46 protein-coding genes and 1 tRNA gene (1 of these 47 running past the window's edge) are annotated in these 57671 nt (G+C 62.8%); 16 read left to right on the top strand and 31 right to left on the bottom strand.

Annotated features, from left to right (window positions below; translation table 11 throughout):
• The 4 genes from lon to tig form a co-directional block, all read right to left on the bottom strand.
• Positions 1 to 393 carry the beginning of an endopeptidase La gene (lon, locus tag HWX91_RS28955; RefSeq protein WP_028196588.1) on the bottom strand. Its footprint begins 2034 nt before the window's first position, so 393 of the gene's 2427 nt are visible here — the first part of the coding sequence; the start codon lies at positions 391 to 393; its stop codon lies off the left edge, out of view.
• A gap of 202 nt (positions 394 to 595) precedes the next feature.
• Positions 596 to 1867, bottom strand: a complete 1272-nt coding sequence (clpX, locus tag HWX91_RS28960) for an ATP-dependent Clp protease ATP-binding subunit ClpX (protein WP_028196589.1) — start codon at positions 1865 to 1867, stop codon at positions 596 to 598.
• A gap of 198 nt (positions 1868 to 2065) precedes the next feature.
• Positions 2066 to 2719 carry an ATP-dependent Clp endopeptidase proteolytic subunit ClpP gene (gene clpP, locus HWX91_RS28965; RefSeq protein WP_007182010.1) on the bottom strand — a complete coding sequence of 218 codons (654 nt, stop codon included), beginning with the start codon at positions 2717 to 2719 and terminating at the stop codon, positions 2066 to 2068.
• A 206-nt stretch (positions 2720 to 2925) separates the two neighbouring features.
• Positions 2926 to 4272 carry a trigger factor gene (gene tig / locus HWX91_RS28970; protein ID WP_028196590.1) on the bottom strand — a complete coding sequence of 449 codons (1347 nt, stop codon included), beginning with the start codon at positions 4270 to 4272 and terminating at the stop codon, positions 2926 to 2928.
• A gap of 622 nt (positions 4273 to 4894) precedes the next feature.
• On the opposite strand from tig, the gene HWX91_RS28975 reads away from it, so the two are divergent.
• The gene (locus HWX91_RS28975) at positions 4895 to 6040 is read left to right on the top strand and encodes a glycerate kinase (protein WP_028196591.1); all 1146 of its coding nucleotides are present in this window, start codon (positions 4895 to 4897) and stop codon (positions 6038 to 6040) included.
• A gap of 64 nt (positions 6041 to 6104) precedes the next feature.
• Entirely contained in the window at positions 6105 to 6557 is a 453-nt protein-coding gene (locus HWX91_RS28980; protein WP_028196592.1) for a MarR family winged helix-turn-helix transcriptional regulator, read from the top strand.
• 19 nt (positions 6558 to 6576) lie between these two features.
• Here the strand turns inward: HWX91_RS28980 and HWX91_RS28985 are convergent, their stop codons facing one another.
• Positions 6577 to 8109, bottom strand: a complete 1533-nt coding sequence (locus HWX91_RS28985; protein ID WP_028196593.1) for a DUF3999 domain-containing protein — start codon at positions 8107 to 8109, stop codon at positions 6577 to 6579.
• Positions 8106 to 11501, bottom strand: a complete 3396-nt coding sequence (locus tag HWX91_RS28990) for a DUF2339 domain-containing protein (RefSeq protein WP_028196594.1) — start codon at positions 11499 to 11501, stop codon at positions 8106 to 8108. Before HWX91_RS28990 ends, HWX91_RS28985 begins: the two co-directional genes overlap by 4 nt.
• Before the next feature lie 670 nt (positions 11502 to 12171).
• Here HWX91_RS28990 and HWX91_RS28995 point away from each other — a divergent pair.
• Entirely contained in the window at positions 12172 to 12465 is a 294-nt protein-coding gene (locus HWX91_RS28995; protein WP_028196595.1) for a hypothetical protein, read from the top strand.
• A 106-nt stretch (positions 12466 to 12571) separates the two neighbouring features.
• On the opposite strand, the gene HWX91_RS29000 is transcribed toward HWX91_RS28995, so the two are convergent.
• Positions 12572 to 12658 (bottom strand) — tRNA-Leu (locus HWX91_RS29000).
• Positions 12659 to 12875: 217 nt separating this feature from the next.
• Here HWX91_RS29000 and HWX91_RS29005 point away from each other — a divergent pair.
• A complete protein-coding gene (locus HWX91_RS29005) occupies positions 12876 to 13700 on the top strand; it encodes a squalene/phytoene synthase family protein (RefSeq protein WP_028196596.1) in 825 nt (274 codons plus the stop codon).
• Between the two features lie 94 nt (positions 13701 to 13794).
• On the opposite strand, the gene HWX91_RS29010 is transcribed toward HWX91_RS29005, so the two are convergent.
• The 3 genes from HWX91_RS29010 to HWX91_RS40925 all read right to left on the bottom strand — a co-directional run bounded on the left by HWX91_RS29010 (position 13795) and on the right by HWX91_RS40925 (position 17321).
• Positions 13795 to 15012 carry a DUF1501 domain-containing protein gene (locus HWX91_RS29010; protein ID WP_028196597.1) on the bottom strand — a complete coding sequence of 406 codons (1218 nt, stop codon included), beginning with the start codon at positions 15010 to 15012 and terminating at the stop codon, positions 13795 to 13797.
• A 156-nt stretch (positions 15013 to 15168) separates the two neighbouring features.
• Complete coding sequence (locus HWX91_RS29015) at positions 15169 to 16800, bottom strand: DUF1800 domain-containing protein (protein WP_081833057.1); 1632 nt, start codon at positions 16798 to 16800, stop codon at positions 15169 to 15171.
• Between the two features lie 194 nt (positions 16801 to 16994).
• Complete coding sequence (locus tag HWX91_RS40925) at positions 16995 to 17321, bottom strand: hypothetical protein (protein ID WP_081833058.1); 327 nt, start codon at positions 17319 to 17321, stop codon at positions 16995 to 16997.
• Positions 17322 to 17550: 229 nt separating this feature from the next.
• On the opposite strand from HWX91_RS40925, the gene ompR reads away from it, so the two are divergent.
• Genes ompR through HWX91_RS29030 form a run of 3 tightly spaced genes read left to right on the top strand, consistent with a single transcriptional unit; the run spans position 17551 to position 20249 of the window.
• The gene (ompR, locus tag HWX91_RS29020; RefSeq protein ID WP_006048917.1) at positions 17551 to 18285 is read left to right on the top strand and encodes an osmolarity response regulator transcription factor OmpR; all 735 of its coding nucleotides are present in this window, start codon (positions 17551 to 17553) and stop codon (positions 18283 to 18285) included.
• A 44-nt stretch (positions 18286 to 18329) separates the two neighbouring features.
• Entirely contained in the window at positions 18330 to 19679 is a 1350-nt protein-coding gene (locus HWX91_RS29025) for an ATP-binding protein (protein ID WP_028196599.1), read from the top strand.
• 21 nt (positions 19680 to 19700) lie between these two features.
• Positions 19701 to 20249: a peroxiredoxin gene (locus HWX91_RS29030; protein WP_028196600.1), complete on the top strand. Its 549-nt coding sequence runs from the start codon at positions 19701 to 19703 to the stop codon at positions 20247 to 20249.
• A gap of 81 nt (positions 20250 to 20330) precedes the next feature.
• Here the strand turns inward: HWX91_RS29030 and ispF are convergent, their stop codons facing one another.
• Complete coding sequence (gene ispF, locus HWX91_RS29035; RefSeq protein WP_028196601.1) at positions 20331 to 20810, bottom strand: 2-C-methyl-D-erythritol 2,4-cyclodiphosphate synthase; 480 nt, start codon at positions 20808 to 20810, stop codon at positions 20331 to 20333.
• 37 nt (positions 20811 to 20847) lie between these two features.
• Positions 20848 to 21564, bottom strand: coding sequence for a 2-C-methyl-D-erythritol 4-phosphate cytidylyltransferase (gene ispD / locus HWX91_RS29040; RefSeq protein ID WP_028196602.1), 717 nt, complete (start codon positions 21562 to 21564; stop codon positions 20848 to 20850).
• 121 nt (positions 21565 to 21685) lie between these two features.
• Between ispD and mfd the strand changes: the two genes are divergently transcribed.
• From mfd to mscL, 4 genes are all read left to right on the top strand, one after another.
• Positions 21686 to 25168 (top strand): transcription-repair coupling factor, encoded by a 3483-nt coding sequence (gene mfd, locus HWX91_RS29045; protein ID WP_028196603.1) that lies wholly within the window; start codon positions 21686 to 21688, stop codon positions 25166 to 25168.
• Positions 25169 to 25382: 214 nt separating this feature from the next.
• Positions 25383 to 26621, top strand: coding sequence for an acetylornithine deacetylase (gene argE / locus HWX91_RS29050; RefSeq protein ID WP_028196604.1), 1239 nt, complete (start codon positions 25383 to 25385; stop codon positions 26619 to 26621).
• Positions 26622 to 26676: 55 nt separating this feature from the next.
• Positions 26677 to 27711: a threonine/serine dehydratase family protein gene (locus HWX91_RS29055; RefSeq protein WP_028196605.1), complete on the top strand. Its 1035-nt coding sequence runs from the start codon at positions 26677 to 26679 to the stop codon at positions 27709 to 27711.
• A gap of 87 nt (positions 27712 to 27798) precedes the next feature.
• Positions 27799 to 28248 carry a large conductance mechanosensitive channel protein MscL gene (mscL, locus tag HWX91_RS29060; RefSeq protein ID WP_028196606.1) on the top strand — a complete coding sequence of 150 codons (450 nt, stop codon included), beginning with the start codon at positions 27799 to 27801 and terminating at the stop codon, positions 28246 to 28248.
• 159 nt (positions 28249 to 28407) lie between these two features.
• Here the strand turns inward: mscL and HWX91_RS29065 are convergent, their stop codons facing one another.
• The 3 genes from HWX91_RS29065 to HWX91_RS29075 all read right to left on the bottom strand — a co-directional run bounded on the left by HWX91_RS29065 (position 28408) and on the right by HWX91_RS29075 (position 32670).
• A complete protein-coding gene (locus HWX91_RS29065) occupies positions 28408 to 30423 on the bottom strand; it encodes a hybrid sensor histidine kinase/response regulator (RefSeq protein ID WP_042274947.1) in 2016 nt (671 codons plus the stop codon).
• Positions 30424 to 30502: 79 nt separating this feature from the next.
• A complete protein-coding gene (locus tag HWX91_RS29070) occupies positions 30503 to 30982 on the bottom strand; it encodes a response regulator (protein ID WP_028196607.1) in 480 nt (159 codons plus the stop codon).
• A gap of 77 nt (positions 30983 to 31059) precedes the next feature.
• Positions 31060 to 32670: a sensor histidine kinase gene (locus tag HWX91_RS29075; RefSeq protein WP_028196608.1), complete on the bottom strand. Its 1611-nt coding sequence runs from the start codon at positions 32668 to 32670 to the stop codon at positions 31060 to 31062.
• Positions 32671 to 33076: 406 nt separating this feature from the next.
• On the opposite strand from HWX91_RS29075, the gene HWX91_RS29080 reads away from it, so the two are divergent.
• On the top strand, positions 33077 to 33571 hold the full coding sequence (locus HWX91_RS29080; RefSeq protein ID WP_028196609.1) for a hypothetical protein: 495 nt from the start codon (positions 33077 to 33079) through the stop codon (positions 33569 to 33571).
• Positions 33572 to 33715: 144 nt separating this feature from the next.
• Here the strand turns inward: HWX91_RS29080 and HWX91_RS29085 are convergent, their stop codons facing one another.
• Positions 33716 to 36310 carry an AsmA family protein gene (locus tag HWX91_RS29085; protein WP_176035691.1) on the bottom strand — a complete coding sequence of 865 codons (2595 nt, stop codon included), beginning with the start codon at positions 36308 to 36310 and terminating at the stop codon, positions 33716 to 33718.
• A gap of 217 nt (positions 36311 to 36527) precedes the next feature.
• On the opposite strand from HWX91_RS29085, the gene HWX91_RS29090 reads away from it, so the two are divergent.
• Complete coding sequence (locus tag HWX91_RS29090) at positions 36528 to 37238, top strand: ABC transporter ATP-binding protein (RefSeq protein WP_042274974.1); 711 nt, start codon at positions 36528 to 36530, stop codon at positions 37236 to 37238.
• Positions 37235 to 38041: an ABC transporter permease gene (locus HWX91_RS29095; RefSeq protein ID WP_028196611.1), complete on the top strand. Its 807-nt coding sequence runs from the start codon at positions 37235 to 37237 to the stop codon at positions 38039 to 38041. The genes HWX91_RS29090 and HWX91_RS29095 overlap by 4 nt, the downstream gene beginning before the upstream one ends.
• Before the next feature lie 78 nt (positions 38042 to 38119).
• On the opposite strand, the gene HWX91_RS29100 is transcribed toward HWX91_RS29095, so the two are convergent.
• Positions 38120 to 38683 carry a DUF6013 family protein gene (locus HWX91_RS29100; protein ID WP_028196612.1) on the bottom strand — a complete coding sequence of 188 codons (564 nt, stop codon included), beginning with the start codon at positions 38681 to 38683 and terminating at the stop codon, positions 38120 to 38122.
• A gap of 248 nt (positions 38684 to 38931) precedes the next feature.
• Positions 38932 to 39948 carry a zinc-binding alcohol dehydrogenase family protein gene (locus HWX91_RS29105; protein ID WP_028196613.1) on the bottom strand — a complete coding sequence of 339 codons (1017 nt, stop codon included), beginning with the start codon at positions 39946 to 39948 and terminating at the stop codon, positions 38932 to 38934.
• 164 nt (positions 39949 to 40112) lie between these two features.
• On the opposite strand from HWX91_RS29105, the gene HWX91_RS29110 reads away from it, so the two are divergent.
• Positions 40113 to 41090 (top strand): LysR family transcriptional regulator, encoded by a 978-nt coding sequence (locus HWX91_RS29110; protein WP_042274949.1) that lies wholly within the window; start codon positions 40113 to 40115, stop codon positions 41088 to 41090.
• A 36-nt stretch (positions 41091 to 41126) separates the two neighbouring features.
• Here the strand turns inward: HWX91_RS29110 and HWX91_RS29115 are convergent, their stop codons facing one another.
• From HWX91_RS29115 to HWX91_RS29130, 4 genes are all read right to left on the bottom strand, one after another.
• A complete protein-coding gene (locus tag HWX91_RS29115; RefSeq protein ID WP_028196615.1) occupies positions 41127 to 41417 on the bottom strand; it encodes a hypothetical protein in 291 nt (96 codons plus the stop codon).
• A 43-nt stretch (positions 41418 to 41460) separates the two neighbouring features.
• Positions 41461 to 44190 (bottom strand): DNA ligase D, encoded by a 2730-nt coding sequence (gene ligD / locus HWX91_RS29120; protein WP_028196616.1) that lies wholly within the window; start codon positions 44188 to 44190, stop codon positions 41461 to 41463.
• Between the two features lie 55 nt (positions 44191 to 44245).
• A complete protein-coding gene (ku, locus tag HWX91_RS29125; RefSeq protein ID WP_028196617.1) occupies positions 44246 to 45265 on the bottom strand; it encodes a non-homologous end joining protein Ku in 1020 nt (339 codons plus the stop codon).
• A gap of 235 nt (positions 45266 to 45500) precedes the next feature.
• Positions 45501 to 46748, bottom strand: coding sequence for a cytochrome P450 (locus HWX91_RS29130; protein WP_028196618.1), 1248 nt, complete (start codon positions 46746 to 46748; stop codon positions 45501 to 45503).
• A gap of 334 nt (positions 46749 to 47082) precedes the next feature.
• On the opposite strand from HWX91_RS29130, the gene serB reads away from it, so the two are divergent.
• On the top strand, positions 47083 to 47922 hold the full coding sequence (gene serB / locus HWX91_RS29135) for a phosphoserine phosphatase SerB (RefSeq protein WP_028196619.1): 840 nt from the start codon (positions 47083 to 47085) through the stop codon (positions 47920 to 47922).
• 246 nt (positions 47923 to 48168) lie between these two features.
• On the opposite strand, the gene HWX91_RS29140 is transcribed toward serB, so the two are convergent.
• The 9 genes from HWX91_RS29140 to HWX91_RS29180 form a co-directional block, all read right to left on the bottom strand.
• On the bottom strand, positions 48169 to 48618 hold the full coding sequence (locus HWX91_RS29140) for a hypothetical protein (protein WP_028196620.1): 450 nt from the start codon (positions 48616 to 48618) through the stop codon (positions 48169 to 48171).
• A gap of 185 nt (positions 48619 to 48803) precedes the next feature.
• On the bottom strand, positions 48804 to 49988 hold the full coding sequence (locus tag HWX91_RS29145) for a cystathionine beta-lyase (protein WP_028196621.1): 1185 nt from the start codon (positions 49986 to 49988) through the stop codon (positions 48804 to 48806).
• Between the two features lie 14 nt (positions 49989 to 50002).
• Positions 50003 to 50629, bottom strand: coding sequence for a hypothetical protein (locus tag HWX91_RS29150; RefSeq protein WP_028196622.1), 627 nt, complete (start codon positions 50627 to 50629; stop codon positions 50003 to 50005).
• A 166-nt stretch (positions 50630 to 50795) separates the two neighbouring features.
• On the bottom strand, positions 50796 to 51980 hold the full coding sequence (bktB, locus tag HWX91_RS29155) for a beta-ketothiolase BktB (RefSeq protein ID WP_028196623.1): 1185 nt from the start codon (positions 51978 to 51980) through the stop codon (positions 50796 to 50798).
• An 85-nt stretch (positions 51981 to 52065) separates the two neighbouring features.
• Complete coding sequence (locus HWX91_RS29160; protein ID WP_028196624.1) at positions 52066 to 53031, bottom strand: sugar kinase; 966 nt, start codon at positions 53029 to 53031, stop codon at positions 52066 to 52068.
• Between the two features lie 3 nt (positions 53032 to 53034).
• Positions 53035 to 54426 (bottom strand): 30S ribosomal protein S12 methylthiotransferase RimO, encoded by a 1392-nt coding sequence (rimO, locus tag HWX91_RS29165; RefSeq protein WP_042274952.1) that lies wholly within the window; start codon positions 54424 to 54426, stop codon positions 53035 to 53037.
• Between the two features lie 110 nt (positions 54427 to 54536).
• Entirely contained in the window at positions 54537 to 55592 is a 1056-nt protein-coding gene (locus HWX91_RS29170) for a tRNA dihydrouridine synthase (RefSeq protein ID WP_042274954.1), read from the bottom strand.
• Positions 55593 to 56031: 439 nt separating this feature from the next.
• Entirely contained in the window at positions 56032 to 56646 is a 615-nt protein-coding gene (phaR, locus tag HWX91_RS29175) for a polyhydroxyalkanoate synthesis repressor PhaR (protein ID WP_028196626.1), read from the bottom strand.
• Positions 56647 to 56780: 134 nt separating this feature from the next.
• Positions 56781 to 57521: a 3-ketoacyl-ACP reductase gene (locus tag HWX91_RS29180; protein ID WP_028196627.1), complete on the bottom strand. Its 741-nt coding sequence runs from the start codon at positions 57519 to 57521 to the stop codon at positions 56781 to 56783.
• Positions 57522 to 57671 lie beyond the last annotated feature (150 nt).

Raw genomic sequence — 57671 nt, forward strand, 5'->3', positions numbered from 1 at the left:
TTCAGTTTCAGCGCTGTCGGCGTGGTCGGGTTCGAGCGGCATGACTTCGCACGAAAACTGCGTTTCCTGCTCTTCGATGGAAAGCGTTTTCGCGCGCTGCAAGCCTTCGACGAGCACCTTAACGGTGCCGTCGGGCAGCTTCAGCATTTGCAGGATGTTGGCGACACACCCTACTTCATACATGTCCTTTTCGGTCGGCTCATCTTTCGCAGCCGTTTTCTGGGCGACGAGCATGATGTGCTTACCGCCTTCCATCGCTGCTTCGAGAGCCTTGATCGACTTCGGGCGGCCTACGAAGAGCGGAATCACCATGTGCGGGAAGACGACTACGTCACGCAGCGGGAGCAGCGGGAGCGTAATGCGTTCCGGCGGAAGGAGTTGGGTTCCTGACATTTCATTTCCCCATGAGTGGAATCAGTTCGTTCGATAGGTGAGGCCAGCAGAAAAGATTGCAAGCCTCCGCGTGTGGGAAAAGTTCAGTGACTCCGAAGGTTCAGTGACTCCATAGTGAAAACAACCATCCTGACCACACGATAAACGAAAAAAGCCGTTCACGTTGCCATGAACGGCTTTTTTTGCGTAACCCGAAAGCCGATCAGTTCGAACCCGCCACTTTGGGCGCGTCTTCGTAGATCAGTAGCGGTTTGCCGTCGCCGTCAATCACGTTGTCGTCAATGATGACCTTGCTAACGCCTTTCATTTGCGGCAGATCATACATTACGTCAAGCAACGCCTGTTCGAGGATCGAACGCAGACCCCGGGCGCCCGTCTTGCGACGGATTGCCTTACGTGCCACAGCTTGCAACGCACCCGGGCGAATTTCGAGCTCGACGCGTTCCATGTTGAACAGCTTGTGGTACTGCTTCACCAAGGCATTCTTCGGTTCGACCAGAATCTTCATCAACGCCGTTTCGTCGAGCTTGCCGAGCGTGGCCACCACCGGCAGACGGCCGATCAACTCAGGAATCAGACCGAACTTGATCAGATCTTCCGGTTCCACTTCGCGCAGCACTTCGCCGGCGTCGCGGTCCTGCTTGCTCTTCACGCTTGCGCCAAAGCCGATACCGGTCTTCTCGGTACGGTCGACAATGACTTTCTCGAGACCGTCGAACGCGCCACCGCAAATAAACAGAATATTGGTGGTGTCGACCTGGATGAAGTCCTGATTCGGATGCTTACGGCCACCCTGCGGCGGCACCGACGCCATCGTACCCTCAACCAGCTTCAGCAAGGCCTGCTGCACGCCTTCGCCCGACACGTCGCGGGTAATCGACGGGTTGTCGGACTTGCGGCTGATCTTGTCGATCTCGTCGATATAGACAATGCCGCGCTGGGCCTTGTCCACTTCGTAATTGCAGTTCTGCAGCAGCTTCTGAATGATGTTCTCGACGTCTTCACCGACGTAGCCGGCTTCCGTCAGCGTCGTTGCGTCGGCAATGACGAACGGCACGTTCAGAAGGCGTGCGAGCGTCTGCGCGAGCAAGGTCTTGCCGGAACCGGTCGGGCCGATCAGCAGGATGTTGCTCTTGGACAGTTCGATCTCGTCCTTCTTGTCGAGATGCTTGAGGCGTTTGTAGTGGTTGTACACCGCAACCGCGAGAATCTTTTTCGCGCGCTCCTGACCGATCACGTACTGGTCGAGGATTTCGCGGATTTCCTGCGGGCTCGGCAGATCGGACTTGGACAAGCCGGCCTCGATGCCCGCGCCTGCAGCCTCATCGCGGATGATTTCGTTGCACAGGTCAATACATTCATCACAGATGAACACCGACGGGCCTGCAATCAGCTTTTTGACTTCATGCTGGCTCTTGCCGCAAAACGAGCAATACAACAGCTTTTCGCTGTTAGAACTTTTCTTGTCCGCCATAGATGTGTGAGCCTCCGGACACTCGATTACATGATACGCCGTTTGCCCCGGCCTCGCAGTTGGCGCGCGGCGGGACGTGAGCCACGGTGACGGCGTTTGCCGCAGGCGCTCGGACGAGTCTTGATTATTTCACAACCGACCCGATGACGGCCTCACCCCGTTTCAGGGCAAGACCGCACCGACGATTCAACGGACATTTCAGGGACGCTTGTGCGCCACCTGGTCGACCAGACCGTAAGCTTGTGCGTCATCGCCGGACATGAAATTGTCCCGGTCGGTGTCGCGTGCGATACGCTCAACAGGCTGGCCCGTGTGATGCGCGAGCAGATGATTCAGCCGTTCCTTCAGGTACAGGATTTCACGTGCCTGGATTTCGATGTCCGACGCCTGGCCGCGCGCGCCGCCCAACGGCTGGTGAATCATCACGCGCGAATTCGGCAGCGCAAAACGCTTGCCCTTGGCACCGGCTGCCAGCAGGAACGCACCCATGCTGGCCGCGAGGCCCATGCACAAAGTCGACACGTCCGGCTTGATGAACTGCATCGTATCGTAGATCGCCATCCCGGCCGAAACCGAGCCGCCCGGGCTGTTGATGTAGAAACTGATGTCCTTGTCCGGGTTTTCGCTTTCAAGGAACAACATCTGCGCGACGACGAGATTGGCCGTCTGGTCGTTTACTTCGCCTACCAGGAACACGATCCGTTCCTTTAGCAGACGCGAATAGATGTCATACGAGCGCTCACCGCGGCCGCTCGTTTCCACGACGATCGGCACCAGTCCGAGCGCCTGCGCTTCGAGATCCCGCGAGGACTGGGAGGTCAGCGTGTCCAGCATTTGGGCGCGAAAGGTCATGCAATGGATCCTTGTCTGGAAATATTCTAAATATCAGGTGCTAGACAGGTGCGGCCGGCGAGACCGTATTCAAGTGCCCGATCAGCGCGAACGCGGTGAGCCACGCCGCGTGAAACGCGCCATGCAAAACGCAACGTACTTTCACAGCACAAAAAAACGGCGTGCGAGCCGTCGCTCCGACAGCCGGCACGCCGTTGCAGCGACGCTTACGCTTGCGCCGTTGCGCTTGCCAGTTCTTCGAAGCTAACTTCCTTGTCCGTCACCTTGGCCTTGCTGAGGACGAAATCGACGACGTTGGCTTCAACGACGTACGCTTCCATTTCTGCAAGGCGTTGCTGGTTGGAATAATACCAGCGGACGACTTCCTTCGGGTCTTCGTAGCTTTTCGCGAATTCGTCGACTTCGGCACGAATCTGCTCCGGCTTGGCTTGCAGCTCATTGGCCTTGACCAGCTCGGCCAGCACGAGGCCCAGCTTCACGCGGCGCTCAGCCTGTTCCTTGAACATCTCAGCCGGGATCGGTGCATCAGCGGCGTTCGGCACACCACGTTGCTCGAGGTCCTGACGCGCCATGGCGACCAGACGCTCCTGATCCTGTGCGATCAGCGCGTTCGGCACGTCGAGTTCCGAGATCTTCAGGAGCGCGTCCATGACCTGGTTCTTGACGATCGCTTGCGTGCGGCGTTTCGCTTCGCGTTCGAGATTGTCTTTGATCTCAGCGCGCATCTTGACCAGATCGCCGTCTTCGATACCGAGCGACTTTGCGAATTCGGCGTCGATTTCCGGCAGGTGCGGCCACTCGATCTTCTTCATCGTGATCGTGAACTGCGCGGTCTTACCGGCGACATCCTTGCCGTGGTAGTCAGCCGGGAAAGCCAGGTCGAATTCCTTCGCCTCGCCGACCTTCAGGCCGAGCGCTGCCTTTTCGAATTCCGGCAACATGCGGCCTTCGCCCAGCACAAATGCGAAGTCTTCGGCGCTGCCGCCCTGGAACACTTCACCGTCGATCTTGCCGACGAAGTCGACCGTCACGCGGTCGCCGTCTTTCGCTGCCGTGTCCGCGCCGCCATCGCCGTGCTCGCCGGATTCGCCGCGAGCGTGGAAATGCACGCGCTGCTTGCGCAGGATGTCCAGCGTGCGATCGATTTCGGCTTCGCTGATGGTGGTCGTGGTGCGCTCGATTTCAGCCGTGGCGACGTCGCCCAGCTTCACTTCCGGATACACCTCGAAGGTCGCGTCGAACGCGTAGTCGTTTTCAGCAGCGTCGGCCTTCGGCGCGAAGCTCGGCTGACCGGCAACGCGCAGGTTTTCCGCGCGGCTGATGTCGAAAAACTCCTTGCCGACCTTGTCGCTCAGCACTTCAGCTTCAACCTGGCCCGAATACTGTTGCGTCACCATCTTGAGCGGCACCTTGCCCGGGCGGAAACCCGGCATGCGCACGTTCTTCGCGAGTTGACGGATACGCGAGTCCACTTCCTTCTGCACGGCGTCCTTCGGCAGGGAAATCGTTACGCGGCGTTCGAGCTTGCCGAGGTTTTCAACAACGTTAGCCATGGCTTCAATCGTCCTAAAATTATTCGAGCGAATCAGTTATCTTCTGCGTGCCGCTTTTCGATGTCGCTTCGCATCGCGCGTCGCATCAATTCGGCGCCTGCGCCGCGGGCTTGCAGGCCACCGGCAGCACGGTTGGGTCCAAAGAGCCGAATATTTTAGCAAACTATTTGCGCGCTTAGCCGGGATTCGACAATTGCGCGCGTTTTTATCGGTGTTGGAACCGCTTTTGAGGCTGTTTTTCACCTGTTTGCGATTCGCCGGTAACTCTTACGTCTGCCCTTGCGCTTAGCCTGCCCGTTTCAAGTCCGGTTGCAATGGTGCGCGTGCAGTTTGACGGCACTTTCCAGCGGCTTACCGGCTCACTGGCCAACGCGCGCCGGCAAGGCCCGCCGATTCGCCAGCCGCACCTGGCGCACCTGGCGCAACTGGCGCAACTGGCGCACCTGCCGCCCGCGCCGCGCCCGTGCTTTCCGTGCGCGCTCCCATGGACGATTCCGGCTATGCCGTTCGACATATTCAGTCCACGCGCCCATGCTGATAAGCTAACGGACGCGCTCGGGGCTGCGCGCTCATCCGATCAATTCACCCGCCCTCGCAACGACTCCAACCATTCAGAGACACCATGCCGAATTTGCCGTCCTCGCCTGTCGTCGTCATTGCTCCCGATTCCTTCAAAGGTTCGCTCAGCGCGGAACAGGTCGCGCAGGCGATTGCGTCCGGCATCCAGCGCGCCCGGCCGGACGCCAGCGTGCGTATCTGCCCGATGGCCGACGGGGGCGAAGGCACGCTCGACGCCATGCTCACAAGCGGCGGCGAACGCCGCAAGCTGAGCGTGCGCGGCGCGGCCGGTCCGGTGCGCGAGGCACTGACAGGCCTGCTGGCGGATGGCAGCGCGATCATCGAAACAGCGGAAATCGTCGGCATTACCGATCCGGTCGGCATGGGCGTGCCGGTCGAGGCGCGCAGCACCCGCGGCATGGGCGAAGCGATTCGCGCCTTGCTCGACGCCGGCGTGCGGCGCTTTTTCGTCGCGCTCGGCGGCAGCAGCACGAACGACGGGGGCGCCGGCTTGCTGGCCGGCCTCGGCCTGAGACTTTTCGACGCGCAAGACAAGGAGCTCGACGCCACGCCGGAGCAGCTCGCTCGTGTGGCACGCCTTGACGTATCGCAACTGGACGCCCGCCTCGCGGACACGCAGTTCGTCGGCATGTCCGATGTGGACAATCCGCTGACCGGCGATCACGGCGCGACCGCGGTGTTCGGACCGCAAAAGGGCGTCAAGCCGGAACAGGTTGCTTCGATCGACGCCGCCCTCGCCCGCTTCGCCGATCTGCTCGAGGCGGCGCTGGGGCGCACGGCGCGCGACCAGCCTGGCGCGGGCGCGGCCGGTGGTCTCGGTTTCGCGCTGCACATGCTGGGCGCGCAGTTCGAGCCGGGCGCGGAAACCGTCGCGCGGCAGATCGGTCTGGACGCCGCGCTTGAAGGCGCGAACTGGCTGATCACCGGCGAAGGACGCTCGGACGTGCAAACGCTGCACGGCAAGGCGCCGTTCATCGCGTGCCGTCATGCGCAGGCTGCGGGTGTGCCGGCCACGTTGCTGTCCGGCGCGGTCGACTCCGCGGCGCTGCCGCGCCTCGCCGAATACTTCAGTGGCTGCTTCTCGCCGGCGCCCGGGCCGATCACGCTCGACGTCGCAATACGCGATGCGGCGCGCCTGCTGGCCGACGAAGCCGAACAGTTGACGCGTTTGAAGTACGGCGCGCGTTGACCGGAGGGGACGGTTGCGGCAACAATCACAGCGCCACAACCGCGCCACTTATCACGGGACAACCATGAAGGCCTCCGCCAAAGCCGGACTCGAGCAGTTCCTGACGTACCGTCTGCATGTCCTGAACAAACTCGCCGAGCGTGGCATTAGCGTGCGCTATCAGGACAAACTCGGTGTGACGTTGCCTGAAGCGCGGGTGATTGCATCGGTGGGCTCGTTCGGACCGTTTTCAATCATGGACCTGGCGCGGCACGCCAACCTCGACAAGAGCCAGGCGAGCCGCGCGGCTGAGGCATTGATCAGGCAGGGACTGGTGAAACGCGAGCCGAGCGCCGAAGACGGCCGCGTCGTGCTGGTGTCGCTAACCCCCGAAGGCCGCGCGCTCTATCGCAAGGTGATGCCGATCGCGCGCAAGTGGAACGGGGATATGTTCGACTGCCTCGACGAACAGGAAAAACTCGCGTTCGGTCAGGCGCTCGACAAGATCATCGAGACAATTTCCGTCCACGAAGGGTAAGCAAGGGCATGACGTCCCGTCAGTGCTTTGCGGGGCCTTGAGCGTGGGCGTTGTCGCGGCCTGCATCGCCAGCTGTAGCGCTTGCCGGGTCTGATCCGCCAGACACCCCGCCTGCCGATCCACCAGCGGCGCCCGCGTCACCGGTTCCGGCCGCTCCGCCCGTTGCACCCGCTCCGCCACCGGCCACACCGCCAGGCTGAGCCTGAACGCCACGCGCTAGCCGCCAGGCAATCGCACCCAGCGAGCCGACAGCCAGCAGCAAGGCCGCCCACAACATGTAGCGCCGCGTCGCGTCGGGGTCTTTACCCGACGCCTGCGCATCATCTCCTAGCTCAACAGGAAGCGCCTCACCCAGTCTCGCGGTGGCAGCAACCGATGACGCTCCCATCAACAGATCCGCCCGGCTCAGCGCCGACGACACCGCGGCCGCGCTCCCCACCGCCAGCGTGAAAGGCGGGGCGCCACGCGCGACGAAGGTGAGCGTCGCCGGACGCCAGCCCGCGGCGACGGTCAACGTGCCGCTTCCCAAACCGCCATTGCGCGTATCGACCACCACTCGCCATTGACGATCCGTGTCAGGGGCCATCTCAAGCGATGGATTGCTTTGCTCCACCGCGCCGTTGTGCAAACGGAACAGCGTCGCGCCCGATACCTCTCGCCAGGCCGCCTCCAGCCCCGCACGCGAGTAGACGACGGCGGGCGCCACGGTATTCGGCTGTGGCAGGTTCAGGCGCAAACGATCGACGGGATAAGGGCCGCCGGTCTCGAAGAAATATTCGCCGTCTTTCGGACCCGCGCGGGCAACGATGCCGACGCGCCATTCCCGTTGAGTATCCGCGCTCCGCGCGCTATCGGCGCCGGCCGCCTGGAGCTGGGCATCGATCGATTCGATGTAGGGCGCGCCGTCGAGCCAGTGCAAACGCAGATAACGCGCGCGCATGCCGGTGAGCTCGATACGGTCCTGGCTCAGCGTGCTGCCGTTGTAGCTCACCTTGAGCAGTTGCGCTTCGCCGGCGGGTTGCCAGCTGCGCAGATCGTCACTCGATTCGACGCTGACACGCCCCTGGTAGTTGTCATCGCGCACATGGACGACCAGTGCATCGATCCGGGCGCCGCCCCGCGTCTCGCGCGCGAGATCGATCAGCTCGGCGTCCTGCTGCTCGCGTGACGGTGGTGCGGAGGTTGCACGCAGCGACCCGTCGGCGGCAATCGTCACGCCGAGTGGCGCGCGGGTTCCGCCCGGCGCGGCGGACGGCAACGGAAACCAGCGCACCGGGCGCAAGGTAGCCGGCGCCCGGGAGGGCTCCCGTGGCGCGTCGAGAGAATACGGTACGGGCTCGCCCGCACCATTGAACACGCGCACATCGCCGAGATCGCCGCGCTGGCTGGCGGCGTACACGGCAGCCGGAAGCGTCACGCTGTAATAGGGGGCGCCGCTTTCGAGTTCAAGCGCAAAGCGCTGCGCGAACCTATCCGCCGCCACGGCCGCCGTCGACAACCACGCTGACGAGATCGCAAGACACCACCCCGCCGCTATCAGGACACGCTTCATTGCTCAGCTTCCAGAACCACTGCTTTGGGCGGCAACGGCGAGAAGTAACCGATCAGCAGCAACATCAGGCCAATACCGATGAACGATACGATCCGCTCGATACCGGTCACGTGTGACAGATCGAACAGGAACAGCTTGACGACAGTGGCTGCCAGCAGCGCGCCGCCGATGAACCAGAAAATCCGGCTGGCTCGCCTCGTCGCCCAGATCATCATAGCCAATGCGCAGACGGTCCAGAATACCGAGACCGAAGCTTGCACGAGCATCGAGTGCGACATGTCGTCGAGCTGGTATGGCACGCCGATCCAATGATGCAGCGTGCGCAGCAGCATCGCGTTGAGCCAGACGAATCCGGTCGCGCCGACCGCTACCTGCAACGGCACACGATATTCGCCGATCGGCACACCGAGGCGGTTGATGCGGATGAGCCACAACGCCGCCAATGCAAAGATCACCGCCTGCACCAGGTCGAGCGGATTGAGCAGCGGCAAGCGCGCCCACGCGCCGCCATCCTGTGTCAGGTTCGCATAGAACGTCCACATCCACATTACCAGCACAAGCGGCGTCGAGGCGATCGCGCACACCCGCACGATGCTGTCGCGGCGCGCAACCCACAACCCCGCAAAGGCAAACGCACTCCAGCCAACCAGAAACACCTGCTGGAAATTGAACGACGCCAGCACCGCATCGATATCGTACGCTGCATGGAAATGATGATGCAGCGTACGCAGCAGCAACGCGTTGAACCACAGGAACAGGGTCGCGAGCACCGCATAGTCGAAGGCTCGCGGATGCCAGTACACGCCCAGTGCGCGCAGGCGCCGCAGCCATACGGCACAGGCGACAAGCGCGAGGATCTGCGCGACGTCCAGCGGATTGAGAATCGGCAGCCAGAAGAGCGGCGCGGCACTGCCGTCGCTCGTCACGCTCACGATGCTCCACACCCATAGCAGGACGGCGAGCGGCGCGGCGCCCCATACCTGATACGCCTGCAAGAACCGCGCGACCGGCCAGCGCAAACGATGCCCGACGCCCGCCATCATCAGCAGCAGAATGCCAAAGCCGTACGCCCACGCGCTCCAGCTCCATGCGCCTTCCGGCACGTACGCACGCAAGCCCCAATAGCCTTCGAGGGCGACGAGCGCGGCGGCTGTCCAGAACATCAGCACATGCAGGACGGCAAGCACCCGGTCGCTAATGTCGCGCTGCTGATGCCACAGCAGCGCGTAGGCGGCAACCGCGACAACCGCGCTGACCAGCCAGCCGTAACCGCTGACCGGCGCCATGCTCAACATGAACAGACTCAATGTCAGCAAAGCGAGCACCGGCATGAGTGCCAGCGCAGGCAGTTCGGCAAGCGGCCAACGCAGCTTGCGGTGCGCGCCGTGCGCAAGCCACGCGGTTAGAACGGCGAACAGCGCGATGACGGCGGTCTCGAACCGATCGCGGTCGTACGCAAGATGCGCCTGCGCGTACGCGTGGATTTCGTGCAGCCCTCCACAGATCCACCACAACAGTCCCCACACCCCGGCGACGAGGCCGATCTGCGGCATCCATGCGTGCCACGCGCCCGCTTCGCTGCGGCCATGCAAGCGCCATCCCGTGAATATGCCCGCGATCGCAATCAGCACAGTCGCAATGTACGCGCCGTTCAGGACCGGCCATGCATGCGCGCTGCCGATCTGCGCGTACGTGCCGACAGCATACGCGGCCGCCGCGGCCAGTTGCATCAGCAGCCCAAAGCCGAAGGCACTCAGGCGCCGTTGGCGCACCGCGAGCCACGTGATCGCGGCGCCTTCGATGGCCCAGGTCGCGCTGGTGGTCGGTCCGGTGAAAGCGAGCGGCACGGCGAGTGTGGCGAAGATCACGGCCAGCGCGAGCATCGCTTCGAACATCATGCCGAGGCGCGCGCGCCGCGGCGCCAGCCAGCCCGCGACCGCCAGGTAGAAAGCAGCCAGCGCGACCGCGCTCCACGCCAGACCGAATTCGGTGCCCTTCATCAGGGCCGCTTGCAGACCGATCGCGACGAGCGGCGTGCCGAACACCAACGTACCGTCGACGTAATGCTTGAGTGCGATCTCACGGCGCAGCCCATAGAGCAACGCGATGCCGACATACATCAGGAAAAACAGAATCAGGAACGGCTCCGTGCTGGCCAGCAATTCAGGCCGGTAAGCGGTCACGCCCCACGCGGCGCCGATCGAGAACGTGAACACGAAACCAAGCAGATTCAGGGGCCGCCACGCCTTGAACCACGCAATCGCGAAAATACCTGCGTTGAGTAGCGCGTAGTAGCTGAACAGCATCACGTGACTACCACCGCCCGTCGACAGGAGTAGCGGCGCGAGGAAGCCGCCCGCACTCCCCATGAAGGCCAACGACGATGCGTTCTGGCGCACCGCCAGAAATGCGCTCAGGCCGCAGATCGCGATCATCAACGGCAAGGCGGCGCCTGCCGGCAGCAGATGATAGAGCCGGGTTGCGGCGAACACGGTCAGATAAAGCGCGCCGACGCCGCCGCCCTGCAAGATCAGCCCGTACGCTCCGCGACGCTCGCCAATGCGCCACCCGAGCCCGAGCAGGACGGTCGCGGCGAGCGCCACGCCGGCCAGGCGGAATTCGATCGGCAACAGACTGTTGTCCGCGGCGTATTTGAGCAGGAACGCAATGCCGAAGAACAGCACGACGATGCCGACCCGCACAACCGTGTTGCCGCCAAATAGCCAGTCGCGAGCGCTTTTGAAGAGGCGTTCGACGAGACCGGGACCGCGCGGAGGCGCGGGCGGAGTTTGCGCGGGTATCGGTGACTCGGTAGACGGCGACAACGCTGCGGGGTTGTGCGGCTGGCCATCCAGCGTGCCCGCTACGGCCGATCCGCTCAATGCAAGCGCTGCGGCCGGCTCCTGCGGCGTGACTGCGCTGGCGCTCACCGTCGGGCGCACGGCTGTCGGCTGCGGCGGCGTGACTGCACGCTCGCGAGGCGGCTGCTGCCCCGCTGCGGGCGGTATCGCGTAAGGATGCGATGCGAGCGTGTCAGGACCCCGCCCGGACAACGTCGACTCACCATCCTCACTCGCGGTCGCCGACGCGCCGGTAACGCCGGCGCGCAATTCCCGTATCTCACCGCGCAGAACGACAATCTCCTGCTCCAGTCGCTCGACGCGCGCAGCGAGTTCGCTGGATGGGCTGCCGGCCGGGTAGTTCAGGTTATCGGACGCAGCCGGTTTGGACACGGGGTCGCTTACGGGCCGTGCAGACTGCTTTTGGAGCAGACTTGCGAGCGCAACGCCAGCCATCCCCCCCGCCAATGCACCGAAACCCATCGAGAAATCGTTCGACACGGCGGCTACTATCCCGATCACCGCGCCGATCAGGGCAAATATCACGCTCATCGCATGCCTCTTTTATTGTCTTCAACTGCGAGATCCGTTTGTCGCACGGATTAATCCGAAGCCATTGCGCCAGCAAACCAGCGAAAATCGGCGCGCAGAATACCATGTAAGTCGAGTTGCGAACCACGCTTTTGAAGCGCTGCGTGAACGAAATCAAATGGCGGTACCTATTCACCAACGCATATCTCTTTTTCGCCAACTTTTTTGCCAGTTTTTTTGCTAACTTTACACGGCTTTTTTTCGCAGGATTAATCCGGGGAGGGCTACCGGCGATTAGCGGAGGCCCGCGCGGATGCGCCGACCGTCGTGGTTCAAACACGTGTGAGCCACGCCCGGCCTAAGCGGACCCAAGCAGCCATTTCTTAATCCATGCGTTCAATGCCGATCACGTGCGAATTAACAATCCACACAATATGCATCGCAACGGATGCCGCATGAATTCAGGCACAGCGCGCTGAACATCCGATTGTCTGGACAAATCCGGCAGCCGCTCTCACCTACGCCCGCATCCATATTGTTTAGCAGATTAACTGCGTTTAACGCCTTTGCCACACTTCCAGAGCGGCAGGTCTGCCCAAACCGCCAGGTTCGCGGCAAGCCATCAACCATGTCAAAATTCGGGATCGGCCTACAGGCCTTCTATCACCCCATTTCATCCAGGGAAGCTTCAGTGGACATCAACAAACAGGTAGCGGCCCTCACCGCCTCAGAACTTCAAACCGCCGGCGCGAGCCAGGCGACGGCGATCGCCGTCAGTGTGCTGCTGCGCCATCTGCGCTCTCCCGAATTGGTCAAGCTGTTGTCGTCGGCGTTCGAAAACCACCAGGCGGTCATGCTGCAAACGCCGTGGCCCGATCCGATGCTGCACGCGTTCGATTCGACTCGCCGCTTTCTCGAAGGCGCCGCACAAGCCGAACTGCCGGGCACGCAAACCGAACCGCCGTCGGCCGCGCCGGACGCCTGAGCGCTGCCGGACACGCGCCGTTCGATACACGTCGAGTGAAAAACAAAAAACCCCGTCAGTCCAAAGACTTAACGGGGTTTTCTGCTACCTTTCCGCTACATACGGATGGTGCGAGGGAGGGGACTCGAACCCCTACACCCTTGCGGGCGTCAGGACCTAAACCTGGTGCGTCTACCAATTTCGCCACCCTCGCAGCCGGGCAAAGCGCTGCGCGTTCTGCCCGATGTCCTGCATGCTCATGAGCGCGTCAAAATCCGCGCCCGAAAGCGTAAGCGCGAGATTCTAACCGATTGATTCGCGCTTGTCTGCATTTGCTCATGCATCTGTCCAACAAGCGTCGATGCTACAATTTTTGGCTAAACCCGCGCACCTCGTGCCCTCTACGCCGCCCTTCCCCACATTCCAATCCCGTGAATTTCGACGAATATTGCCAGCAGAAAGCGGCGCCGCCCGGATCGAGCACCTACTATGCGCTTCGGCGGGCACCCGCGGCAAGCCAGCCGCTCCTGACCGCGCTGTTCGCGCTGCGCCGCGAATTCGAGGAAACCGTAAAAGAAGTCAGCGATCCGGCAATCGGCCGCACCAAACTCGCGTGGTGGCAAAACGAGCTCGCCGCGCTGGCTGCGGGCTCGCCGTCGCATCCGGTTTCAAAGGCACTGGCAGCCTATCTGCCCGATGTGCAGGCCGCCTATCCGGAGTTGCAGGCGTTGCTCGCCGGCTTCGAAATGGACCTCGACCAGGCACGCTATCTCGACTACCCGAATCTGCGGCGCTATGTGCAGGGCGTGGGCGGCACCTTTGCATCGCTGGTCGCGCGCGCGACGGCAAAAAACGCCGCAGAGGCGTCAAGCTGGGCGGCACCGCTCGGCGAAGGGCTGCAGCTTGCCCAGTTCGTTGTCGAAACCGGCAATGACGCACGTCACGGCCGCATCTATATTCCGGTCGATGAAATGCAGCGCTTTAACGTCACTGCCGCCGACCTGATCAACCGGAAATATTCCGACGCTTTTACCGAGCTGATGCGCTTCGAAACCAGGCGGGCTCGCGATGCGGTGCGGGCAGCACTCGCCGCCATGCCCGCGCATGAGCGACGCACGCAGCGCACGTTGGTCGCGCAAGCGGCACTCGCTCTCGCACTGCTGGATGAGATCGAACGTGACGGTTATCACGTACTGCATCAACGCATTGCATTGACGCCGATCCGCAAGCTCTGGCTTAGCTGGCGCGCCAGGTAAGCGGACAAACGGACAAATGGACAGACGGGCAAGCGAACCACCGGCCCACACGAACGGCCGCCGCGTCATGCTGGGAAGCGCGCACGGTCCCTTGTCAGACGCGCAGTAAGGGCAGCGGCTCGAACCGCTGCTGCAGGATCGCGGACGAATCGAGCCCCCACCAGGGGCCGAGCACCGTCGCATAGAGTTGCTGAAAATCGATGCCGACCGGCAAGTTGCCATTGCCGTCCAGGCGCGCGAGCACCGGCGGCACGCCGTACAAACCGCCCCGCACCCGCCCGCCCATCACGAAATGCGGCGCCACGGTGCCGTGGTCCGTGCCGTTGCTCTGGTTCTCACGCGGGCGCCGGCCAAACTCGGCATAGGTCATCACCAGCGTCTCATTCCAGCGGCCGAGCTCCATTAGCGCCGACTTCATCGACGCAAACCCTTCGGCCAATTGCTTGAGCAGCGCCGCTTGCTGGCCGGGCTGGTTCTGGTGCGTATCGAACCCGTTCAACGTCAGACGGATCACGGCGACGCCTTGTCCATTACGCGGCTGCCCTTGCGGCGTATCGCCAGCGGCGAGCACCTGCATTGCCGTCCTGATCGAACTGCCAAACGCACCGCCGGGAAACGTCGTCTTCAATTGCGCCTGAGCTTGCGTAGGACGCAGACGGTCAGCGGCTTTCACGATATCGTTCTCGACGTCGAGAATATGCGCCAGCTCCGGATTACGCTCGTGCAGCGACACCGGCGTTGCGAGGCGCGAGGCTCTGACGAATTGCTCGGGATTGACCAGCGCGATCGCGCGCGCGCCGTTGGCGAACGGCCCCATTTCGGCGCTGCCGATCACCACGCCGTCGGCGGCAAAACCGGTAGGTACCGGCGTCTGCGCGAACGCACGGGTAAGCCAGCCCTCGCGCAGGTATTGGTCCGAACGCGACGCGGTGTCCCAGATTTCGATCGAACGGAAATGCGACAGGTTCGGTTGCGCGTAGCTCACGCCCTGCACGATCGCCAGTTGGCGGCTTTGCCAAAGCGGCATCAGCGGCTGCAACGACGGATGCAAGGCGGTGCGCTCGTCGAGCTGAATTGCCTGCTCGCGTTTGATGCCGATATTTTTTCGCAGCTGATAGTAAGTGGGATCGGCAAACGGAATCACGGTATTCAAACCGTCGTTACCGCCCTTCAGTTCGACGAGAATCAGCAGGTTGCTGTATCCGCGATTCGCTGAGCCGCCGGGCGTTGCCATCTGCGCACCGAAGGCGCGCGGCAACCAGAGCGTTGCGCTGGCGGCCGCGCCCATCGAGAGAAAGCTGCGTCGTTTCATCCTGCACCTCGTTCGCTTGTCATGGCGCGCGTCGGGTCGCCTTCGACGGATCGCTGGTTCGCGTGCCCGATCCGGGTTAAACGGTTGAGCGGCTCGATTCCGTCGCCTGCCGCAGTCGCTTACCTCAACCCATAAGCTCGCTGCTCATTTCAACTCTCATTTCAACTGATAAGCCGGGTCCATCAGCAACGCCTCCAGATAAGCACTGGCGGCCGAATCGGTAGCAATGGCATCGACCGGCGTGAGCGGCAACACCGCATGCTGCAGTTGCAGCTCCACCGACAACCCCGGCTTGGCCGTCGGCGCGGCGTTGTATTGCGCAAGCCATGTGCCGATATCAAAGCGTACGCCACCTTGGGCTGGCTGGCCGACTCGCGCCATCGCGCGCTGCATCTGCGGATTCGCCTGCATCTTGCCGGGTACGCCGCTTGCCGCGATCTTGGGGTTCATCGGATTGCCGGTACGCCGCGGGCCGGCGGTTTCGGTCGCGCGAAACAGTTGCTCGACGAATTGCTTGCGGGCAAGCAAGGTCGAACTATTGATCCATATCGTGCCGCCCGGCCACCCTTTGACGTTTGGCGGATAGAACAGGTTCTCGCCGAGCGTGCGGATCTCCGCGGCGAACGGCGCCGTGTTGTCATAGCCGATATCGAACGCGCGCAGGGTCCCCACGACGAACTCCGCCGGCGATTTCACCAGCACGCCGCGATCGTTGTCGTCCCAGAACGCGTCGCTCATGAAGAGGCCGCGCAGCGCGACCTTGATATCGTAATGACTCGCGCGAAACTGCGCGGCGATCGGTGCGATGCGGGCGGGATCGGGGGTATCGGAGACAAACTCGCGCCACAGCCTGGTCGTGACGAAGGTCGCGGTTTCAGGCCGCGCGAGGAGGATGTCGAGCACCTGATCGCCGTCGAACGGACCGCTTTGCCCCAGCACGGTCTTGTTACTGTCGTCGTGCTGGTTGGCGCGCCATACATACGCGTGCGTGTCGGGGTCGAGGCCCCACCCCGTGTAGGCACGCGCGGCTTCCGATACGTCGCGCTGCGTGTAATGCCCTTCGCCGAGCGTGAACAGCTCCATCACCTCGCGCGCGAAGTTTTCGTTGGGTTTGCCCTTGCGATTGCTCGCGCCATCCAGGTATTGCAGCATCGCCGGATCTTTCGCGACGTCGTGCAACAGTTCGCCGAAGTTGCCGAGCGCGTCGCGGCGCAACAGCATATTCTGCTGCGCCATCTCCTGCGGATACGCGACCTTGTCCTGCCCCGACGTGAAGTGGTTGTGCCAGAAGAGCGTCATGCGTTCGGTCAGCGGCGACGGCGTGCTCAACATCTCCCGCACCCACCATGCACGTAATATTTCGTAACGCTGGCCGCGCTGCCGCTGCTCGTCACGGCGTTGATCGTCCGTCCACGTCTTGCGGATGTCGCGTGTCGGGATCGGCTCGAGCACCCATTCAGGCAGCGGCGTCACGGCTTCGGTTCGGACTGCGGCCAGTACTTTGTCGACGGCCTGCTCGCGCGTGAGTCCAACGTATTGCGCGAGCTCGCCGCTATCGGGCGCGAAACCGACTCGAGTCAGGAAGAAGCGCGCATCATCGGCGTCGAGAATGTCCTGTTCGGCGGGGGCAACGGAGGACGCGGCAGACGCCGCACGATGCCTGTTGTGGGGGACATGAGTGGCGCCCTGCTGCTCGGCCGGTGCCGACGCACACCAGGTCGCGGCTGCGAGCGCAGTGGCCGTCGCCGCTAGCCAGCGTCTACCCTTACCGCCTGTCAGCATGTTCATTATCGATTGTCCGGTTGAGCCGGTTGAGCCGGTTGAGGAGCGTCACGAAAAGGCGTTAGCGCGCACAAAAACCGCGCTGTGCTCTGGCAACACAACGGCAGATGGAAGGGGAAAGTTGACGGGGGAAGTGCAACGAATTCTTTCAGCCACGGCGAAAGCGCGACCGGACGCACCCCGAGCGGGCACGGAAATAGCTAGCGCTTGTAGAGTTCGCGGACAGCGTCTTCGATATGCTGCCGCAGCAGACGCCGTTCGTCGGGCGTCATATGACCATCACGGCGACGTTGATCAAGATCGGGGGGAACTGCTGTGCGCAGCATTGCATCTGAGGCGGGGCGCTCGACAGTGGGGCTGTGCCGGTTTGCTCTGGAATTGGCCTGCCTTGGCACGCGTTCGCTCGTCGCTCTCTCGGCCGAAGGCTGGGCGTGGGCGAACGTTGACCCGAGTGTGCCTGCAAGCGTCCCGGCTACCGCCAGTGCAATTACGCTTAGGCGCACATTCGGCCAAACCCCTCCCTTCATGTTGTTCCCTTCGTGGCGCGGCAACCGGCTACCTCAAATGCGTATACAGACCCCGGTAGCGAGCCGGGTGCGAGAGTTTTAGTCGAGTGAAGTATCCACCGAACAGCCGCATTCAGTAAAGGAGTCTACCTGCCGATGCTTTACGTCGTGCCACAGTGCGGGTAAATTTTGTAACTGACTGTAACTCCGAAAACGATGCAACCGCGCACCACTTTCTAATCGCGCTAAGATGCCGACCATGGAAACTAAAAACCCTTCGAAAATCCTCGTCGTCGACGACGATCCGCGCCTGCGCGATCTGCTGCGCCGCTACCTCGGTGAACAGGGCTTCAATGTCTATGTTGCCGAGAACGCGCCGTCCATGAACAAGCTCTGGGTGCGCGAGCGCTTCGACTTGCTGGTGCTCGATCTGATGCTGCCCGGCGAGGACGGCCTGTCGATCTGCCGTCGCCTGCGCGGCAGCAACGACCGTACGCCGATCATCATGCTGACGGCCAAGGGTGAAGACGTCGACCGTATTGTCGGGCTCGAAATGGGCGCCGACGACTATCTGCCCAAGCCGTTCAACCCGCGCGAACTGGTCGCGCGGATTCACGCGGTGCTGCGCCGCCAGTCGCCGTCGGAGCTGCCAGGCGCGCCGTCCGAGACCACCGAGGTGTTCGAGTTCGGCGAGTTCGCGCTGAATCTCGCCACTCGCACGCTCACCAAGGCCGGTCAGGAAATCCCGTTGACCACGGGTGAGTTCTCGGTGCTGAAGGTGTTTGCGCGCCATCCGCGCCAGCCGCTGTCGCGTGAAAAACTGATGGAACTGGCACGCGGTCGTGAATACGAAGTCTTCGACCGTAGTCTCGACGTGCAGATTTCGCGTCTGCGCAAGCTGATCGAACCTGATCCGGGCAGCCCGCGTTTCATTCAAACCGTCTGGGGTCTCGGCTACGTGTTCATTCCTGACGGTGCAGCCTGAGTTTGTTCTCACCTACAGTTTTTGATTTCAAATAAGAAGGGCCCATGCGGATCGACCGGCGCCTCCTGACGCTCGCGTTCGGCGGCCTTTTCTGGCGGACCTTTCTGTTGATCGCGCTGTTGATCGCAGTCAGTCTCGCCGCGTGGTTCCAGAGCTTTCGGGTGATCGAACGCGAGCCGCGCGCGCAGCGCGTGGCTTTACAACTGGTCGCCATCGTCAAGCTCACGCGCACCGCACTCCTCTATTCCGATCCCGACCTGCGGCGCGCCTTGCTGCAGGATCTGGAGAGCAATGAAGGGGTGCGCGTGTACCCGCGCGAAACCACCGACAAGTACAAACTCCAACCCGACGAGTCGCTGAACCGGCTGATCGAGCACGACATTCGCGGCCGTCTCGGCGACGACACGGTGATTGCGCAGAGCGTCAACGACATTCCCGGCGTCTGGATCAGCTTCAAGATCGACGACGACGATTACTGGGTGGCGCTCGACCGCGATCAACTGGACAACGCAACGGGCCTGCAATGGGCCGGCTGGGGGGTGTTCGCGCTGGCGCTCTCGCTGTTCGGCGCGGCCTTCATTACCAGTCTGGTGAACCGTCCGTTTGCCCGGCTCGCGATGGCTGCGCGCAAGGTCGGCTCGGGCCAGTCACCGGAGCCGCTGCCTGAGCGCGGCATGGGCGTGGCCGCCGAAACCAATCGCAGTTTCAACCAGATGGTGCAGGACCTCGAACAACTCGAGGCCGACCGCGCGCTCATGCTCGCGGGGATCTCCCACGATCTGCGCACCCCGCTTGCACGGCTGCGGCTGGAAACCGAGATGAGCCCGTCCGACCAAGCCACCAAAGACGCGATGGTGGACGACATCGAGCAGATGGACATGATCATCGGCCGGTTCCTCGATTACGCCCGCCCGGTACAGCGTGTGCCGGAACCGGTCGATCTGTCGGTGATCGCGGGCGAACTCGCGGCGCGGATGCAGAGCGAAGACAGCATGCGCCTGATCACGCGGCTCGCTCCGTCGGCGGTGATCGAGGCGGACGAGACCGATATGCGGCGGGTGGTTGGCAATCTGCTGGAAAACGCCCGCAAGTATGGCCTGAGCGACGGCGACGGCATCCCGCATGTGATTCTGGAAACGCGGGTGTCGCACTCCCGCGTCGAGTTGTCGGTGGTCGACGAAGGGCCCGGGATTCCCGAAGATCAGTTGTCCCTTGTCACGCGGCCCTTCTATCGCGTGAATTCGGCGCGCACCCAGGCAAACGGCACGGGCCTCGGCATGGCCATTGTGCAGCGGCTGGTAGGCCGTTATCGCGGCGCGCTGCGCCTGCGCAATCGCACGCCGGGTCCGGGGCTGGAGGTCACCATTGAATTTCCGCTCGCAAAAGGCGCTTGAATCCCACGAAGGAGCACTCGCATGAAAACCGTCGGCGATAAACTCGAAGCGTTCACCGTGACTGCCGCCAAGCCCGGTTTCAACGATTACGAAGAAAACGGCATGTCGGCGTTCGAAGAAATCACCGAACAGTCGTTTCCCGACAAGTGGAAAATTATCTATTTCTACCCGAAGGATTTCACGTTCGTGTGTCCGACGGAGATCGTTGAATTTGCCAGACTCGCGAAGGATTTTGAGGAGCGCGACGCCGTGCTGCTAGGCGGCAGCGTCGATAATGAGTTCGTCAAGCTGGCATGGCGCCGCGAGAACAAGGATCTGAACAAGCTCAACCACTATTCGTTCGGTGACGTGAAAGGCGAGTTGATCGACCAGCTTGGTGTGCGCGACAAGGAAGCCGGCGTGGCGCTGCGTGCGACGTTTATTGTCGATCCGGACAATACGATTCAGCACGTCTCGGTCAATAACCTGAACGTCGGCCGCAACCCGGCAGAGGTATTACGCCTGCTGGATGCACTGCAAACCTACGAAGAATGCGCTTGCAACCGCCCCGTGGGCGGATCGACGTTGTGATGCAATAGGTTCGATAAAAAACCCGCGGCGCCTGAAAAGCAGCAGCGGGTTTTACGAGGCCCATAAAATCTCACCCAACTCCTAGTTTTTAATCAACAAAACTACGGCCTGAGCTTCAATCCCTTCGCCACGGCCGAGATATCCCAACTTCTCATTCGTCTTGGCCTTAACGTTCACCCGCTCGACCGGCAGGTTAAGGTCCGCGGCGATGTTAATTCGCATTGCTTCAATGTGAGGCGCGAGCTTAGGCGCCTGAGCAACCACACTACTATCCACGTTAGCGATAGAAAATCCACCCGCCGTTACACGGGCAAAACACTCCCGCAGCAAAACCCGGCTATCCGCGCCGGCGAATTTAGCATCGGTATCGGAGAAATGACGCCCGATATCGCCCATTGCAGCAGCGCCAAAAATGGCATCGGTAATCGCATGCAGCAGCACATCCGCGTCCGAATGCCCGAGCAGGCCGCGTTCGTAAGGAATCGTCACCCCGCCAATAATCAACGGACGGCCCGGCACCAGCGCATGCACGTCATAACCCTGCCCAATTCTGAAATCCATATGCGTCAAGTCCATTCATTTAAATTCGATTAACCGCTCAGGAAGCCGAAGCCGGCCGGGACAGAATCGCTTCGGCCAGGTCGAAATCTTCCGGATAAGTGACCTTGAAGTTGCGCAAACTCCCCTGCACCAACCTGGGCGCATGACCCAGCCACTCGATCGCGCTCGCTTCGTCGGTCAGATCGTGACCGTCCGCCTGCGCGCGCAAAATGGCCTCGCGCAACATGCCGATGCGGAACATCTGGGGCGTCTGCGCCTGCCACAGGCCGTCGCGCGCCTCGGTGCGGGCAATCCGCCCGTCCGACGATCCGGCATCGATCCGCTTCAGGGTATCCGCAACCGGCAGCGCCATGATGCCGCCCACCGCGTCCTCCTTCAGCGCGGCGACCAGCGCGCGGATCAAGCCAGGCGTAATGCCGGGCCGCGCGGCGTCGTGCACCAGCACCCAGTCGTCGTCGTGCGCACCGAACTCGGCCAGCGCATGCAAGCCGTTCAGCACCGAGGCCTGGCGCGAGGCCCCGCCGGCGCGCCGCACGGCAAAACGCAGCCCACTGAAGCGGCGGGCGTCAAAGTGCTGGTCGTCTGGGGCAATGACGACCAGCGTTTGCGCAAACTCGCTGCAGGCGTCGAACGCCGCCAGCGAGTAATGCAACATGTCGCGACCGGCGACAGTGCGATATTGTTTGGGCATCGCGGCGCCGGAACGGCTGCCGGTGCCAGCGCACGGAATGAGGGCAAATAGACGGGAAGTCACGAGTGCGGATGCCGCGAAGTGAAAGTAAACGACGGATTTTATAATAGGTCCTTCGCATCTACGCCCCGACACGCGTAAACTTGCCGATCACGTGTGAGCCCGAGGCCGTCTTTTCTCTTCTATGCCAGACATCGCCGCATCATCGCAGTACTCCCCGCCCGTCGCGCTCGTCAAGACCGGCCAGCGTTTTGCCTTCGACGGCACGCACGGCTCGTCCGACGCGCTGCTGATCGCCCGCTACCATCTCGCCTATCGCGAGAAGGTGCCGTTGCTGGCCGTGGTCTGCGAAAGCGCCGTCGACGCGCAACGCTTGTCGCAGGAGATCAGCTTTTTCGCGCCCGAGGCCCGGGTGCGTTTGCTGCCCGACTGGGAAACGCTGCCTTACGATACCTTTTCGCCTCACCAGGATCTGGTCTCCGAGCGCCTCGCCACGCTGCACGATCTCGGCGAGGGCCGCTGCGACATCCTGCTGGTGCCGGCCACCACCGCCTTGTACCGGATGCCGCCCGCGTCCTTCATGGCGGGCTACACGTTCTCGTTCTCGCAAGGCGAGCGCCTGAACGAAGCCAAACTCAAGGCGCAATTGACCCTGGCCGGCTACGAGCACGTGAGCCAGGTGGTGCGTCCCGGCGAATACTGCGTGCGCGGCTCACTGCTCGACCTCTTTCCGATGGGCTCGCCGTTGCCGTACCGGATCGACCTGTTCGACGACCAGGTCGACTCGATCCGTGCCTTCGACCCGGATACGCAGCGCAGCCTCTACCCGGTGAAAGAGGTGCGCCTGCTGCCCGGCCGCGAATTCCCCTTCGACGAGGCCGCCCGCACGGCCTTTCGCAGCCGCTGGCGTGAAACTTTCGAGGGCGATCCAAGCCGCGCGTCGATCTATAAGGACATCGGCAACAGCGTGCCTTCGGCGGGCATCGAATACTATCTGCCGCTCTTCTTCGACGAAACCGCCACGCTCTTCCACTATTTGCCCGAAGGCGCGCAACTGGCGTTCGTCGGCGATCTGGATGCGGCGATCAAGCGCTTCACCAACGACACCAGGCAGCGCTACAACTTCCTGTCGCACGATCGCGACCGGCCGATTCTGGAGCCGCAGCGTCTATTCCTCTCGGACGAGGATTTTTTCACGTTCGCCAAGCCGTTCGCGCGACTCGTCCTGCCGGCCAACGCGGGCGGCGGCTGGTCGACCCCGTTGCCGAATCTTGCGATCGACCGTCACGCGGAAGATCCGATTGCGGCCCTGCGCGCCTATCTGGACACCACCCCGAACCGCGTGCTGTTTGCCACTGAATCGGCCGGCCGGCGCGAAACGCTGTTGCAGTTGCTCGCCGACAATCATCTGCGACCGGCGTCGAGCGACACCTTCCAGAGCTGGCTCGCCGGCGACACGCGTTTCTCGCTTGGCGTCGCCCCGTTGGCCAACGGTTTTGCCGTGCCCGCGGAGGGCATCGCGATCATCACCGAGACGGAGCTTTACGGGCCGCTCGCGCGCCGCGCGGGCCGCCGCCGTCAGGAACAGGCGAGCAACGTCGATTCGATGGTGCGCGATCTGTCCGAGCTGAAGATCGGTGATCCGGTCGTGCATTCGCAGCACGGCATCGGCCGCTATATGGGCCTCGTCACGATGGATCTCGGCGAAGGCGAGACCGAATTCCTGCACCTGGAGTACGCGAGTGACAGCAAGCTCTACGTGCCGGTTGCGCAGTTGCACGTGATCTCGCGCTACAGCGGCGCGGATCCGGAAAGCGCGCCCTTGCATTCGCTCGGCTCGGGCCAATGGGAAAAGGCCAAACGCAAAGCCGCGCAGCAGATCCGCGACACCGCGGCGGAACTGCTGAACCTGTACGCCCGTCGCGCGCTGCGTGAAGGCCATGCGTTCGCGCTCGAACCGAAAGACTATGTGAAGTTCGCCGAGAGTTTCGGCTTCGAAGAGACGCCGGATCAGGCCGCGGCGATTGCCGCTGTGATCGGCGATATGACGAGCGGCAAACCGATGGACCGCCTCGTGTGCGGCGACGTCGGTTTCGGCAAAACCGAGGTGGCGCTGCGTGCGGCGTTTATCGCGGTGATGGGCGGCAAGCAGGTCGCGCTGCTCTCGCCCACCACGCTGCTCGCCGAACAGCACACGCAAACCTTTAGCGACCGGTTCTCCGACTGGCCGGTGCGGATTGCCGAACTGTCGCGCTTCAAGTCGACCAAGGAAGTCAACGCGGCGATCCAGCAGATCAACGAAGGCACTGTCGATATCGTCATCGGCACGCACAAGCTGCTGTCCTCCGATGTGCAGTTCAAGCGGCTGGGGCTCGTGATCATCGACGAGGAACACCGGTTCGGCGTGCGTCAGAAAGAGGCGCTGAAAGCGTTGCGCGCCGAAGTCGACGTACTCACGCTCACCGCCACCCCGATCCCACGCACGCTCGGCATGGCGCTCGAAGGCCTGCGCGATTTCTCCGTGATCGCCACCGCGCCGCAAAAGCGCCTCGCGATCAAAACCTTCGTGCGTCGCGAAGAAGACAGCGTGATTCGCGAAGCCATGTTGCGCGAATTGAAGCGCGGCGGCCAGGTGTACTTCCTGCATAACGAAGTCGAGACGATCGAGAATCGCCGGCAGATGCTCGAAACGCTCGTGCCCGAAGCGCGCATTGCCGTCGCGCATGGTCAGATGCATGAGCGCGAACTCGAACGCGTGATGCGTGACTTCGTTGCCCAACGCGCGAACGTTCTGCTGTGCACGACGATTATCGAAACCGGTATCGACGTGCCGAGCGCCAACACGATCCTGATTCACCGTGCCGACAAGTTCGGTCTTGCGCAATTGCATCAGTTGCGTGGCCGGGTCGGTCGTTCGCACCACCAGGCGTACTCGTATCTGCTGGTGCATGACCCGCAAGGGCTGACCAAGCAGGCGCAGCGCCGCCTCGAAGCCATCCAGCAAATGGAGGAACTCGGTTCCGGCTTCTATCTCGCGATGCACGACCTCGAGATTCGCGGCACAGGCGAAGTGCTCGGCGACAAGCAATCGGGCGAAATCCAGGAGATCGGTTTCCAGCTCTATACCGACATGCTCAACGACGCCGTCAAGGCGCTCAAGGAAGGCAAGGAACCGGACCTCACCGCCCCGCTCGCGGCGACCACGGAAATCAATCTGCACGCCCCCGCCATTTTGCCGGCCGACTATTGCGGCGACGTGCAGGAACGCCTGTCGCTCTACAAGCGCCTCGCCAATTGCGAACACAACGATTCGATCGACAGCATTCAGGAAGAGTTGATCGATCGCTTCGGCAAGTTGCCGCCGCAGGCACACGCGCTCGTCGAGACACATCGTCTGCGATTGGCGGCCAAGCCTTTGGGCATTTCGAAAATCGACGCGGGCGAAGCCGTGATCGGCTTGCAGTTCATCCCCAATCCGCCGATCGACGCCATGCGGATCATCGAGATGGTGCAGAAACACAAGCACATCAAGCTCGCGGGCCAGGACAAGCTGCGCATCGAAACGCGCAGTCCGGATCTGGCCGTGCGTGTGGCGACGGTCAAGGAAACCTTGCGCGCGCTCGGCACGCCCAGTCGCGGCACCGCTGCCACGGCGGCGGCGCGCTAAGCTGTCGCTGGATGTTCACGCGCCGCTATCACGCCAACTTCGGCGTGCATAGCGGCGTCGCGACGGATACCCGCGCCGGCACATGAGCCTGATGCAAAAAAACGGGTACGTCTAGCCGTTTTTCGCTCATGCTGCGGTGCGCAAACGCGCTCCGCAGCATACGGGTGAAGGTTTTTTGGGTATGATCGAAAGACTCAAATGCTGGAGTCTTGTCATGTCACACGTCGCTGAATCAGCGCAGTCCTCGCAAACGCCCGCCACTGCATCGAATTCTTCCTCGCCTGCCTCGCTTCCCTGGGTCACCCGTCTCGTGTCGATGGACACGGTGAGCCGCAATCCGAATCTCGGCCTGATCGAAACCGTGCGCGACGAATTGCGCGCGGTCGGCATCGAAGCCACACTCACCCACGACGAAAGCGGCAAATGGGCCAATCTGTTTGCAACGATTCCGGCTCACGACGGCGAGACCAACGGCGGCGTGGTGCTGTCGGGCCATACCGACGTCGTGCCGGTGGACGGTCAGCAGTGGGACAGCGATCCGTTCAAGCCTGAAATTCGCGGCGATAAACTGTATGGCCGCGGCACCTGCGATATGAAAGGCTTCATCGGCGCCGCGCTTACGCTCTTGCCTGAGATGCAACGCACGAAGCTCGCCAAACCGATTCACTTCGCCCTGTCGTTCGACGAGGAAGTGGGTTGCGTGGGCGCACCGCTCCTGATCGCCGATCTGATGAAACGCGGCGTCAAGCCGGACGGCTGCATCGTCGGCGAGCCGACCAGCATGCGTCCGATCGTGGCGCACAAAGGCATCAACGCGTATCAGTGCTGCGTGCGCGGCCAGGCAGCGCATTCGTCGCTTACGCCGAAGGGTCTGAATGCGATCGAATACGCCGCGCGCCTGATCTGCTACATCCGCGACATGGCCGATCAGTTTCGCGAGCAAGGCCCGTTCGACGAACTGTATGACGTGCCCTTCACCACCGCGCAAACCAGCACGATCGTCGGCGGCAATGCGATCAATACCGTGCCGGCCGAATGCAAATTCCAGTTCGAATTCCGCAATCTGCCCACGCTCGACCCCGAACCGATCTTCGCGCGGATCGATCAATACGCACGCGAAACGCTGCTGCCGAAAATGTTGCGCGAGCATCCATCCGGCGCCATCGAGATCACCAAAATCGCTGCGGCGCCCGGTCTCGATTCGTCTGAACAAGCGGCCATCACGCAACTCGTGCGCGCGCTGACCGCCGACCAGGACAAGCGCAAAGTCGCGTATGGCACTGAAGCCGGGTTGTTCTCGCTGGCCGGCATTCCGAGCATTGTGTGCGGCCCCGGCGACATCCAGCAGGCCCACAAGGCCAACGAATTCGTGGCGCTGGATCAGCTTGTGGCATGCGAACGTTTCCTGCAAAAATTCATTCACAGCATGTCGGTCGACGCCCACGCGCACTGAAACTGAGCGCGGCAAAAATAGTCTTAACCATACCGAGGAAAAACCTACCCACGCCATGTCAACCGCCACGCCGCAGCACACCGACCATACGATCGACGGTGAGCCGATCCCCACACTCGACGACATCGCCACGCAGCACTTTGCCCTGACACCGTGGGTGACACGAACGCCGGTGTTCGACCGGCTCGATTTTCCGTCGCTGGAAGGCACGGTGGTGAACTTCAAGTTCGAGTTGCTGCAGGCGGGCGGCAGCTTCAAGGCGCGCGGCGCGTTCACCAACCTGCTCGCGCTCGACGAAGCGCAACGCAGCGCGGGCGTTACCTGTGTTTCGGGCGGCAACCATGCCGTGGCGGTCGCCTACGCGGCAATGCGCCTTGGCATCAGCGCGAAGGTCGTGCTGTTTCGCGCGGCCAATCCGGCACGCGTAGCCTTGTGCCGGCAATATCGCGCGGAGATCGTGTTCGCGGAGAACATTGCCGAAGCATTCGAACTGGTGCGCCGTATCGAAGCGGAAGAAGGCCGCTACTTCGTGCACCCGTTCAATGGTTATCGCACCGTGCTGGGCTCGGCCACGCTCGGCTATGAATGGGCCACGCAAACGCCCGATCTCGAAGCGGTGATCGTGCCGATCGGCGGCGGCGGGCTCGCCGCCGGTGTGGCCACCGCCATGCGGCTCGCCAATCCCAAGGTGCACATCTACGGCGTCGAGCCCGAAGGATCGGATGCGATGGGCAAAAGCTTTGCCGCCAATCACACGATCAAGATGGGCCACATGCACACCATTGCCGATTCACTGGCATCGCCCCATACCGAGGAATACAGCTACGAGTTGTGCCGCCGTCATATCGACCGCCTCGTCACCGTCTCCGACGAGCAGTTGCGCGCGGCCATGCTGACCTTGTTCGGACAACTTAAGCTAGCTGTCGAACCGGCCTGCGCCGCGGCTACGGCAGCGCTGCTCGGGCCGCTGCGCGAAACACTGCAAGGCAAGCGCGTCGGCGTGCTGCTGTGCGGGACCAATACCGACCCGGTCAGTTTTGCCGCGCATATCGAACGGGCGCGCCACAGCCAGTCACAGTTTCCAGAATAGAGCCCATCCGCTCTTTCAGCTTTAGGGGACTAGCCTATCGCTCTCAGATTGGTATGATTCGATCATCGACTTCTGGGAGGAACATCTATGAGCATGATTAAGGAATTCAAGGAATTTGCCCTCAAAGGCAACGTAATGGATCTGGCTGTCGGGGTGATTATCGGCGGCGCATTTTCCACAATCGTCAATTCAATTGTTAAAGACCTGATCATGCCGGTTGTCGGCGTTGCTACCGGCGGCCTCGATTTCTCCAACAAATTCATTCGCCTCGGCGATATTCCAGCGAGTTTCAAAGGCAGTCCGGAATCGTATAAAGACTTGCAGACGGCAGGCGTGGCGGTGTTCGGTTATGGCTCGTTCATCACGGTGGCCATCAACTTCGTGATTCTCGCGTTCATCATTTTCCTGATGGTCAAGTTCATCAACAATCTGCGCAAACCGGCTGAAGCCGCACCGGCGGAACCGCCGCCAACGCCGGAAGATGTCGTGCTGCTGCGCGAGATCCGCGATTCGCTGAAGAACGCGCCGCCGCGTTAAGGTTTCCGCATCGAGCATTGGCACCGGTGCATTAGCCAGTGCACTAGCCGGTGCATTAGCCGGCGACAATGAAAAAGGCCTGTAGCGCGAAAATCGCCACAGGCCTTTTTTCTATCCTGCACGCCAGTTATCTCATCTCAATCGGGGCCGAATGTACAACTAGGCGCCCTTTGCGGCCGCATCCTTTTCGTCCTTATCTCCGCCTTCGCCCTTTTCCGCCTTCAGGTTCAGCGCGCTTTCAATCATCGTTTCGAGCTGGCCGAAATTGACGGGTTTAGTCAGATGTGAAGTAAAGCCCGCGCTCAGGCAACGGCGCACGTCTTCGTCGGTGCCGAAGCCGGTCAACGCAACCGCCGGCGCATCCGAATGCTCGCGGAACGCCTTGACGAAATCGAGACCGGTGCCATCCGGCAAGCCCACATCGCTGATCACCAGATCGAAGTTCTGCAACTGGGTGGCGGCCAACGCATCGTCAACCCGCCCCACCACGGTCACGTCGTGCCCCAGGCTGCGAATCAGCTGCGCCATCACCTCGGCGGTATCCACGTGGTCTTCGATCAGCAGGATGGTCAGCAAACCGGGCGGACGCACCTCATCGGGCGCGGCGACAGGCGTCAGCTCCTCCGGCGCGGCGGCCGTGGGCAGCGTGATCGTGAAGGTCGCGCCGCAGTGCGGCCCCGGACTCTGTGCGATCACCGTACCGCCGTGCACGTCGGTCAGCGCCTTGGTGATCGCGAGACCCAGGCCCAGGCCGCCGAATTGCCGCGTCATGTTCTGATTGCCCTGCTCGAAGGCATTGAAAAGCTTGCCGATCTGCTCGGGCTCGATACCGATGCCGGTATCCTCGACCGATATCTGCACATGCATGCGTTCATCATGCGTGCGCACGTAGATATGACCGCCGTCCGGTGTGAATTTGGCCGCGTTGCGGATCAGGTTCCACAACATCTGCTGCAGTCGTGCGCGGTCGGCGAGCACGTAGTGTTGCTCGGCATTCTTGTGGACGTGTACGTCCTGCTGCTTGACCTGGATCTCGCTGCGGAAGAGTTCGAGCACGCTGTCGATCACCTCATGCACGTCGACCGTTTCGAGCGACAGACGCAGCTTGCCATTCGCCACACGCGTGAGGTCGAGCAGATCGTCGATCAGACGCGCTTCGAGTTCGACGTTGCGGCGGATCATGCGCACGCTCGTGCGTGCCTGGTCGGGCAGACCCGGGATCATCTCCAGCACGCTGGCCCCCGCCAGCACCGGCGTGAGCGGTGTGCGCAATTCGTGCGACAGCATGGCGAGGAAGCGGTCTTTCGCACGATTGGCTTCTTCCGCGATCTGGCGAGCGGCCTGCTCCGAGGCGAGCAGGCGTTCGCGCTCCTCGATCGCCTCGCGCTGGGGATGAATATCCGTGCAACTGCCGAACCATTTGCTGATATTGCCCTCGGGGTCGCGCATGGCGACCGCACGGGCGTCGAACCAGCGATATTCGCCGTCATGGCGGCGAATCCGCAGTTCGTGCCGGTAATCGCCGGCGCCGTCCGTCACCGCCTTGAGCCAGGTCCGGCGAATCTCTTCACGATCGTCGGGATGCACCGCTTCGAGCCATGCGAGGCCGTACGAACTGCTTTCCGACAATCCCGTGTAGTCGAACCACTGCTTCGACAGGAAATCGCAATCGCCCGCGGCGTTGCAGGTCAGCACGAGGTGCGGCAACGCCTCCGACAAGGTCCGGTAATGCTGTTCGCGGTCGCGCAACAGCAAGGCTTCAGCCGACGCCTTTTGCAGACGCACCTGGGAAAGCACGCGCTCAACGGCTTCCGGCAAGTAATCGAGGTAATCACCGGATTTCGGCACCACGTCGGACACGCCCGCGCGTAACGCTTCGATCACGCGCGATTCGTCAGTGAAACCGGTCACGAGGATGGCAGGAATCCGCACACCTTCGGCCCGCAAACGGCGAAAGAAGTCGAGGCCGGTTTCGGGCCCGCTCAACTGGTAGTCGAGCACCAGCAGGTCGGGCGCGCCGGCAGCAAGCCGCTCGCGGGCCGTGTCGATACCGGCGCAGATGGCAACCCGGCAGCCGGCGCGTTCGAGCGATTTGCGCGCGAGCCGCAGGATGCCTTCGTCGTCATCGACGACCAGCACATATGCGGCGGGTTGCGTGGACACTTCTTCGGTCATGCGGAGTCTTCTTTCGCTAGGTCTGATAGGGCTATCTTGTCATGAGCCGCTTTCGGCGCGCCTTCACCTGCGCCTTCCGTCAAGGCGCGCCCAGCCGGTGGCCCGCCGGCAGTTTGACGACTTGCAGGAAGAAGCCGAGACGGCGAACGGCTTCGATGAAGGCGTCGTATTCGACCGGCTTGGTGATATAGACATTGCAGCCGAGTTCGTAGCAGCGCTCGATTTCGCGCGGATCGTCGGTCGTGGTCAGCACGATCACCGGCACCGCGGCTGTCTGCGGCGAATCCTTCAGACGCCGCAATACCTCGAAGCCATCCACCCGCGGCATCTTCAGATCGAGCAGCACGACGAAATTCGTCAAATCCTCCCGAGGCGGGTAAGGACTGGCCGCAGCGTCCGCGGGCGCCGGGCCGAAGAAGTAATCGAGTGCCTGCTGGCCATCGCGAAAGCGCACGAAGCCGTTTGAAACACCGGCACGGCGCAAATTGCGCTCGACCAGCGTGGCGTGGCCGTCGTCGTCCTCGATCAGCACGATGCTGACCGTTTCCCCGTGACTCATATGCCCTCCGGGCTGACAATCCGTTTTTGCATCATGTTTTAGCTATCCCCACCTTTTTTCCCGATGCCTGCCCTGACTCAATTGCGCGCGGGCTGTTCCGGCAGCACGACGAAAAAGGTCGATCCCGCCCCTTCCGCGGACTCGACCCAGATGCGCCCGCCATGCCGTTCCACCATCCGCCGCACCACGGCGAGGCCCACGCCGTCTCCGTTCGCGACGTCGCCGTGCAAGCGCTGAAAGGCCCGGAACACCTTCGACATATACGCCGCCGGAATGCCGAGGCCGTTGTCACGCACATAATAAGTGCGCGTGCGTAACGCGCGCGGTTCCGTCTCGTCGACCGGTTCCGGCTCCAGCGCGCCGATCTCGATGCGCCCGCTACGCGCCGGATCGAGATAATTGAGCGCATTACCGACCAGGTTGCTGAAAATCTGCTCGATCGCACCCGGGTCGCCCCACGCCGGCGGCAATTCGCGCACGGTGACCACGGTCGCCCGCTGGCTGATCACGCCCTGCAACGCCTCGACCACCCGTCCCACCACGCGTCCGACACTGACCCGCTGCCATTGGTATTCAAGCCGGCCGGCACGCGAAATCCGCAAGAGCGCGTCAATGATCGCCGCCGCCTGCGTTACCGCGGCGCGCAGATATTGCAGAGACTCGCGCACGTCGCCGTCAAGGATATGCACCATGCGCCGATGCTCGGACTCCGGCAGATTCGCCGCCTCGACGATGCTGTCCAGTTCGTCACACGACACCTGCAATTCTTTCGAAAAGCCCTGCAGATTCACCAGCGGCGAGCGCAGATCGTGCGATACGCTGTAGATGAACATTTCGTTGTCTTGCGTCTCCTGGCGCAGCGCTTCATTCACACCGGCCAGCTCCCGCGCGCGCGCCTCGAGCCGCGCTTTCAGCAGGGTCTGCTCGCCTTCGGCCTCGCGCAGGCGTGCACCCGTCTGATGCAGCACCGCGTCGAGCGCGGCAATTTCGTCGCTGCCGGACAGCGGCGGAGCCAGCTCCCAGCCGCGGCCCAGACGTTCGGCGTTGTCCGTCAACACTTCCAGACGCCGGCCGATACTACGCGCAAACACCACCGCGGTGACCGCCCAGATCAGCATCGACCCCAGCACGGCGGCGATCAGCGCGTACTGCTGGCGTTCATGGCGCCGTGTCAGGGCCGCGGATCGCTCGGCGTCGAGCCGCGAGGCTTCGCTGCTGAATTCGGCGAGCTGGTCGCGAAACAACGCGATCTGCGAAGGGAGCCCGCCAGTATCCTGCGCCGCAAACGAAGTCACGTTGTGTCCGGCGCGCAGCGCCTGCGCGATCGCATTGGCCTGCTCGCGATACGCCTCGATCGCCTGTTGCATTCTGCGTACGCGTTCGGCCTGCTGCGGCGTATCGGCCACCAGCGTTTCGAGGTTCGAAAGCCGGTCGCCGAGATCGACCCAAACGGTATGACGGTCGATAAACGACGGATCGCCGACGACCATACCCGTGCGGACCCGCGCGGCCTGACGCAGCAGCGGATCGACAATGGCCGACGACTGATAAAGGATCTGCTTGCTGTTGCTGACCCACTGCGCGGCCTGCGCCGTTTGCTCCTGGGTATCGAAGAGGACGCCCAGAAGCGCCAGCTCGACCACGCTCGGCACTGCAATCAGCAGCAGACCCTTGGTGAATAGTTTCATGTTCGCCCGAAGGGTCGTTCAAGCCGCGGCGTGCCTGCCGGTCGTGCATCGACCACGCGCGTCGCCGCGCCGCGCGGGCGGCCCGTTGCGATGCGGGATTGGCGAGCACGCCACGGTGCAGCCGGACGGGCCATTATCGACGTGAATGTGAGATATTTCAACGTAGTGACTGGATGCGCTCGCCCACACAAAAATGACTTTTTTATTGATACAGGATGTTTTTTCGGCGGCGCCTGAGTCTATGATGGAGACAGATGTGCTGGGAAGCGAAAGCGCGCGGCGAGGCGGTTCGGCATGATTCGTGCGGGAGGCGGTGGGGCGGCGTAGGCGTCGAATCACCGTGAATCCGGCCTTGTCGTATGCTATAAAAGATCGACGTGCGGCGCGCGAAGCCGGGAGTTGTCGCATGAGGACGCTGCGTTTCTTGCAATTCTTTTTCAGGCGAATTTTTATGTCCTTCCCGAAAAAGCGTAGACGCGCGAAGGTGGACGGCGATGAGTCGTTCCTCGCGGTACTACGGCATTTCAAGCCGTTCGGTCAGCTCGACACCAAAATTGCCCGCGCCCGCGCGCAAGACGAGCCGGTGCTCTATGCGCATGTACTGCCCGGGCTCGACGTTCTGCTCTGCAGCGTACGAGGCGCGCAACCGCCCTATCCCGCGCCCGCCGAATTGCGGCGGCGTTGCATCGAATCCATTACCAATGCACTGGAGCAGCCGCTGGATGGGCTCGAAAACGGCGGGTACTGGTATGAAGCCGACGGCTTCGGCTTTCTGGTCTTTGCCAGCCGGGCTCGGGGCAAGATCCTGACGGAGTTTGGCGCCACCCGCGTTGGCGGCGCCCGGCGCGGGGTTCGCCGGCAGGATGCCGCGGGAGATGCCGCACCGCGCTCGCTCAGGTAGTTCTTTCCTTCCCTTATCGGCGCCAGCGTTTTCAGCCACGCGGCGCCGATTCCCCGTCTTTCTCTTTCTTTTCCTCTTTTGCCGTGGCACGCGCCGCTTGCGCGATGCTCACGCCCAACGGCCGCGGGTCTCGGGCAAAAAGCCTCAACTCCCTTTGTATTCGGCTGCCGTGGCCGGCGGCATGACGGCTGGCGCAGGCTTCTTGCCGGCCGCAGCCGGCGAATGCGCGTCCGTTGAGGGCTTGTTCACAGGGGCACCGTCGAGGGAAATAGCCGGTTTGGGTTGCTGCTTCATGCCCGGCGGCGGCGCGCTCGGCGCCTGACGAACCTGCGAGAGCAACTGCGCGCACGGCAGCGGCTTGTTATTGCTAGGCGCGAGCAGCGGAATCAGCGCCGCAAACGGATTGATCAGACCGAGCCCGATCGCGGCGCCCCCCCGCAGCGCCAGCGCGGCGGCATTCACCCCCACGTGCGGATCCTTGAACGTTCCCTTCACATACAGCGGCGAGCGCAGCGAAAACACCCGGAAGCCCTTGGTATGCGGATGCACGCCAAGATCCATCGACTCGTCGCGCAAATTCACATTGCCGTCGATGTCGATCACCGCGTCGTCCGTGTCGAGCGCGAAGACACGCGAATCCAGCACGCCGTTGGTCGCGACAAAATCCGCCGCCGCGCAGTTGATCTTCACGTCGCGATTGCCAAACAGTTTTTCGTAGACCACGTTAGCGACGTTCAGGCCCGCGGCTTCCATCAGCAGGCGACTCACCGTCCCGTCGGTCACCAGAGCCTTCACCTCGCCGTTGGAAGTCGCTGCCAACGCCGCCGGCGAATTGCCGGTCGCGCTCAATGCGGCGTCGCCGTTGATTTCACCGAGCGCGTTCTGCATCGTCTTGAAGTTCGGGAACAACTGCTTGAGCTTCAGATGCCGCGCCGAGGTCGCGAAGCGGCCCTTCAACGGTGTCGTGCTGCCATCCAGATGAATATCCGATGACAGCGAGCCGCCGGCCACGCCGAACTTCAGCGGTTCGAGCGACAGCACGCCATCAGTCATCACGACGTGTGTGTACAAGTCCGTGATCGGCAGGTTGACGTCCTTGACGATGCGGCGCCCGGTGAACTTCACGTCGGCGTCGATCGCTTTCCAGCGGTCGGTGCGAAACTCTTCCACGGGCAGCACCTTATTGCCGGGTTGGGCCGTCGCGTCGCCGCGCTTCGCCTTGCTGGCCTTCGAGTCCGCGCCGATGATCGGCGCCAGATCGGCGAATTGCAGCAGATGCGACACCAGTTCGCCCTGCAACAGCGGACGAGGCTCACGTGCCGTGTAGCTCAACGAGCCATTCAGATCGCTGCCGCCCACCCGTCCCGTGAAATTCTCATACGTGAAGACGTTGCCGCTGGACTTGAACTGACCGACCAGGCGTCCCTCGGTCGCATACGGCGGCGTGTCGGGCAAGGTCACGCCGGTCAGCGAATACAGGCGCGCGAGGCTGTTGCCTTGCAGCCAGAGGCGTAAATCGACCGCGGCAAGATGCGCCGGATCGGTGATCGTGCCCACCAGGCCGACGCGCAGATCGCCTGCCTTCACATCGGCCTGCACCGGGAACGGACGGTTTGCGTCCTGCAACGCCAGCACGCCGCCGACCTTGCCGCTGCCGGACACCGGCGTCTTGTTGTAGAACCCCTTGACGGTCCAACCAATCGCGTAAGTCGGGATCGCCGGTTTCGCGCCGTTCGCCGTGCCTGCGGCGCTGCCGCCCGAGGCCACCGCGGCACCGCTGGCCGACACCCCTGTTGCTGCGCTTGCTGTGCTGGCTGTGCTGGCTGTGCTGGCTGTGCTGGCTGTGCTGGCTGTGCTGGCTGTGCTGGCTGTGCTGGCTGTGCTGGCTGTGGCGCTCGCGCCATTCGTACTACTTGCGCCATTCGGAGCACTTGCAACCAGCGCGTCCGAGGTGCCAATCGCCGCGCTCGCGCCCGAAGCGGCGGCCGCCGTCGACGCAGCATCGGCAGCCGCCGCGGAGGCCGCCGCGGCTTCCGATGCGGCCTGCGCATTCGCCTGGGCGGCCAGCTTGCCGGCGCCCGCTTTACCGACCGTCTCCGCCGATGCGGTGCGCGACGCCGCCTCCTGCTGCTTCATCACCTCGCCGATCGGAATCGGCTGGCCCAATGTATCGACGGCGACCTGCACCTCGACCTTCTTCTGCTGGTCGGACAAGGCGACGTTGCCTTTGGCAAACGCGACGTCGTGCAGATCGAGCCGCCATTCGGAAGGCCCGCTGGACGACGCCAGTTTGAAGGTCCAATTGTTGCGTCCGTCGAGCAGTCGTTCGAGATCGACCGACGGATTCACGAGATTGATCGCGGGAATCACGATGTCGTGCGCGAGCAGCGGCAGCACCATGACCTCGAAGTCGATTTCATCGAGCGTCGCGAAGTGCGGCTGTTTGGCCCAGTCGGGATTGCCTATCGTGATATTGGCCGCCGAAAAACGCGGCCAGGGCACCCAGCCGCGCCAGCCGGTCTCGCCGACCGGATGCCGCCAGCCGACTTTCAGATCGCCGTTGATCGCGAACGGCCGGCCGATCGCCTGCGTGACCTTGTCGTCGATGTAAGGCCGCGCGCGGTTCCAGTCAAAGGTCAGAATGAAAATTGCCAGCGCGACAATCAGAATGACGATGATCGCCAGCAGCCATGCGATGATTTTTCCTATCCGCCTTCCAATCGTGCTCGACACCGCCATTGAGAAACTCCGCCTTTGTTCTTTGTTGTGCTTCAGGCAGCATGTATCGTGCCTGGTAATATTGCCTTAAGGGTGCCGTTTTATCATGCCGCAGCGTCCGCGGGCGAGTTATCTCGCGGCTTAACTCGTGGCTTACCTGTCACGCAAAATGTCAATGCGCGTCAATGCATGTCATGGCACCCCTGAATTCACGCAAAAATTCACCCACGGCCCAACCATGACCGATGTTCCCTTCGTCCTCGCCGACGGTATCGTCCGGCGCGATGCCTTGCGCGGACAAACGCTGCTGCACCCCACCACCTTCGCCCTGCACGCCAGCGACCGCGTCGCTGTCACCGGTCCGTCGGGTTCGGGCAAGAGCGTGTTTCTGCGGGCCCTCGCCCTGCTCGATCCGCTCGATGCCGGACGCATTATGTGGCACGGCGCTCCGGTTGAGCGCGCAGCCATTCCGAGGTACCGGCGCAACGTCGCGTATATCCGGCAGCGGCCCGCGCTGCTGGACGGCAGCGTCGAGGACAATCTGCGATATCCGTACGAACTGCGCACCTATCGCGACGTGCGCTTCGATCGCGCACGCGCCGCGAGCCTGGCCGCTCAGGCAGGCCGCGGCAACGATTTTCTGGACAAACGCGCGAGCGAATTGTCCGGTGGAGAAGCGCAGATCACCGCGCTGATCCGCGTGCTGCAACTTGCTCCCGAGGTGCTGTTGCTGGACGAACCCACCGCTTCGCTCGACCCGGAATCGTCCCACGCAATCGAAGCGCTGGTGCATGCATGGTTCGCCGCCGATCCCGCCCGGCATGCATCGATGTGGGTATCGCACGACCCGGCGCAAGCCGCGCGCATGAGCGTGCGGCACCTCACGATGCGCGCCGGCGTGCTCGACGAATCCGTCGCGACGCCGGTGCAGCAGGAGCTCGGCCAATGACCTTGCAAAATCTCAGCCTCTGGGACGTCGCGATTGCCGCACTGCTGATCGTCGTGAACGGCGTGGTGTCGGTGGCGCTCAAACTGGACCTCGAACGCAAGCTCGCGTGGGCCGCGGTCCGCACCGTCGTGCAGTTGCTGGCGATCGGCTATGTGCTTGGCTGGGTGTTCCGTTACGACCGCTGGTTCGTGGTGCTGCCCTTGATGGTCCTGATGACGCTGATCGCCGGTTTCGCGGGCGCACAGCGCGGCAACCGCACCTACGCGGGCCAGCGGGCGGATAGTGTGCTGTCGATCTGGATCAGTTCGTGGCTGGTGGGCGCGGTGGGCCTCTTCGTCGTGATCCGCATTCACCCGTGGTATGAGCCGCAGTATGCGATTCCGATTCTCGGCATGATCCTCGGCAACACGCTGACCGGCGTGTCGCTCGGCATCGAGCGGATGACCGAGGAACTGACCGCGCGGCGTGACCGTGTGGACATGGCGCTCGCGCTCGGCGCAACCCGCTGGGAAGCGGCGCAGGCGCCGGCGCGCCAGGCGGTGCGCGCGGGTATGATGCCCACGCTGAATCAGATGGCCGTGGTCGGCGTGGTGAGTTTGCCGGGCATGATGACCGGGCAGGTGCTGGCCGGACAGTCGCCATTGCAGGCCGTGCGCTATCAGATCGTGATCATGTTCCTGATCGCGGCCGCGTCGGCTCTCGGCACGGTGGGCGCCGTGCTGCTCACCTATCGGCGGCTTTTCTCGGCGGAGCACCGGTTTCTGTCGGCACGGCTGGTGGAGCGGGCGGTGAAGCAGCGTTGAGGCGGCAAAGCGGCGGCAAAGGGGCGGCAAAGAGGCGCGCCGCCGCACCCATATCACGCACCGTTCAGCGCGCGCCCGTCAACGTTTCGCAGTGACCGCCAGTTCGGTGCCGTCATTGAGTGTCAGCGTTTTCGTCGTGCCATTGGTCGGCATCGTAAAACGCAGAATCTGGCTGACGCTCAACTCGTTCGGACACTTGAGCGTTTTGCCGCCACTCGTCACGGTCTTCACGCCATGCGGCGTCTGCGCCTGAAAGCTCAATTGCACGGACGCCGTGCCGTCGCCGGCGACCACCGGCGCAAAGCGGATCTGCGTTTGACGAATCATCGCGCCGTTGGAATCGGTCGGGAGCGACGAATAATTCGGGCAGCTCTCCGCGGCGGGTACGGGACCGCCCGGCGGCACGGTTTTCCACGTGAAGTCGTCCGATTCGCCGGAGCGGATCGTGCGGGTTTCCTGTGAGTTGCCGAACTGTTTCGACGTAACGCGAACCGTGTAACGGATCGGACCGTCGAGGGCCGACTGTGACGTCACCGTGATCGGCGTGGCGGCGTGAGCCGCCGTCGCGAGCATGCCGGGCGCAAGCGCGCATGCGAGAGAAGCAACAACTGAAACGGCGGAGAGTTTGAAGCTGGAGCTCATACTGTCACCTCGTTGTTGTACCGCTGCGCGCCCGCTCAAGCGCTACTGCCGATACACCGCCTGACCGAAACCCGATTGATGCCGGGTCCGCGAGACACGCAACTGTTTTAGCATGATGCCCCACCAGTCTACCGCCAAGCGGCGCCGCGCGCGCCTCATCCGAATCGGGTATTACCCCGCTTGCAATGAGACGTTTTCTGCGCGCGCAATCTGACAGAACCGCTCAACTCCGGGAAAACCTGCCCGGCTCAGAAACCTGTCAGCACCAGCTTGCCGATCGCGCGTCCCTCCTCGAGCAGTCGATGCGCCCGGCGCAGATTCTCCGCGTTGATCTTGCCGAGTTCCTGACCGACCGTGGTGCGCAACGTGCCCGCATCGACCAGGCGCGCCACTTCGGTCAGCAGCTTATGCTGCTCGATCATGTCGGGCGTGCCGAACATGGAACGCGTGAACATGAACTCCCAGTGGAACGCGGCGCTTTTCGCCTTCAATAATTCGACCGGCAGCGGCTGGCTATTCTCGACGATCGTGCAAATGCCGCCCTGCGGTTTGAGCACTTCGGCGGCGGCCGGGAAATTCCGGTCGGTATCGTTGAAGATCAGCACGTAATCGACCTGCTCGATGCCGAGTTTTTTCAACTGCGCGGGCATATCGCCGAAGTGATCGACGATATGATCCGCGCCCAGCTCGGTCGCCCACTTCGCCGACTCGGGACGCGAGGCGGTCGCGACCACCTTCAGCTTCGCCAGTTGTTTGGCCAGTTGAATGCCGATCGAGCCGACCCCTCCGGCCCCGCCGATGATGAGCACCGTGCGGCCTTCGTCCGCGCCTTGCGGCGAGACCCCGAGGCGATCGAAGAGCGCCTCCCAGGCGGTGATCGCGGTCAGCGGCAACGCGGCTGCGTGCGTGAAATCGAGCGACGCCGGCTTGCGCCCGACAATGCGCTCGTCGACCAGATGGAACTCGCTATTCGCACCTGGCCGCGTGATGCTGCCCGCATAGAAAACCGGATCGCCGACCTTGAACAGCGTCACGTCCGGCCCGACCGCCACCACCGTGCCGGCGGCATCCCAGCCGAGCACGCGCGGCGTTTTCTCGACGGTGTCTTTCGGCGCGCGCACCTTGTAGTCGACCGGGTTGACGGAGATAGCTTCGACCTTCACCAGCAAATCGCGGCCGCTGGCTTCGGGTTGGGGAATCTCGACGTCGACCAGAGACTCGGCTTGATCGATCGGCAAATAGCGATAGAGACCTACGGCTTTCATCACAACTCCTGTCGTTTCAAATGAGATTAAGAGACCGGCGATCGATTGCTGGCGGCGCCTTACCGCCGTGACTGCCAATCGACCGCATTGACGTCATGCTAAGGCGGTTCTTATTCTCAAAAAAGCGCCATAATGACTGAAACATCTTTTTGGATTTCAGAAGAATGGCCCATTCTGATGACCCGGCACAACCCGCCGCCAAAGCCAGCGTGAACCCGCGACACAACGAGCGTGAGCGGCTCGATCTGCTCGACGTCGCCCTATTCGTGCGAGCCGCCCTGCTCGCCAACGTGTCGGCGGCCGGCCGCGAATTCGGCCTGTCGGCGGCGGTGGCCAGTTCGCGCATCGCGCAACTGGAAAAGCGCCTTGGCGCGCGGCTCCTGCACCGGACCACTCGCCGCATCAGTCTCACGCAGGATGGCGAGGTGTTCATGAGCCGCGCCCAGACGCTGCTCGACGCGGCCGATGCCGCCCGCGCTTCGGTGGGACGCGCGCAGGCCGAGCCGCAGGGGCGCTTGCGAGTCTCCATGCCGTCATCGTTCGGGCGGCAGCATGTGTCGCCGGTGATCAGCGAATTTCTGCGCCGCTATCCCGGCGTGAGCGTCGATCTACGGCTGACGGATCAACTGGTCGATCTGGTCGACGCCGGTATCGACGTCGCAATCCGCGTCGGCGTGCTCAAGGATTCGTCGCTGGTGGCGCGGCGCCTCGCCGTGAACCGGCGCGTGCTGTGCGCCGCCCCCGCCTACCTCGCCGCGCACGGCACGCCGCACCATCCTTCGGACCTCGCCCGGCACGAATGCATGATCCTGTCCGACCAGCGCGACTGGGCCTTCGTCACGCCCACCGGCCCGCTCGAAGTGCGGGTGAGCGGACGCCTCGTCGTCGACAACGGTGAAGTCATTCGCGACGCGTTGCTGGCCGGGTTCGGCATCGCGCTCAAATCGACCTGGGATGTCGCGCCCTACCTGCGTAGCGGTGAACTGGTGAGCGTACTCGACGCCTATCCGCTCGCGGAGCAGGTAGCGATCTGGGCGGTCTGTCCGAGCCGTGCATTCCTGCCGCCGAGGACGCTCGCATTCATCGAGTTCCTCGCCGCGCATTTCGGCGACCCGCCGTATTGGGATGTGGAACCGGAGTGAGCCGCTCCGCTCAATGCGCGTGGCGCACCGTCAGTGCTAGCCGCGCCCGCCACCGCCGGTTTTGTGATCGGAGTTGACGTCCGCGTGCGAGTCATTCTGGGTTTTCTGCTGATACTCGTCGCCGCCGCGGCGGTCCGTGTCCTTCAGGCCGCGCTCGATATCGCTATGCGCCTGCTTGCCGACGCCGCGCGGACCGCCTTCATGCTGCGACTCCGGATCCTGATCGGCCTCGTGCGGCAACGGTGCCGACGCCTCCTCGAGAGGACGCTTCTTCGTGTGCGGATCGGCCTGCTTGTCGCCGTCGGATGATTGCGGTGAGGTCTTCATCGTTTGCTCCTCTTTCAGGTTGAATAAGGCTGGCTGGATCCATTCACTGCGCTTCGTCCAGACGTTTTTTCATTGCCGCCGTAATGCGCTGGCGCGTCTTCGCGTAGCCCTCCCACGGGTCGCGCTTCAGATCCTTGAGACGTTCGTGCACGTTTTCGACGGTCCACTGATCGCCGCTCGTCGTGGTCGCGACTTCGTCCCATGCAAGCGGCACCGAGACCCCCAGCCCCGGCCGGGCGCGCGCCGAGAAAGCAGCTACCGTGCTCGAGCCGCGGTTGTTGCGCAGGTAATCGACAAAGATCTTCCCCTTGCGATTCTGCGCCCCCATCTTCGCGCTGAAATGCGTGGGCAACGTCGTCGCCATATGCTGGGCGACCGCTTGCGCAAACGCTTTTACATCGTCCCAGCCGGCGTGCTTCGCGAGCGGCACTACCACGTGGAAACCTTTGCCGCCGCTCGTCTTGCAGAACGAGGTCAGTCCGAGCTCTTCGAGCAGTGAACGCGTCAGTTGCGCGGCTTCGATCATCCGCTCCCACCCGAGCGACGCGTCGGGGTCGAGATCGAACACCATGCGATCCGGTTTTTCGATGTTCGACACCAACGCATTCCAGGTATGAAATTCAACGGTACCCATTTGGGCGGCGCCGACCAGCGCCTTGAGTGTGTCGACCGTGATCAGCGGCGGATGGCCGGGGTCGAGCCCGGGATGCTGCGTGACGTTGGGGATCGACAGTTTCTGGCTGTGCTTCTGGAAAAACAGTTCGCCGCCGATGTCCTCAGGCGCGCGCACCAGCGATACCGGCCGGTCATGCAGATGCGGCAGCATCCAGTCGGCGACCGATTCGTAGTAGTGCACGAGATCGATTTTCCGGGCGCCGGTGCTCTTATCGATGATGCGGTCGGGATGCGAGACGCGCACGCCGGCGACTTCGGCTGGTCCCGCGGCATTCTTTGATTTCGACGTGCGCTTCTTCGGCACGGTTTCGGATGCGGCATCGGTTCGCTCTTGCACGTCGGCTCCTTGACGAGGATCTTCCTTGATGATTTGCCGTGCCGGTTTGTCGTTACGCAGACTCACGAACGACGCCTGCCGCACAATGCCGTCGCTCGTCCATTCAGCGAAGTTGCATTCGCAGACGAGCACCGGCTCGACCCAGTGCACCGGCGTGCGGCTGCGCTCGCGCGGCGTGCTGGCGAATGGCATCTGCCTGGTTTCGTGCGCGTCGAGCGCCTTTTTGACCGAGGCCAGCAGTGCAGCGTCGAACCCTGTGCCGACGCGTCCTGCGTAGCGCAATTTGCCCGCGTCGTCGTAGATGCCGAGCAATAACGCGCCGAACGCCGCACGGCTGCCGGACGGCTCCGAATAGCCGCCGATCACGAACTCCTGGCGCCGCCGGCACTTCAATTTGATCCACGCGGACGAGCGTCCCGACACGTAGCCGCTATCGCGCCGTTTGCCGATAATCCCTTCGAGCGCTACGTCGCACGCGCTCTTCAATAGTTCGTCGGCACTGAACGCGAAGTCGTTGGAGAAGCGGAGCACGCCGCCGTCGTGCTTGTCCCCGTTATGCTTATCCTTGTCGTGCTTATCCATTACCGCGCGCAAAATCGCGCGACGCTGTTCGAGCGGCACATTGCGCAAGTCGTAGCCGTTCAGAAACGGAACGTCGAACAGATAGATCACAATGTCTTGCGGACGGTTCGAATCAAACGCGTTCTGCAGCGCCTGAAAATTCGGCAGACCGTTTTCATCGAGCACCACGGCTTCACCGTCGAGCCAGCCGCTTTCGATGTCGAGTTGTTCGAACGCCTTCACCTGCTCGCCGAACTTCGCGGTCCAGTCGTTGCCCGCGCGCGTGAAGACCTTGACCGCACGGGTCTTCGCTTTTCGATCGATGCGGGCTAGCACGCGATAACCGTCGAACTTGATTTCGTAGGCCCATTCGTCGCCGGGTGGCGCGGTGTCGACGAGCGTCGCCAGTTGCGGCTTGAACGTGGCGGGTAACGCGGCTTTGACCGCGCCTTCGATCGAAGGGGAAGCGATAATCGCCTGCGTTGTGCGCGCCTTCCTGCTTGCGCTTGCGTTCCCGTTTGCAGACTCGCTTGGGGTCTTCGTTGCGGTCTTCGTTGCGGTCTTCGTTTTCTTCGCGCGCCCGCCGGGTCCGGGCCGCCCTTCAGTTGGCGCACTGCCGTTCAATACGCTGCCTGGCAGCGCCGTTACGACGTCGTATTCATTCTCGCTACGGGCTTCGTCGTCGCGCTCCTTGATCAGCAGCCACTGCTCCTTGTCGCCGCTTCCGCGCATGTGGCTGCGCACCAGCGTCCAGCCGCCGTGTAGTTTTTCGCCGTGGAGATGGAATTTGAGCTTGCCCGCCTGATACGACTTCGCGGCTTGCGCTGCGCCGCCGTTCGGCTCCCACGTTCCCCGGTCCCATACGATCACCGTTCCCGCACCGTAGTGCCCCGGCGGAATCTCGCCTTCGAACGAGCCATATTCGACTGGATGATCCTCGACATGCACCGCGAGCCGCTTCACCGACGGGTCGAGGCTCGGCCCCTTGGGCACCGCCCACGACAGCAAGGTGCCATTCAGTTCGAGCCGGAAGTCGTAGTGCAGGCGCCGCGCGTGGTGCTCCTGAATCACATACGCCAACGCCTCGTTCGATGCGCGCGCCGCCGTCCCGCGACCCTTCTTACGCGCAGCGGCGCCCGGCGGCTCCGGAGTTTCGTCGAAGCGCCGCTTGCGGTTGTACAGATCGAGCCGGTCTTTCATGGCGGTGAGTATGTCGTGGGTCGAGCCAGCGAGGGGTTAGCGGTCCGGCGTTCGATCAGGCAGCCGCGCGCCGTTTGTGCGCCGACGGCACCGCCTTCGCACTGGCGCCGCCCCGCTTCCCGCCACCGCCTCGGCTCGTCCCTGCCGAACGCGCCGCGCGCGGCTTCTTACGTGCTCGCGTGGCCGGTTCGGCACCCGCATCGGTGGTATCGGTGGTATCGGCAGCCTCGTCGTCATCGTCCGTCGCGTGCTTGCGCGCACCCGCCGCCGGTTTACCCTTGCCCCGGCCCAGGCTGCGCTTGAGCAGGTCGGATAGATCGAGAATATCGGCGGATCGGCGCGATTCGCGCGGCGCTTCGACTTCGGTGATTTCCTCGGTCTTTCCCGCACGAATTTTGCGCTCGACCAGCGCCATGATGTCGTCGTGAAACGTATCGTGATACTGCGATGGGTCCCACTTATCGCTCATGTCGTTGATCAGCTTCTTCGCCATGTCGAGTTCGCGCGCGCTGACGCCGGCCGCCTTCATCCCTTCGGGCGGCAGTTTGAACTCGTCGAAATCGCGGACCTCGGCGGCCCAGCGCAGGGTATTCAACGCCAGCATCGGCCCGACCGGAATCAGTGCGGCGAGATGCTGCTTGTTGTGCAGTACGACGCTCGCCACGCCGATCTTGCCCGACGCTTTCATCGCCTCGCGCAGCAGCGCGTACACCTTTTCGCCCTTGCGATCGGGCGTCAGGAAGTAAGGCGTGTCGAGATAGAGGAACGAGATGTCCGGGGCGTCGACGAATGCGAGGATATCGACCGTCTGCGTCGACTCGGGATTGGCCGCGCGAATTTCATCGTCCGATAGGACGACGTACTTGTCCTTTTCGTACTCGAAACCGCGCACGATGTTATCGCGCGCCACTTCCTTGCCGGTGCGCTTGTTGATCTGCTTGTAGCCGATCGGATCGATCGTGCGCTTGTCCAGCAGATTGAAGCCGACTTTCTCCGACTGCGTCGCCGGATACAATTGCACCGGTACGTGGACAAGGCCGAAGCTGATCGCGCCCTTCCATATCATGTGTGCCATCGTGCGCTCCCCAAGGCCTAGGATCTTGGGTGAAGCAGCAAGCGTGCCACGATTTTCTATGCTGTCACGGGTGCGGCGCCGCGCGGGCTGTCACGGTTTCTGGCGCAATCGCCGCCCGCGCAGCACCGGCTCACACGGGCAGCGGCTGTAAGTCTTGCGTGATGTCGGCAAAAGATACGGCGCTGATGGAGGCTTCAACGGTGCGTGTTGAGCGGTGTTCGACATCCGCCGATCTTCATCCACCGCTCGCGGGTTCGAGTTCGACCGGCACCGCGGCAAAGCCGCGAAACCGTACGCGTCCGCCGCGGGTCGGTTCGCCGTCGAGACGGTACGCCGGAAAGCGCTGCACGAAGCGTCCAATGGCGATCCGCGCCTCGAGTCGCGCGAGCGACAAGCCCGCGCATTGGTGAATACCGAAGCCGAACGCCAGATGGCGGTTCGGATCGCGGCGGATGTCGAAGCGATCGGGCTCCGCGAACTGTTCAGGGTCGCGATTGGCCGCGCCGATGCACAGCGTGACGGGCGTCCCGCGTGGCACTGCCAGACCGCCGATCTCCGTGTCCACGGTTGCCATCCGGTTGCCCAGCTGATTCGAACTCTCGAACCGCAAACACTCTTCGACCGCCGACTCGACGAGCGACGGCTCGCGCTGTAAGGCAGCGCGTTGCTCCGGCCATTCAGTGAGCGTAACGAGACCGTTGCCGATCAGATTCGTCGTGGTCTCGTGGCCGGCGTTCAGAATGAAAATGCAGTTTTGCAGCAGTTCCGCTTCCGATAATTGCTCACCGCCCTGCTCGCCCTGGATCAGGCGCGTCAGCACATCGTGCTGCGGATCGCCGGGCTCGCGCCGGCGCCGCGCCACCAGATCGCGCAAATAGTCGATGAATTCGCTAACCGCGCGGTTGCCGCGTTCGAGTTGCGCCTCGCTCAGCGACGGTTCAAGCGCGCCCAGTATCGCCAGCGACCAGTCGCGCAACGGTTCGCGCTCGGCGTGCGGCACATCCAGCAGATTGCCGATGACCTCGACCGGAATCGCCGACGCGAACTCGCCGATCAGATCGATCCGGCCACGCGCCGCAGCGGCATCGAGCAAGCCGTCGACAAGCCGGATCAGCCCCGGCTCCATGGCCGCGATCGCGCGCGCCGTCAGCGCGCCGGCGATCAGTTTGCGCACCCGCGTGTGCCGCGGCGGATCGTTGAAGACGAGGCTGGTGGTGTGATGGGCGTAGAGCGGAGAGTCGCCGTATTTCGGCTTGAACTCGACGGTCTTGTCGGAACTGAACGTTTTCGGGTCGCGGTAGACCGCTTGCACGTCGCGAAAACGTGTCAGAAACAGTGAGCCGTCCGGCATGCGTTTGACCGGGTCATAGGTGCGCAACGCGTGGTAGACCGGGTACGGATCGGCATGGAAGGTGGGGCTCAAATGGCGCAGATCGAAATCGCGCGCGAGGCTGGACGCGTCACTGGCGGTCGCGGGGGGCATGTCTTGTCTCCGTGTGGTAATCCGCCGCTTCGCAGGCGTCAATGCGTGCCGTGTGCGGCTCGCCGCGCGTCTCCTGGGCGCTTGCGGAACCGACCAGGGACCGCTCGCCTGCGGGGCGTCGTTCGAAGCGCCAGTATGACGCGGCGGCTCGATGATTGCACGGTGGAATGCCTGGCGGCACACGCGATGGGCTGCCTCGCGGGTTTCCATGCCGGTCCGGCTATCCGCGCCTAACGGATAGCGCACGGGTAGCGCACCGCCGAACCGTTACAATGGCGGGATTTTCCGCGCGAACCGCGCGCCTGTCCCTTTCTGCGTCAATGCGTCGTCGTCCATGAACCTCGTCATCCAAAGCACCGCGCCTCTTTCCGCCGACCACCACAAAACGCTCGTCGCCCTCGCGCGTGGCTCGCACGCCGCCGTCATCGACGCGAACGCGATTCGCATCGCCAACGCGAACCTTGCACAGCGCGCCGACCTCGAGGTCTATTGCGGCACGCACCAATTGGACTACGCGTTTGTCGAACCTGGCCGCCAGCTGCGTGACTTCGGCCTCGTCGCGATGGACATGGACTCGACGCTGATCACGATCGAATGCATCGACGAAATCGCCGACTTCTGCGGTTTAAAAGCGGAAGTCGCAGCGATCACTGAAGCGTCAATGCGCGGCGAGATCAAGGACTTCAACGAAAGTTTGACGCGCCGCGTGGCACTGCTCAAGGGACTCGACGCCGGCGCGCTCGAACGCGTTTATGACGAACGGCTGCAACTCTCGCCCGGCGCCGAGCAGATGCTGGCCGGTGCGAAAGCCGCGGGATTGAAAACACTGCTCGTGTCCGGCGGATTCACGTTCTTCACCGAGAAACTGAAGGCCCGGCTCGGTCTCGATTTCACTCGCGCGAATACGCTCGAGATCGTTGATGGCAAGTTGACCGGTAACGTGATCGGCGAGATCGTCAACGCTGACGTGAAAGCACGCACACTGCGCGAGACATGCGCCCAACTGGGTATCGAACCGACCCGCGCGATTGCGATGGGTGACGGTTCGAACGATCTGAAAATGATGGCCGCCGCGGGACTTTCCGTCGCATTCCGCGCGAAGCCGGTAGTGCGCGAAGCCGCCAGCGTGGCGTTCAATTACGTTGGACTGGATGGGTTGCTGCGGTTGTTCTGAAACTTTGGTTTTGCGTTGGCCGGCGTAATGGCGGCCAACGCGGAGACGAGCGTTATTTTTTCAGAAACCTTGTTCAGAAACCAATTGCAAACACGCCCAGCATGTAGATCGCTGTGGCGCATATCACGACGGTTGACCATTTCAGAACGCGGGCGTAATTTTCGTCAGACTCCAGATACGTAAAAATTTTGTGCATGAGTGCCTCCCGTAAGCAGACCAGTATAAAACCTACGTTATCTAGAAAATCTAAATCAGGCGCACGTGCAGGATTGCAAACAAAATAGCAGCGAGAGACGTGGTGAGAATCGAAATCCCAATCGCCACGCGCGATAACGCCCCTGCGACAAACCGTTTCTGTCTGTCATGAATGCACGTAGCCATCCGCTCGTGATGTGCATTCACGAGGGACGACATCACGATCGTCGAACAGACGAACGCCAGCACGCAGAATCCGGCGATAGCAAGCGCGAGAATAGCCGCCACACCACTTCCCCACTCGAGCGCGTTCACCGCCTCATAAACCGCAGCCGCACATAGCCCGATTGCGCACCAGAACAGTTGACCGTCTTGCACCGATGCGGCGATCAACCTCATCGCGACGCGCCAGCCGTGCGTGGGTGCGACGAGCGCCAGCGTAAAGATCGGGCCGACAATCGGCACGCCAAGATTCAGCAACATCCAGAAAAATAGATTCATCGAAACTCACCATCGTGCGATATTCGTTAGTCACGGTACGCACCATCGTAGCGTCGAGATCCGGCATCGACCATTCGGCCGAATGGTTAGGCTTACTAGTTATCTTGACAAACTAAAAAGCCCATCGGGCACCGGTCCCGATGGGCTTGGTCAAGCTTCAACAATCAGCCTCGCAGCTCAAATACTTACCCCAGCGCCACCAGACACTGTTCGATATCCGCGCGCAAATCGGCCTCGTCTTCCAGACCGATATAGAAGCGCACCAACGTACCGCGATACGGCCATTGGCCTTCCGTGCGCATCGAGACGACGTCATACGGCATCGCAAGACTGTGCGCGCCGCCCCAGCTCCAGCCCAGCGAAAACAGTTCGAGCGACTCGCAGAACGTGTCGATTTGCGCGGCGCTGTACCTTGCGTCGAACACCACGGAGAACAAGCCACCCGCGCCGGTAAAGTCGCGCTTGAAAAATTCATGCCCCGGACAGTCGGGCAAGGCCGGATGCAAAACCGCGGCAATTTCCGGGCGCGTCTTCAACCATCTGGCCAATTCAAGCGCCGCCCGGTCATGCTGCTCGAAACGCAATCGCATGGTCGGCAGGCTGCGCAAAATCAACGAGCAATCATCCGACGACACACCGATACCCGTGCGCATGCGTGCTGCCTTCAGCTTCAGATGCAACTCGCGATCGACGGTGATCGTCGCACCCATCAGCACGTCGCCGCCACCTGACTGGTACTTGGTCAAGGCCTGCACCGAAATATCGACGCCGTGGTCGAACGGCCGGAAACCGAGCCCCGCCGACCAGGTGTTGTCGATCGCCGTGACAACGTTACGCGCGCGTGCAGCCGCGGCAATGGCCGGCACGTCGGGTACTTCCATCGTGACCGATCCGGGTGCTTCCAGCCAGACCAAACGCGTATTCGGCTGGATCAGGTCCGCGATCCCGGCGCCGATCATCGGATCGTAGTAGCGCGCGATAATGCCGAAATCGCGCGCCAGCCAATCGCCGTGGTCGCGGTTCGGCGAATAGACGTTATCGGGAATCAGCACGTCGTCGCCGGCCTTCACGAGGCCGAAGTACACGTTCGAAATCGACGACAGCCCCGATGGCTGCAACAGCGCGTGATTGCCGCCTTCGATCGTGGCAAGGCGCTGCGCGAGCGCCAGCGAAGTCGGTGTGGCGTGCAGGCCATAGCGCCATTGCGCGTCGTTTTTCCAGTCGAGCGCGCGCATCGTCGCGAGATCGGGGAACACGACCGTCGAAGCACGCGTAACCGGCATCGAAAAAGATTCGAAACCCGGCGTGAGTTGATCTTCGGCACGCACGACACGGGTTTGCAGGCTGCGTTTGAGTTTGGATTGGGTCATGGTGTCAATAGGCCTCATTCGCCGGTTTGCAGATTGCTGACTCCGCCGACGGCGTGAGCGCCACTCGTCGCCGCAGCGGGCGTTGCGGCACCGCTGGCATGCGGCGCGGCCGCTGCGCCGGCTCCGGCTGAGGCGGCCGGCACGGGCTGCCCGGCCGCCAGCGGTTTCAGATCGAACGGCTGCGGGTCGGAATCGTCGACGTTCATCCGGTCGCCCGCCACCGAACCGTCGGCGGCAAACTTGCCCACCCAGTTTCCGGTGATATGCGTGCCGTCGTTCGATTCCTCGACTTCGAGCGTGTCGCCATCGCGGTCGCCCGCGATCAGGATCACTTCGCCGGTATCGGTGTACTGATACTCGCCGTGCACGCCAGCGGGGTCGTCGGTTTTCGCGCCGAGCCGCAACACGATCTGCCGCGTGCCCAGCGTACCGACGTAGCGCGGAAACTTCGCGAACTCGGGGCTTGGCTTGAGCGGCAACTGAATCGGCGGGGGCGCCGCCAGTTCCTTCACCGCGTCGCTTTCCGCCCAGGCCTGCGCGGGCAGCATTGCTCCGGCGCTGGTACACAGGAGCGCGACTGCGCTCAATACGGCCCAGCCGCGCCGACGCATCGCACCCTTCATCGCTTTTGCTTCCTGCATCCGTTCATTCCTTGTTGCACGATACGGCTCGATGCCCGGTTTGTTAGCCGCTTGCTACCTGCCTGCTACCTGCCTGCTACGTGCCTATTGCCCGCTCACTGCCTGGCTTGGTTCAGCAGAGAGGAGCCAACGCGTTGCTGCGCGCCGCGCGGCCCCTGCCGCTGCTTCAGACCCGTTCGAAGATCGCAGCGATACCCTGCCCGCCGCCGATACACATCGTCACCAGCGCATAGCGGCCGCCAATCCGCTGCAATTCATACAGCGCCTTGACGGTAATCAACGCACCGGTCGCGCCGATCGGGTGGCCGAGCGAAATACCCGAGCCGTTCGGATTGACCTTGGCCGGATCGAGGCCAAGCTCCTTGCTGACCGCGCATGCCTGAGCGGCAAACGCTTCATTCGCTTCGATCACGTCGAGATCGGCAACCGTCAGGCCCGCGCGCTCGAGCGCCTTGCGTGTTGCCGGCACCGGACCGATACCCATGTATGCCGGATCGACACCTGCGTGGGCATACGAAACCAGCCGTGCCAACGGCTTGATGCCGCGCTTTTCAGCGACGCTGCGCTCCATCAGCACGACCGCGGCGGCGGCGTCGTTGATGCCCGACGCGTTGCCCGCCGTGACCGTGCCGTTTTCCTTCACGAACACCGGCTTCAATTTGGAGAAGTCTTCCGCCGTCGCGTTCATACGCGCGTGTTCGTCCGTATCGAACACGACGTCGCCCTTCTTCGAAGGAATCGTGATCGGCAGGATCTGGTCCTTGAAATAGCCGCTCGTAATCGCATGGGCCGCACGGCGATGCGATTCGAGCGCAAGCGCGTCCTGCGCTTCACGCGAGATTTCGTACTTGCGCGCGACGTTCTCGGCGGTCACACCCATATGGATCGACTGGAACGGGTCGTTCAGCGCGCCGACCATCATGTCGACGAGGCGCGCATCGCCCATGCGCTGACCGAAACGCGCAGCCGGCATCGAGTACGGCGCGCGGCTCATGTTTTCCGCCCCGCCGCCGATCGCAATGTCGGCATCGCCGAGCAGCACGCTTTGCGCGGCCGAGACGATGGCCTGCAGGCCCGAACCGCACAGGCGGTTGACCGTCAACGCCGGAGCATGTTGCGCAACGCCGCCGTTGATCGCCGCCACGCGGGCCAGATACATGTCTTTCGGCTCGGTATGCACGACGTTGCCGAACACCACGTGGCCCACTTCGTCACCCGACACGTTCGCGCGCGACAGCGCTTCACGCACGACGCGTGCGCCAAGATCCGTCGGCGGAAAATCCTTCAGGCTGCCGCCAAAACCGCCGATTGCCGTACGCACACCGCTTACCACCACTACGTCTCGTTGCATCGCCCGCTCCTCTCTTTAGTCTCCGAAGATGATCTTGCCTTGGCCGGGCTGCGGGGTGCGGCGAGCACCTCGCAGCGCGTTACCGTCAGCCGGCCAGGATGTGTTCGACTGTGGCCCGCAAAGGGATCGGCGCGACCGCGCCGTAACCTTGCGTGGACAGTGCAGCGGCGACGTTGGCATAACGCGCCGCCTGAAAAGGATCGTCACCCGCGACGATGCGCGCGATGAACGCGCCGCCGAAACAGTCGCCGGCGCCGGTCGCATCGACCGCATCGACGACGTGGCCCGGCACGACGCGCCGCTCGTCGGGCGTGGCAATGTACGAGCCTTCCTTGCCAAGCTTGAGCGCCACGACGCGCGGACCGCGCGACAGCAGAAAGTCGACGATCTCGTCACGGCCGGTCAGGCCGGTGAGTTCGGTCACATCGTCCCAGCTCGGCAGGCAGATGTCGGTTTGACGAATCGCCTCGAGCATCACCGCGCGCGCTCGGGCGAGCGGCCAAAGCTTCAGGCGCAGGTTGGTGTCGAAACTCACGCGCACACCGTTTGCCCGCGCATGTTCGATCGCCGCGAACGCCGCGTCGCACGCGCTCACACTGATCGCGAGACTGATGCCGGACAAATGGATGACTTTGGCCGCGGCGATCGCGTCGAGCGGCAAATCGTGCGGTGCGTAGCGGCTCGCGGCCGACCCCGCGCGCAGGTAGTCGAACGCATGACCCGCAGGACCGTGCGAGACGAAATAGACCCCGGTGGACGCGTGCGGATCGACGCGCACCAGCGACGGGTCAACCTGTTCGCGTTCCCACAGATCCACCAGCAGGCGCCCAAAATGGTCGCTGCCGACAGCCGACACGAAACCCGTCTTCGCGCCCTGCCGTGCTGCCGCGATGCAGAAGTTGGACGTATCGCCGCCGAAACCTTGCAGATAGTTCGGCTGATCTTTAGCCGACTGATTGAATTCGATCATTGCCTCGCCGAGCGCGAGGACTTCTAAAGGCCGGCTGTCCGGGGACCGGCCATCCGGCGTGCGGGCCATACTCACCGTCATTGCTTAAACCTCGCCCCACAGATCGTGGCCATCGGCACCGGTGATCTTCACCGAGACGAAATCGCCGACCTTGTAACGTTTGGACGCCTTGGTCGTCGGCGCGATATACACGACACCGTCGATCTCGGGCGCATCCGCAGCCGTACGGCCGATGCCGCCGTCCGCATTGATTTCGTCGACCAGCACTTTCAGCGTCTTGCCGACCTTCTTCGCGATCCGTTTGGCCGACACTTCTTCGGCCACTTCCATGAAACGCGCGCGACGTTCTTCACGCACTTCATCGGGCAATGCGCCGTCGAGTTCGTTGGCGCTCGCGCCTTCGACCGGCGAGTAGGCAAAACAGCCCACCCGATCCAGTTCCGCCTCGCGAATGAAATCGAGCAGCGTCTGGAATTGCTCTTCGGTCTCACCGGGGAAGCCGGCGATGAACGTGCTGCGGATCGTCAGATCGGGGCACATTTCGCGCCACGCCTTTACGCGCTCCATCACCTTTTCGGCGTTCGCCGGGCGCTTCATGCGCTTTAGCACTTCCGGATGCGCGTGCTGGAACGGCACGTCCAGATACGGCAGCACGTGGCCCTTGAACGGACCTTCGGCCATCAGCGGAATGACTTCATCGACGCTCGGATACGGATACACATAATGCAAGCGCACCCATGCGCCGTATTGCGCCGCGAGTTCGCCCAACGCGGCCACCAGATCGGTCATGCGCGTCTTGATCGGCTTGCCGTTCCAGAAACCGGTGCGGTACTTGACGTCGACACCGTACGCGCTCGTGTCCTGCGAAATCACCAGCAGTTCCTTCACGCCGGACTTGAACAGGTTCTCCGCTTCGAGCATCACGTCGGCGACCGGGCGCGACACGAGGTCGCCGCGCATCGACGGGATAATGCAGAACGTGCAGCGGTGGTTACAGCCTTCGGAAATTTTCAGGTACGCATAGTGGCGCGGCGTGAGCTTCACGCCGGCGGCCGGCACCAGATCGACGAACGGATCGTGCGGCTTCGGCAAATGGTTGTGCACGGCCTGCATCACTTCGCCGAGCGCGTGCGGACCGGTCACGGCCAGCACCTTTGGATGCACTTCTTCGATCAGGTTCGAGCCGCTCGCGCTCTGCTTTGCACCGAGGCAGCCCGTAACGATCACCTTGCCGTTTTCGTTGAGCGCCTCGCCGATCGCGTCGAGGCTTTCCTGCACGGCTTCGTCGATGAAGCCGCAGGTGTTCACGACGACGAGGTCCGCGCCGTCGTACGTGCCGGAGATCTCGTAACCCTCGGCGCGCAACTGCGTGATGATCTGTTCGGAATCGACTAAAGCCTTAGGACAGCCGAGGCTGACGAATCCGACCTTCGGATTAGAAGGCGTCGGCACGGCGGGGGAAATGGTCTGCGACATAGGTGGGTCCGGCGTATAGCGGTAACGACAAATGGGGACGGTGCGGCAAGGCTGAGGGTCCAATGGCCATCAAGACCACAGCCCGGACAGCGTCCCGCGCACGCAACCCTTTATTGTACCGCGCCGAGGACCGCGTAGCCGGTCAAGTGGCGAGGCAGTGCCGGTTCGGGCAGACCGGAAGCCGCGTGCTGATGTGCCGGCATCGAACCGTCGACTGCGCGCGCACTTTCGATCACCTCAAGAATATCGCGAGAGTCGTGCAGGCGCCGGATCGCCGCATGCAGTTCGGCGGCCTGCGGCCAGGTCCGCTTCAGGTAGCTGAGCCACATTTTGACGCGTCCGTGCTCGTGGCGGGCCGCGACGCGGGCTGCCAGCTTTCTCAGATAGCCGGCCAACTGACCCAGCACGGCCGGCCATTCGTCAGCGGACGGCGTCCGGTCCATCACTCCGCGTATGCGCGAGGCGAGGAAAGGATCCGATACGGCACCTCGCCCGATCATCACGTCCGCGCAACCGCTGACCGCCCGGCACCGCTCCCAGTCGGCTACCGTCCAGACTTCGCCATTGGCGATGACCGGCACGTCCACCGCGTCGTCGATACGCGCGATCCATTCCCAGTGTGCCGGCGGCCGGTAACCATGGTCACGCGTTCTGGCATGCACGACAAGGGAGGCCGCGCCGCCTTCGGCCAGCGCCGCGGCGCAGTCGATCGCGAGCGACGTATCGGACACGCCGAGCCGCATTTTGGCTGTCACGGGGATGCCGGCAGGCACCGCAGCGCGAACGGCCGCAACGATCCGGTTCAGTTGTTCCGGGTGAGCCAGCAGCATCGCGCCGCCGCCGTGCCGATTGACGACTTTGGCGGGACAACCGAAGTTCAGATCGAGTCCATGCGGCGACAGCCGGGCCGCCTGGGCCGCATTTAGCGCCATCCATTCTGGATCGCTGCCGAGCAACTGGATCACCATCGGCGTGCCGAAGGGGGTATGGCCCCCGTGCAGGACTTCAGGCGTATCCCTCTCGTAGACACGCTCGGGAAGCACCGAACCCGTTACCCGGACGAATTCAGACACGCAGCCATCGAATCCGCCAGTGCTGGTCAGCACGTCGCGCAATACGTAGTCCGCCAGCCCTTCCATGGGCGCAAGGAAAAGCTGGTGGCTCATGCGAGAACGGCGCCCAGGCTGCGGCCGCGAATCGTCCGGTCAGCCAAGGCTGACAGGTCCAGCCCGGGAAATCGAAGGCTTAGGTGCGGCAAGAAAACGGCAACGGGTCGGCGACATGGATGGTACAGAGGACGGGCGCGCAGCGATCGCAATGGGAAAGGGAATGGCCACAAATGGAATTGAGCGGGGGATGTGAGACGCGGGGCTACGGGATCCAGGAATGGATCATGAGGATCGCCTGGACCACCCCGGGCCAGCACATGCAAGCTGCAATTGTACCGCGCTCGCGACTGTGCGCTTTCGAACGGAAGGCGGGTAGCCGGGCCGCCGCGCGGCAGTCGCCGTCACCCCCCTCTGGCGCAAGGTGCACGCCCCGCCGCCGCGTCCATGAGGCGGGCCTCCAGCGGGCGCGCCGGTCGCATCAGCGTTGGCGTCGTGCTTACTTCTTCTCCGGCTCCGGATTGCTTTGCGGATTAGCCGGCGCGCCCGGCGCTCCAGCCGCGTTCACCGGCCCGCCGGGCGTGAACGGAAAAGTCGCGAACATCGATTTCGCCTGGTTCTGCATCTGCTCCTGCATCTGCACGAACATGTTCTTTGACTGCTCGATATAGCTGGTCATCATGCCCTGCATCATCGGCGCCTGCATGTTCATGAACTGCGACCAGACTTCGGGGTTCATCGCCTTGCCTTCGTACAGATTCTTCGACTGGTCGGCGAGTTTCGCCTGAATGTCGATGAAGGCCTGGATGTTCTTCTCCAGATAGGTTCCCATCATGCCCTGCATCGCATGGCCGTAGAAACGGATAATCTGCGACAGCATCGACGACGAGAACATCGGCAAACCGCCGCTCTCCTCTTCGAGAATGATCTGCAACAGGATGGCGCGCGTCAGATCCTCGTTGCTCTTCGCATCGATGACCTTGAAATCCTCCTGATCCAGCACGAGCTGCTTAACGTCCGTCAGCGTGATGTACGTGCTTGTCTCGGTGTCGTAGAGCCGACGATTCGGATATTTCTTGATCAGTCGTTCGGCTGTTTTCTTTGTAGTAGTCATGTAACGCCTTTGAGCGCGAGTTGAGCGCGGAAACGGCGCCATACCGACTGCGCAATCGGGTTATTGCACAGTCGAGACGCCGCCGGAACCATCTGAGTCGAAACACGCCGCCTTGTGAGCAGCGCGCCGCTGACTCAGCCCATATGCAAACCGCCATTCAGCGAAAAATCCGCGCCTGTGGCGAAACCCGATTCGTCAGAAGCAAGCCATGCCACGATCGAACCGATTTCGTCCGGCTGGCCGAGACGCCGCACCGGAATCGTCGCGACGATCTTCTCCAGCACGTCCGGACGGATCGACTTGACCATATCCGTGCCGATGTAGCCCGGCGACACGGTGTTCACCGTCACGCCCTTGGTGGCCACTTCCTGCGCCAGCGACATCGTGAAGCCATGAATACCGGCCTTCGCGGTCGAATAGTTGGTCTGGCCGAACTGCCCCTTCTGCCCGTTCACCGACGAAATGTTGATGACTCGCCCGAAGCCGCGCTCCACCATGCCGTCGATCACCTGCTTGGTGACGTTGAACAGGCTGGTCAGGTTGGTGTCGATCACCGCCGTCCAGTCTTCATGCGTCATCTTGCGGAACACGACGTCGCGCGTGATACCGGCATTGTTCACCAGCACGTCGATTTCGCCGACTTCGGCCTTGACCTTGTCGAACGCGGCCTTGGTCGACTCCCAATCGCCGACATTGCCTTCGGACGCAATGAAATCGTAGCCGAGAGCCTTCTGCTCTTCGAGCCACTTCACGCGGCGCGGTGAGTTCGGGCCACAACCTGCAACGACCTTGAAGCCCTCTTTGTGCAGCCGTTGGCAAATGCTCGTGCCGATGCCGCCCATCCCGCCCGTTACGTACGCAATTCGCTGTGTCATACACTACACTCCGTTTTTCGTTTTCGAGGCGCCGACCGGCGGCCTCTTCCCTCGCCTGATACTTCATCTCCACTGCCGCCGGGCGACCGGCCGACGAGGCCATTGCTCGCCGCGCACCGCCTGCTATCTGCTTGCCAGAGAATGCGCGGC

Source organism: Paraburkholderia fungorum, assembly GCF_902833645.1.
Classification (GTDB): Bacteria; Pseudomonadota; Gammaproteobacteria; order Burkholderiales; family Burkholderiaceae; genus Paraburkholderia; species Paraburkholderia fungorum.

Coding starts and splice junctions, on each gene's coding strand:
- clpX (WP_028196589.1), bottom strand. CDS start 1,867: ATGGCGGACAAGAAAAGTTCTAACAGCGAAAAGCTGTTGTATTGCTCG.
- clpP (WP_007182010.1), bottom strand. CDS start 2,719: ATGACCTTTCGCGCCCAAATGCTGGACACGCTGACCTCCCAGTCCTCG.
- tig (WP_028196590.1), bottom strand. CDS start 4,272: ATGGCTAACGTTGTTGAAAACCTCGGCAAGCTCGAACGCCGCGTAACG.
- HWX91_RS28975 (WP_028196591.1), top strand. CDS start 4,895: ATGCCGAATTTGCCGTCCTCGCCTGTCGTCGTCATTGCTCCCGATTCC.
- HWX91_RS28980 (WP_028196592.1), top strand. CDS start 6,105: ATGAAGGCCTCCGCCAAAGCCGGACTCGAGCAGTTCCTGACGTACCGT.
- HWX91_RS28985 (WP_028196593.1), bottom strand. CDS start 8,109: ATGAAGCGTGTCCTGATAGCGGCGGGGTGGTGTCTTGCGATCTCGTCA.
- HWX91_RS28990 (WP_028196594.1), bottom strand. CDS start 11,501: ATGAGCGTGATATTTGCCCTGATCGGCGCGGTGATCGGGATAGTAGCC.
- HWX91_RS29010 (WP_028196597.1), bottom strand. CDS start 15,012: ATGAAACGACGCAGCTTTCTCTCGATGGGCGCGGCCGCCAGCGCAACG.
- HWX91_RS29015 (WP_081833057.1), bottom strand. CDS start 16,800: ATGAACATGCTGACAGGCGGTAAGGGTAGACGCTGGCTAGCGGCGACG.
- HWX91_RS40925 (WP_081833058.1), bottom strand. CDS start 17,321: ATGAAGGGAGGGGTTTGGCCGAATGTGCGCCTAAGCGTAATTGCACTG.
- ompR (WP_006048917.1), top strand. CDS start 17,551: ATGCCGACCATGGAAACTAAAAACCCTTCGAAAATCCTCGTCGTCGAC.
- HWX91_RS29025 (WP_028196599.1), top strand. CDS start 18,330: ATGCGGATCGACCGGCGCCTCCTGACGCTCGCGTTCGGCGGCCTTTTC.
- HWX91_RS29030 (WP_028196600.1), top strand. CDS start 19,701: ATGAAAACCGTCGGCGATAAACTCGAAGCGTTCACCGTGACTGCCGCC.
- ispF (WP_028196601.1), bottom strand. CDS start 20,810: ATGGATTTCAGAATTGGGCAGGGTTATGACGTGCATGCGCTGGTGCCG.
- mfd (WP_028196603.1), top strand. CDS start 21,686: ATGCCAGACATCGCCGCATCATCGCAGTACTCCCCGCCCGTCGCGCTC.
- argE (WP_028196604.1), top strand. CDS start 25,383: ATGTCACACGTCGCTGAATCAGCGCAGTCCTCGCAAACGCCCGCCACT.
- HWX91_RS29055 (WP_028196605.1), top strand. CDS start 26,677: ATGTCAACCGCCACGCCGCAGCACACCGACCATACGATCGACGGTGAG.
- mscL (WP_028196606.1), top strand. CDS start 27,799: ATGAGCATGATTAAGGAATTCAAGGAATTTGCCCTCAAAGGCAACGTA.
- HWX91_RS29065 (WP_042274947.1), bottom strand. CDS start 30,423: ATGACCGAAGAAGTGTCCACGCAACCCGCCGCATATGTGCTGGTCGTC.
- HWX91_RS29070 (WP_028196607.1), bottom strand. CDS start 30,982: ATGAGTCACGGGGAAACGGTCAGCATCGTGCTGATCGAGGACGACGAC.
- HWX91_RS29075 (WP_028196608.1), bottom strand. CDS start 32,670: ATGAAACTATTCACCAAGGGTCTGCTGCTGATTGCAGTGCCGAGCGTG.
- HWX91_RS29080 (WP_028196609.1), top strand. CDS start 33,077: ATGAGGACGCTGCGTTTCTTGCAATTCTTTTTCAGGCGAATTTTTATG.
- HWX91_RS29085 (WP_176035691.1), bottom strand. CDS start 36,310: ATGGCGGTGTCGAGCACGATTGGAAGGCGGATAGGAAAAATCATCGCA.
- HWX91_RS29090 (WP_042274974.1), top strand. CDS start 36,528: ATGACCGATGTTCCCTTCGTCCTCGCCGACGGTATCGTCCGGCGCGAT.
- HWX91_RS29095 (WP_028196611.1), top strand. CDS start 37,235: ATGACCTTGCAAAATCTCAGCCTCTGGGACGTCGCGATTGCCGCACTG.
- HWX91_RS29100 (WP_028196612.1), bottom strand. CDS start 38,683: ATGAGCTCCAGCTTCAAACTCTCCGCCGTTTCAGTTGTTGCTTCTCTC.
- HWX91_RS29105 (WP_028196613.1), bottom strand. CDS start 39,948: ATGAAAGCCGTAGGTCTCTATCGCTATTTGCCGATCGATCAAGCCGAG.
- HWX91_RS29110 (WP_042274949.1), top strand. CDS start 40,113: ATGGCCCATTCTGATGACCCGGCACAACCCGCCGCCAAAGCCAGCGTG.
- HWX91_RS29115 (WP_028196615.1), bottom strand. CDS start 41,417: ATGAAGACCTCACCGCAATCATCCGACGGCGACAAGCAGGCCGATCCG.
- ligD (WP_028196616.1), bottom strand. CDS start 44,190: ATGAAAGACCGGCTCGATCTGTACAACCGCAAGCGGCGCTTCGACGAA.
- ku (WP_028196617.1), bottom strand. CDS start 45,265: ATGGCACACATGATATGGAAGGGCGCGATCAGCTTCGGCCTTGTCCAC.
- HWX91_RS29130 (WP_028196618.1), bottom strand. CDS start 46,748: ATGCCCCCCGCGACCGCCAGTGACGCGTCCAGCCTCGCGCGCGATTTC.
- serB (WP_028196619.1), top strand. CDS start 47,083: ATGAACCTCGTCATCCAAAGCACCGCGCCTCTTTCCGCCGACCACCAC.
- HWX91_RS29140 (WP_028196620.1), bottom strand. CDS start 48,618: ATGAATCTATTTTTCTGGATGTTGCTGAATCTTGGCGTGCCGATTGTC.
- HWX91_RS29145 (WP_028196621.1), bottom strand. CDS start 49,988: ATGACCCAATCCAAACTCAAACGCAGCCTGCAAACCCGTGTCGTGCGT.
- HWX91_RS29150 (WP_028196622.1), bottom strand. CDS start 50,629: ATGCAGGAAGCAAAAGCGATGAAGGGTGCGATGCGTCGGCGCGGCTGG.
- bktB (WP_028196623.1), bottom strand. CDS start 51,980: ATGCAACGAGACGTAGTGGTGGTAAGCGGTGTGCGTACGGCAATCGGC.
- HWX91_RS29160 (WP_028196624.1), bottom strand. CDS start 53,031: ATGACGGTGAGTATGGCCCGCACGCCGGATGGCCGGTCCCCGGACAGC.
- rimO (WP_042274952.1), bottom strand. CDS start 54,426: ATGTCGCAGACCATTTCCCCCGCCGTGCCGACGCCTTCTAATCCGAAG.
- HWX91_RS29170 (WP_042274954.1), bottom strand. CDS start 55,592: ATGAGCCACCAGCTTTTCCTTGCGCCCATGGAAGGGCTGGCGGACTAC.
- phaR (WP_028196626.1), bottom strand. CDS start 56,646: ATGACTACTACAAAGAAAACAGCCGAACGACTGATCAAGAAATATCCG.
- HWX91_RS29180 (WP_028196627.1), bottom strand. CDS start 57,521: ATGACACAGCGAATTGCGTACGTAACGGGCGGGATGGGCGGCATCGGC.